General features: G+C 62.5%; 55 protein-coding genes (2 of these 55 only partly in view). 24 read left to right on the top strand and 31 right to left on the bottom strand.

The window, feature by feature from the left end; all coding sequences use genetic code 11:
• Together H5P29_RS29975 and H5P29_RS29970 are read left to right on the top strand one after the other, a co-directional pair.
• Window positions 1–749, top strand: partial view of an ABC transporter ATP-binding protein gene (locus H5P29_RS29975; RefSeq protein WP_154384369.1) — the 3' portion only. Its footprint begins 277 nt before the window's first position; 749 of the gene's 1,026 nt are visible here — the last part of the coding sequence; its start codon lies beyond the left edge, outside the window; it ends in the stop codon at window positions 747–749.
• Window positions 746–1,771 carry an ABC transporter ATP-binding protein gene (locus H5P29_RS29970; RefSeq protein WP_154384370.1) on the top strand — a complete coding sequence of 342 codons (1,026 nt, stop codon included), beginning with the start codon at window positions 746–748 and terminating at the stop codon, window positions 1,769–1,771. The genes H5P29_RS29975 and H5P29_RS29970 overlap by 4 nt, the downstream gene beginning before the upstream one ends.
• 71 nt (window positions 1,772–1,842) lie before the next feature.
• On the opposite strand, the gene H5P29_RS29965 is transcribed toward H5P29_RS29970, so the two are convergent.
• A complete protein-coding gene (locus H5P29_RS29965) occupies window positions 1,843–2,355 on the bottom strand; it encodes a flavin reductase (RefSeq protein WP_067968116.1) in 513 nt (170 codons plus the stop codon).
• A 22-nt stretch (window positions 2,356–2,377) separates the two neighbouring features.
• Complete coding sequence (locus H5P29_RS29960; RefSeq protein WP_185910431.1) at window positions 2,378–3,913, bottom strand: 4-hydroxyphenylacetate 3-hydroxylase family protein; 1,536 nt, start codon at window positions 3,911–3,913, stop codon at window positions 2,378–2,380.
• Window positions 3,914–4,003: 90 nt separating this feature from the next.
• Between H5P29_RS29960 and H5P29_RS29955 the strand changes: the two genes are divergently transcribed.
• A complete protein-coding gene (locus H5P29_RS29955) occupies window positions 4,004–4,876 on the top strand; it encodes a helix-turn-helix domain-containing protein (protein WP_067968122.1) in 873 nt (290 codons plus the stop codon).
• A gap of 153 nt (window positions 4,877–5,029) precedes the next feature.
• Here H5P29_RS29955 and H5P29_RS29950 read toward each other — a convergent pair whose 3' ends face one another.
• The 11 genes from H5P29_RS29950 to H5P29_RS29900 all read right to left on the bottom strand — a co-directional run bounded on the left by H5P29_RS29950 (window position 5,030) and on the right by H5P29_RS29900 (window position 14,708).
• Window positions 5,030–5,806 (bottom strand): ferredoxin--NADP reductase, encoded by a 777-nt coding sequence (locus H5P29_RS29950; RefSeq protein WP_154384371.1) that lies wholly within the window; start codon window positions 5,804–5,806, stop codon window positions 5,030–5,032.
• A 64-nt stretch (window positions 5,807–5,870) separates the two neighbouring features.
• Window positions 5,871–6,575, bottom strand: a complete 705-nt coding sequence (locus H5P29_RS29945; RefSeq protein WP_154384372.1) for an ABC transporter ATP-binding protein — start codon at window positions 6,573–6,575, stop codon at window positions 5,871–5,873.
• A complete protein-coding gene (locus H5P29_RS29940; protein WP_067968134.1) occupies window positions 6,568–7,332 on the bottom strand; it encodes an ABC transporter ATP-binding protein in 765 nt (254 codons plus the stop codon). Before H5P29_RS29940 ends, H5P29_RS29945 begins: the two co-directional genes overlap by 8 nt.
• Before the next feature lie 5 nt (window positions 7,333–7,337).
• Window positions 7,338–8,345: a branched-chain amino acid ABC transporter permease gene (locus H5P29_RS29935; RefSeq protein ID WP_067968137.1), complete on the bottom strand. Its 1,008-nt coding sequence runs from the start codon at window positions 8,343–8,345 to the stop codon at window positions 7,338–7,340.
• Window positions 8,342–9,205, bottom strand: a complete 864-nt coding sequence (locus H5P29_RS29930; RefSeq protein WP_067968139.1) for a branched-chain amino acid ABC transporter permease — start codon at window positions 9,203–9,205, stop codon at window positions 8,342–8,344. The genes H5P29_RS29935 and H5P29_RS29930 overlap by 4 nt, the downstream gene beginning before the upstream one ends.
• Before the next feature lie 14 nt (window positions 9,206–9,219).
• On the bottom strand, window positions 9,220–10,464 hold the full coding sequence (locus H5P29_RS29925; RefSeq protein ID WP_154384373.1) for an ABC transporter substrate-binding protein: 1,245 nt from the start codon (window positions 10,462–10,464) through the stop codon (window positions 9,220–9,222).
• 48 nt (window positions 10,465–10,512) lie between these two features.
• Window positions 10,513–12,009, bottom strand: coding sequence for a class I adenylate-forming enzyme family protein (locus H5P29_RS29920; RefSeq protein ID WP_067968146.1), 1,497 nt, complete (start codon window positions 12,007–12,009; stop codon window positions 10,513–10,515).
• Window positions 12,006–12,800: a thiamine pyrophosphate-dependent enzyme gene (locus H5P29_RS29915; RefSeq protein ID WP_067968149.1), complete on the bottom strand. Its 795-nt coding sequence runs from the start codon at window positions 12,798–12,800 to the stop codon at window positions 12,006–12,008. Before H5P29_RS29915 ends, H5P29_RS29920 begins: the two co-directional genes overlap by 4 nt.
• Window positions 12,797–13,873, bottom strand: a complete 1,077-nt coding sequence (locus H5P29_RS29910) for a hypothetical protein (RefSeq protein WP_154384374.1) — start codon at window positions 13,871–13,873, stop codon at window positions 12,797–12,799. Before H5P29_RS29910 ends, H5P29_RS29915 begins: the two co-directional genes overlap by 4 nt.
• Window positions 13,873–14,130 carry a 4Fe-4S dicluster domain-containing protein gene (locus tag H5P29_RS29905; RefSeq protein WP_067968154.1) on the bottom strand — a complete coding sequence of 86 codons (258 nt, stop codon included), beginning with the start codon at window positions 14,128–14,130 and terminating at the stop codon, window positions 13,873–13,875. The genes H5P29_RS29910 and H5P29_RS29905 overlap by 1 nt, the downstream gene beginning before the upstream one ends.
• Window positions 14,127–14,708 carry a 2-oxoacid:acceptor oxidoreductase family protein gene (locus tag H5P29_RS29900; RefSeq protein ID WP_154384375.1) on the bottom strand — a complete coding sequence of 194 codons (582 nt, stop codon included), beginning with the start codon at window positions 14,706–14,708 and terminating at the stop codon, window positions 14,127–14,129. Before H5P29_RS29900 ends, H5P29_RS29905 begins: the two co-directional genes overlap by 4 nt.
• A 144-nt stretch (window positions 14,709–14,852) precedes the next feature.
• On the opposite strand from H5P29_RS29900, the gene fdxA reads away from it, so the two are divergent.
• Window positions 14,853–15,188, top strand: coding sequence for a ferredoxin FdxA (gene fdxA, locus H5P29_RS29895; protein WP_154384376.1), 336 nt, complete (start codon window positions 14,853–14,855; stop codon window positions 15,186–15,188).
• Window positions 15,189–15,197: 9 nt separating this feature from the next.
• Here fdxA and H5P29_RS29890 read toward each other — a convergent pair whose 3' ends face one another.
• Window positions 15,198–15,884 carry a TetR/AcrR family transcriptional regulator gene (locus H5P29_RS29890; protein WP_185910430.1) on the bottom strand — a complete coding sequence of 229 codons (687 nt, stop codon included), beginning with the start codon at window positions 15,882–15,884 and terminating at the stop codon, window positions 15,198–15,200.
• 279 nt (window positions 15,885–16,163) lie between these two features.
• Between H5P29_RS29890 and H5P29_RS29885 the strand changes: the two genes are divergently transcribed.
• Window positions 16,164–16,919, top strand: coding sequence for an SDR family NAD(P)-dependent oxidoreductase (locus H5P29_RS29885; RefSeq protein ID WP_154384495.1), 756 nt, complete (start codon window positions 16,164–16,166; stop codon window positions 16,917–16,919).
• A gap of 27 nt (window positions 16,920–16,946) precedes the next feature.
• Here H5P29_RS29885 and H5P29_RS29880 read toward each other — a convergent pair whose 3' ends face one another.
• The 10 genes from H5P29_RS29880 to H5P29_RS29835 form a co-directional block, all read right to left on the bottom strand.
• Window positions 16,947–18,158, bottom strand: a complete 1,212-nt coding sequence (locus H5P29_RS29880; RefSeq protein WP_348640612.1) for an ABC transporter substrate-binding protein — start codon at window positions 18,156–18,158, stop codon at window positions 16,947–16,949.
• A 223-nt stretch (window positions 18,159–18,381) separates the two neighbouring features.
• The gene (locus H5P29_RS29875; RefSeq protein WP_154384378.1) at window positions 18,382–19,119 is read right to left on the bottom strand and encodes a lytic transglycosylase domain-containing protein; all 738 of its coding nucleotides are present in this window, start codon (window positions 19,117–19,119) and stop codon (window positions 18,382–18,384) included.
• 57 nt (window positions 19,120–19,176) lie between these two features.
• The gene (locus tag H5P29_RS29870) at window positions 19,177–19,548 is read right to left on the bottom strand and encodes a hypothetical protein (protein WP_067968175.1); all 372 of its coding nucleotides are present in this window, start codon (window positions 19,546–19,548) and stop codon (window positions 19,177–19,179) included.
• Between the two features lie 78 nt (window positions 19,549–19,626).
• The gene (locus tag H5P29_RS29865) at window positions 19,627–20,013 is read right to left on the bottom strand and encodes a hypothetical protein (RefSeq protein WP_154384379.1); all 387 of its coding nucleotides are present in this window, start codon (window positions 20,011–20,013) and stop codon (window positions 19,627–19,629) included.
• A 36-nt stretch (window positions 20,014–20,049) separates the two neighbouring features.
• A complete protein-coding gene (locus tag H5P29_RS29860; RefSeq protein WP_185910448.1) occupies window positions 20,050–23,268 on the bottom strand; it encodes a type I secretion C-terminal target domain-containing protein in 3,219 nt (1,072 codons plus the stop codon).
• Between the two features lie 231 nt (window positions 23,269–23,499).
• Entirely contained in the window at window positions 23,500–24,135 is a 636-nt protein-coding gene (locus H5P29_RS29855; RefSeq protein ID WP_067968184.1) for a ribbon-helix-helix domain-containing protein, read from the bottom strand.
• Window positions 24,125–25,414, bottom strand: a complete 1,290-nt coding sequence (locus H5P29_RS29850) for an HlyD family type I secretion periplasmic adaptor subunit (protein ID WP_154384381.1) — start codon at window positions 25,412–25,414, stop codon at window positions 24,125–24,127. Before H5P29_RS29850 ends, H5P29_RS29855 begins: the two co-directional genes overlap by 11 nt.
• 57 nt (window positions 25,415–25,471) lie before the next feature.
• Entirely contained in the window at window positions 25,472–27,607 is a 2,136-nt protein-coding gene (locus tag H5P29_RS29845; RefSeq protein ID WP_154384382.1) for a type I secretion system permease/ATPase, read from the bottom strand.
• A gap of 27 nt (window positions 27,608–27,634) precedes the next feature.
• Window positions 27,635–29,080: a TolC family outer membrane protein gene (locus H5P29_RS29840; RefSeq protein ID WP_154384383.1), complete on the bottom strand. Its 1,446-nt coding sequence runs from the start codon at window positions 29,078–29,080 to the stop codon at window positions 27,635–27,637.
• A 334-nt stretch (window positions 29,081–29,414) separates the two neighbouring features.
• The gene (locus H5P29_RS29835) at window positions 29,415–30,266 is read right to left on the bottom strand and encodes a transglutaminase-like cysteine peptidase (RefSeq protein ID WP_246787057.1); all 852 of its coding nucleotides are present in this window, start codon (window positions 30,264–30,266) and stop codon (window positions 29,415–29,417) included.
• Window positions 30,267–30,714: 448 nt separating this feature from the next.
• Here H5P29_RS29835 and H5P29_RS29830 point away from each other — a divergent pair, with 448 nt between their 5' ends.
• The 4 genes from H5P29_RS29830 to H5P29_RS29815 all read left to right on the top strand — a co-directional run bounded on the left by H5P29_RS29830 (window position 30,715) and on the right by H5P29_RS29815 (window position 34,817).
• The gene (locus H5P29_RS29830; RefSeq protein ID WP_185910447.1) at window positions 30,715–31,281 is read left to right on the top strand and encodes a thermonuclease family protein; all 567 of its coding nucleotides are present in this window, start codon (window positions 30,715–30,717) and stop codon (window positions 31,279–31,281) included.
• Window positions 31,282–31,459: 178 nt separating this feature from the next.
• Window positions 31,460–32,215, top strand: a complete 756-nt coding sequence (locus H5P29_RS29825) for a GGDEF domain-containing protein (RefSeq protein ID WP_067968194.1) — start codon at window positions 31,460–31,462, stop codon at window positions 32,213–32,215.
• Window positions 32,216–32,335: 120 nt separating this feature from the next.
• On the top strand, window positions 32,336–33,559 hold the full coding sequence (locus H5P29_RS29820) for a TadE/TadG family type IV pilus assembly protein (protein ID WP_154384385.1): 1,224 nt from the start codon (window positions 32,336–32,338) through the stop codon (window positions 33,557–33,559).
• Between the two features lie 118 nt (window positions 33,560–33,677).
• Window positions 33,678–34,817, top strand: coding sequence for a hypothetical protein (locus H5P29_RS29815; RefSeq protein WP_154384386.1), 1,140 nt, complete (start codon window positions 33,678–33,680; stop codon window positions 34,815–34,817).
• Between the two features lie 117 nt (window positions 34,818–34,934).
• Here H5P29_RS29815 and greA read toward each other — a convergent pair whose 3' ends face one another.
• Window positions 34,935–35,417, bottom strand: coding sequence for a transcription elongation factor GreA (gene greA, locus H5P29_RS29810; protein ID WP_067968203.1), 483 nt, complete (start codon window positions 35,415–35,417; stop codon window positions 34,935–34,937).
• Between the two features lie 247 nt (window positions 35,418–35,664).
• Here greA and H5P29_RS29805 point away from each other — a divergent pair, with 247 nt between their 5' ends.
• The 4 genes from H5P29_RS29805 to H5P29_RS29790 are packed head-to-tail and all read left to right on the top strand — an operon-like array spanning window position 35,665 to window position 40,396.
• On the top strand, window positions 35,665–36,990 hold the full coding sequence (locus tag H5P29_RS29805) for an NAD(P)H-dependent oxidoreductase (RefSeq protein ID WP_154384388.1): 1,326 nt from the start codon (window positions 35,665–35,667) through the stop codon (window positions 36,988–36,990).
• On the top strand, window positions 36,987–38,021 hold the full coding sequence (locus H5P29_RS29800) for a thiamine pyrophosphate-dependent dehydrogenase E1 component subunit alpha (RefSeq protein WP_154384389.1): 1,035 nt from the start codon (window positions 36,987–36,989) through the stop codon (window positions 38,019–38,021). The genes H5P29_RS29805 and H5P29_RS29800 overlap by 4 nt, the downstream gene beginning before the upstream one ends.
• Window positions 38,021–39,019, top strand: coding sequence for an alpha-ketoacid dehydrogenase subunit beta (locus H5P29_RS29795; RefSeq protein ID WP_154384390.1), 999 nt, complete (start codon window positions 38,021–38,023; stop codon window positions 39,017–39,019). Before H5P29_RS29800 ends, H5P29_RS29795 begins: the two co-directional genes overlap by 1 nt.
• 3 nt (window positions 39,020–39,022) lie before the next feature.
• A complete protein-coding gene (locus H5P29_RS29790) occupies window positions 39,023–40,396 on the top strand; it encodes an acetoin dehydrogenase dihydrolipoyllysine-residue acetyltransferase subunit (protein ID WP_154384391.1) in 1,374 nt (457 codons plus the stop codon).
• A 54-nt stretch (window positions 40,397–40,450) separates the two neighbouring features.
• On the opposite strand, the gene H5P29_RS29785 is transcribed toward H5P29_RS29790, so the two are convergent.
• Both H5P29_RS29785 and H5P29_RS29780 read right to left on the bottom strand, forming a co-directional pair.
• The gene (locus tag H5P29_RS29785; RefSeq protein ID WP_154384392.1) at window positions 40,451–41,305 is read right to left on the bottom strand and encodes a MurR/RpiR family transcriptional regulator; all 855 of its coding nucleotides are present in this window, start codon (window positions 41,303–41,305) and stop codon (window positions 40,451–40,453) included.
• 34 nt (window positions 41,306–41,339) lie between these two features.
• Window positions 41,340–42,332, bottom strand: coding sequence for a spermidine/putrescine ABC transporter substrate-binding protein (locus H5P29_RS29780; protein WP_182575095.1), 993 nt, complete (start codon window positions 42,330–42,332; stop codon window positions 41,340–41,342).
• Window positions 42,333–42,574: 242 nt separating this feature from the next.
• On the opposite strand from H5P29_RS29780, the gene H5P29_RS29775 reads away from it, so the two are divergent.
• Genes H5P29_RS29775 through H5P29_RS29760 form a run of 4 tightly spaced genes read left to right on the top strand, consistent with a single transcriptional unit; the run spans window position 42,575 to window position 46,541 of the window.
• Window positions 42,575–43,669: an ABC transporter ATP-binding protein gene (locus tag H5P29_RS29775; protein WP_154384393.1), complete on the top strand. Its 1,095-nt coding sequence runs from the start codon at window positions 42,575–42,577 to the stop codon at window positions 43,667–43,669.
• Window position 43,670: 1 nt separating this feature from the next.
• A complete protein-coding gene (locus H5P29_RS29770) occupies window positions 43,671–44,564 on the top strand; it encodes an ABC transporter permease (RefSeq protein ID WP_067968224.1) in 894 nt (297 codons plus the stop codon).
• Window positions 44,565–44,574: 10 nt separating this feature from the next.
• Complete coding sequence (locus tag H5P29_RS29765; RefSeq protein ID WP_154384394.1) at window positions 44,575–45,405, top strand: ABC transporter permease; 831 nt, start codon at window positions 44,575–44,577, stop codon at window positions 45,403–45,405.
• Window positions 45,406–45,410: 5 nt separating this feature from the next.
• Window positions 45,411–46,541 carry a P1 family peptidase gene (locus tag H5P29_RS29760; protein ID WP_067968533.1) on the top strand — a complete coding sequence of 377 codons (1,131 nt, stop codon included), beginning with the start codon at window positions 45,411–45,413 and terminating at the stop codon, window positions 46,539–46,541.
• Window positions 46,542–46,569: 28 nt separating this feature from the next.
• On the opposite strand, the gene H5P29_RS29755 is transcribed toward H5P29_RS29760, so the two are convergent.
• Window positions 46,570–47,238 carry an HAD family phosphatase gene (locus H5P29_RS29755; RefSeq protein ID WP_154384395.1) on the bottom strand — a complete coding sequence of 223 codons (669 nt, stop codon included), beginning with the start codon at window positions 47,236–47,238 and terminating at the stop codon, window positions 46,570–46,572.
• Between the two features lie 95 nt (window positions 47,239–47,333).
• Window positions 47,334–47,972, bottom strand: a complete 639-nt coding sequence (locus H5P29_RS29750) for a hypothetical protein (protein ID WP_154384396.1) — start codon at window positions 47,970–47,972, stop codon at window positions 47,334–47,336.
• A 192-nt stretch (window positions 47,973–48,164) separates the two neighbouring features.
• On the opposite strand from H5P29_RS29750, the gene H5P29_RS29745 reads away from it, so the two are divergent.
• The 5 genes from H5P29_RS29745 (at window position 48,165) to ptsP (ending at window position 52,962) form a co-directional block, all read left to right on the top strand.
• Window positions 48,165–48,599 carry a transcriptional regulator GutM gene (locus tag H5P29_RS29745; RefSeq protein ID WP_067968240.1) on the top strand — a complete coding sequence of 145 codons (435 nt, stop codon included), beginning with the start codon at window positions 48,165–48,167 and terminating at the stop codon, window positions 48,597–48,599.
• A gap of 52 nt (window positions 48,600–48,651) precedes the next feature.
• Window positions 48,652–49,410: a PTS glucitol/sorbitol transporter subunit IIC gene (locus tag H5P29_RS29740; protein ID WP_154384397.1), complete on the top strand. Its 759-nt coding sequence runs from the start codon at window positions 48,652–48,654 to the stop codon at window positions 49,408–49,410.
• Between the two features lie 16 nt (window positions 49,411–49,426).
• Window positions 49,427–50,437: a PTS glucitol/sorbitol transporter subunit IIB gene (locus H5P29_RS29735; protein ID WP_154384398.1), complete on the top strand. Its 1,011-nt coding sequence runs from the start codon at window positions 49,427–49,429 to the stop codon at window positions 50,435–50,437.
• Window positions 50,438–50,550: 113 nt separating this feature from the next.
• Window positions 50,551–50,931 carry a PTS glucitol/sorbitol transporter subunit IIA gene (locus H5P29_RS29730; RefSeq protein ID WP_067968250.1) on the top strand — a complete coding sequence of 127 codons (381 nt, stop codon included), beginning with the start codon at window positions 50,551–50,553 and terminating at the stop codon, window positions 50,929–50,931.
• A 48-nt stretch (window positions 50,932–50,979) separates the two neighbouring features.
• Window positions 50,980–52,962: a phosphoenolpyruvate--protein phosphotransferase gene (gene ptsP, locus H5P29_RS29725; protein WP_154384399.1), complete on the top strand. Its 1,983-nt coding sequence runs from the start codon at window positions 50,980–50,982 to the stop codon at window positions 52,960–52,962.
• Between the two features lie 5 nt (window positions 52,963–52,967).
• On the opposite strand, the gene H5P29_RS29720 is transcribed toward ptsP, so the two are convergent.
• Window positions 52,968–53,741: a hypothetical protein gene (locus tag H5P29_RS29720; protein ID WP_154384400.1), complete on the bottom strand. Its 774-nt coding sequence runs from the start codon at window positions 53,739–53,741 to the stop codon at window positions 52,968–52,970.
• A gap of 161 nt (window positions 53,742–53,902) precedes the next feature.
• Here H5P29_RS29720 and H5P29_RS29715 point away from each other — a divergent pair, with 161 nt between their 5' ends.
• Both H5P29_RS29715 and H5P29_RS29710 read left to right on the top strand, forming a co-directional pair.
• Complete coding sequence (locus H5P29_RS29715) at window positions 53,903–54,916, top strand: sugar-binding transcriptional regulator (RefSeq protein WP_067968259.1); 1,014 nt, start codon at window positions 53,903–53,905, stop codon at window positions 54,914–54,916.
• Between the two features lie 117 nt (window positions 54,917–55,033).
• Window positions 55,034–55,402 carry a hypothetical protein gene (locus tag H5P29_RS29710; RefSeq protein WP_154384401.1) on the top strand — a complete coding sequence of 123 codons (369 nt, stop codon included), beginning with the start codon at window positions 55,034–55,036 and terminating at the stop codon, window positions 55,400–55,402.
• A 26-nt stretch (window positions 55,403–55,428) separates the two neighbouring features.
• Here H5P29_RS29710 and H5P29_RS29705 read toward each other — a convergent pair whose 3' ends face one another.
• A protein-coding gene (locus H5P29_RS29705; protein WP_067968263.1) for a sugar-binding transcriptional regulator crosses the window boundary here: on the bottom strand, window positions 55,429–55,642 show its end. It continues 752 nt past the right edge of the window; the window shows 214 of its 966 coding nt (coding positions 753–966); its start codon lies off the right edge, out of view; the stop codon is at window positions 55,429–55,431.

The raw sequence follows: 55,642 nt of genomic DNA, 5'->3' as shown, positions 1-55,642 counted from the left end.
TCCAGGATCCGCTGACCGCTATGCACCCCTATCACAAGGTCGGCGAACAGATAGTCGAGGCCTATCGCACGCATCGCAGTGTGACGCGCAAAGCAGCCCGGCAGCGCACACTCGACATGCTGGCGCGTGTCGGCATGGCCGATACCCAACGCGCCTTCGACAGCTATCCGCACCAGCTTTCCGGCGGCCAGCGCCAGCGCGTTATGATTGCCATGGCCTTGTGCTGTGACCCCGAATTGCTGATCGCCGACGAGCCGACGACGGCACTCGACGTCACCGTTCAGGCCCAGATCCTCGATCTGCTCAAGGATCTCCAGCGCGAGTTCGGGTCGGCGATCATCATGATCACCCACGATCTGGGTGTTGTCGCGGAAGTCGCCGACGAGGTGGTGGTGATGTATGCCGGACGCGCCGTCGAAACCGGCACAGTGCGCGACGTCTTCTATCGGCCTTCGCACCCCTACACCTGGGGTCTGCTCGAATCCATTCCACGGCTGGACCACCAGCGCGACCGGCTGACGGCGATCCCGGGGTCGCCGCCCTCGCTTGCCGGCCTTGCCGAAGGCTGTGCTTTCCGGAAGCGATGTGGCCATGCAGCCTCTGTGCCTGACGGGCTGTGCGCCAGCCAGGCGCCATTGCCGACCGACATCGCTGCCGGCCATTCCATCCGCTGCCATCTTACGGATACCGGCCGGGCCGCCGCCCGTTCCAATCCACGCCAGCCCTCAGCATCCGAGGTCCAGCCATGAACGCGCCATCGTCAGCGTCGCAACACGCTGCCCCTTTGCTCAAGGTCGAAAAGCTGAGCAAGCACTTTCCGCTGTCCACCGGTCTGTTCGGCGGGCAGGCGCGATCGGTCCGCGCTGTCGACGGCGTGTCCTTCGATGTCGCGCCGGGCGAAACGCTTAGCCTCGTCGGCGAATCCGGCTGCGGCAAGTCGACGACGGGACGCCTGATCGCCCGGCTGCTCGATGTCTCCAGCGGCCGGGTCAGCTTTCAGGGCCGCGACATGTCGCACATCCAGGGGGCCGATCTGCGCGCGCTGCGGCGCGACATCCAGATGGTGTTCCAGGATCCGTATTCGTCGCTCAATCCACGGCAGACGGTCGGCGATATAATCGGCGCGCCGTTCCTGATCCAGGGCATGACACCGGCCGAAGGCCGTCAAGCCGCGGTTCAGGAGCTGATGCGCCGGGTCGGGCTCAACCCGGAGCACTACTACTGTTACCCCCGCGAGTTTTCCGGTGGGCAGCGCCAACGCATCAGCATCGCGCGGGCGCTCGCATTGCGGCCGAAGCTGATCATCTGCGACGAACCGGTGTCGGCGCTCGACGTTTCGGTGCAGGCCCAGGTCATCAATCTCCTGCAGGACCTGCAGCGCGATCTCGGCCTGTCCTATCTGTTCATCGCCCATGACTTGTCGGTGGTTCGCCATATCTCGCACCGCGTCGCGGTGATGTATCTCGGACGTATCGTCGAGATCGCGGGGGTCGGCCCGCTCTACGAGCGGCCGTTGCATCCCTATACGCTGGCGCTGCTCTCATCTGCGCCCGATCCCGATCCTGACCGCGCGGCGTCCCGCAAGCGTTTCGTGCTCAAAGGCGAGTTGCCCAGTCCGGTCAATCCGCCAGACGGTTGCCTTTTCCACACGCGCTGCCCGATGGCGCAGGACAAGTGCCGCAGTGAAGTGCCCGCACTCCGGCAGGTAGCGGCTGGCCGCCAGTCGGCTTGTCACTACGCCGATCAGGTTCCGGCGATCGCTGCCGGATAGTCTGGCGACCGAAAGCCGGCAGCAGAAAGGGCGGCCTTGAGCCGCCCTTTCTTCATTTCCATACGATCGGCTCAGCCGCCGAAACTGCCGAGAGGCGCCGATGGGTGGGCATAGTTGCGATCGACATAGAGCAGCGCGTTGCCGTCGTTGCGCTGCCGAACCTCGGTCACGCGCCCGATCATCACGTTGTGGGTGCCGACGCGGTGCACAGTCTCCAGTTCACAGTCGAGATTGACGATGGCGTCGGTCAGCGCCGGCGAACCGGAGCCCATGACGAGCCAGTCGGCGGCGGCGTAACGTTCATCCATGTCCTGTGTCGTGCCCGCGAATTTGCCGGCCAGGTGTGCATGTTCCTGCGTAAGCACATTGATGCAGAAGCGCCGGTTGGTGAGGAACATGTCGCACTGTGCCGAACGCCCGTTCATGCAGACCAGAATGGTCGGCGGCTCGTCAGAAACGCTGCACATGGCAGTTGCGGTGAAGCCACCGCGACCGGCTTCACCGTCGGTGGAGACGATGTTGACCGGGGCGCAGACCCTGGCCATGGCGTTGCGGAACTCGACCTTCGTGAGAACGTCCGGCATGGCTTTTCTCCTCCCTTGGCCGTCAGCCGCGAAGCGGCGGCAGCCAGGTATCACCGGTCCAGCCGTTCTGGTCGTAGTCGGCCATGCAGGTGTCGACGAGTTCTTCCATCGCCTTCAGGCGACCGCCGCGCTCGGCACCCTTCAGCACCTGCAGACGGACCTCTTCGGGCGCGCCGGCGTAGTTCAGCTCGTAGAGCGCGTGACGGCCGCCGAACTCGGTACCGGTCGCATCCCACAGAAGCTTCATGATCTTGATCCGCTCGACATGGCCCATGTCGTTGGAGCCGCGAACATACTTGGCGAGGTAGGGATTGATGTCGGGATTGTCGAAATCGGCGGCGGAGGAGGGGAGGTAAATCAGGCCCGAGGCGATGACCTTGCGGACCGTCTCGATCACGCGTGGATAGGCCTCCGACATGAAGGTCCGGTAGGATAGCGCGGCCTCGAGATTGGGAAGCACGGCACCATTCGCCCATGGGATCGGGTTGTAGGCCATGGCATTTGAGAAGCTCCAGAACATGTGCCTGAGCGCGATGACCTCGCCCAGCGCTGCCTGGTTGCCGCGGAAGGCATCGCCGCCGGTGGCGCGCAGCGCCTTGGCCAGCAGGCCGGCGAGGAAATCGAGCTTGACGGCAAAGCGCGTGCAACCCTGGAAGCAGTAGCCATGCATGAAGCCGGAAGCGGGATGGAACGACAGAATCTTCGGTGCGTCGCGCAGCACCAGCACGTCCTCCCAGGGGATGAAGACATTGTCCAGCACCAGGATCGCGTCGTTCTCGTCGAAGCGCGACGACAGCGGATAGTCGAAGGGTGTACCGACTGTGTTGGCCGTCTGCTCGTAGGAGACACGGCAGAACATCTTGATGCCGGGCGCGTTCATCGGAACGATGAACATCACCGACAGCGAAGGATCCTCGGTGACCGTGGCCGAACTCTGGGCCAGGAAATTGTAATGCGTCAGTGCCGACGATGTCGCCACCACCTTGGCGCCCGAGACATAGATGCCGGCGTCGGTTTCCCTGGTGATGTGCACGAACACATCCTTGACCGCGTCGGCCGGTTTGTGGCGGTCGATCGGCGGGTTGACGATGGCGTGGTTCATGAACAGGACGGATTCCTGCGCTCGCTTATGCCACGACAGTGCGTTGTCCTTGAACGGGCCGTACCAGTCGGCATTGGCGCCGAGCGTGTTCATCAACGCCGCCTTGTAGTCGGCAGTCCGCCCCATCCAGCCATAAGACATGCGCGCCCATTCGGCGATCGCGCCCTGCTGGGCGACAAGCTCCTGCGACGAGCGCGCGACGCGGAAGTATTTGTGGGTGAAGCCGCCCGAACCGGTGTCGGTCGGCGACGTCAGGCTGTCCTTGCGCTTGGGGTCGTGCAGCGCATCATAGAGCCGGGCCAGCGAGCGGGCCGAGTTGCGCATCGCCGGATGCGAGGTGACGTCGGCCACGCGTTCGCCATTGATATAGACCTCGCGCCCGTCCTTCAGGCTTTCGAGATATTCAGCGCCTGTGAATGGCCTGGTCTTGTCTTGGCGGAAATCTTCGGAACGCACGCTGTCCTCCCCTGATGATGCCCGAACCTAGCGCGAAAGGAGCGGGCAGGGGATGGACAGGTTGCCAAATTCGCTTGTACTTTTTCCGGAATGCAATCCGATCCCAACATTCCGAGCTTTTTCGTCTATGGCGAGCCGAGCCGCCTCCTCGAAGTCGGCTTTCTCCATGTCGAGGCTGTAAGCGACAGAAAAGACATCCATTTCGGCAAGGTTCGAGCGCATCGACACCCGCATATGGGCCAGATCACATTGTGGACCCAGGGTAGTGGCCACTACCGGATCGAAGACACGTCATGGGACTTTTCCGCGCCAGCGGTCAGTTTCGTTCCCAGCAGTATCGTCCATGGTTTCGACGTCGAGCCTGATGCCGACGCGACAGTGGTTTCCATAGCCGACGACATGCTCAAGGATCTGGCACGGCAGCTTCAGCTGTCGCTCGACACGCCGGTTTTCGTCGCCGGCCAGGGCGAAAGCGACAGCTGGCGCCGGCTTGCAACGGTCGTCGAAACATTGGCCTCCGAGTATCGCGACGACGCGCCAATGGCCGGAAAGCTGATGCCTGAACTGGCGGCCTCAGCGCTGTGTTACATCGCGCGGCTCAACCACAGTCAGCCGCAGGCGGTAGGATCACCCGCTGTCGTTCTTGCGACGGCGTTGCGCGGAGCCGTCGAAGCGCATTATCGCGAAGCCTGGCTTGTCGACGACTATGTCGCGGCACTGGCGACGACCCCGCACCTGCTCGACAAGGCCGCGCGCCAGGTGCTGGGCATGTCGGTCAAGGACGTGGTGCTGGAGCGGCGTTTGCTCGAAGCCAAGCGGCTCTTGATGTTCACCATCCGGCCGGTCGAGGACATCGCCTTTGAGACCGGCTTCGGCGACCCGGCTTATTTCTCGCGCTTTTTCCGCCGCCGCTGCGGCGAAGCGCCTTCAACCTGGCGTAGACGCCAGATCGAGGCGCAGTAGAGATGCCGGGGCGGACAACCGGGCGAAATCGACGAGGTACTGTTACACCTGCCCTCATTCCTGCGGGGGCGTGCATCCCTTATGATCGTCGAGAACTCCATTTCTCGACCGTTGAGGCAGCGACTGTCTCGCTGCCGCCGCATCGCAGCCCAACTAAGCTCTCTCTGCAAAAGCCTTCTCGACGACGTAGTCGCCAGGTATCGAGCTGTTGCCCTCACGCATACCGAGCCCTTCGAGGATCTCGCGCATGTCAGCGATGAAAGCAGGGCTGCCGCAAAGCATTGCTCGGTCATTTTCTGCTGAAATCTCCGGCAGGCCGATGTCTGACACAAGTGTGCTCGCGCGGACGAGGTCAGTGATCCGGCCGCGGTTGCGGAAGGGTTCCCGCGTCACGGTGGGGTAGTAGATCAGCTTTTCCGACAGCAATTCGCCGAAATACTCGTTGGCTGGGAATTCCTCGGTGATCTGTTGTTTGTAGGCCAGTTCGTCTGTTTGCCGGCAACCATGCACCAGCACGACATGCTCATAGCGTTCAAAGGTTTCAGGGTCGCGGATGAGGCTCATGAAAGGAGCCAGCCCCGTGCCCGTACCGAACAAGTAGAGATTGCGGCCTGGCGCGAGATTGGCAAGCAGCAGCGTACCTGTCGCCTTGCGGCCGACCACGATGCTGTCGCCAACAGTGAGGTGCTGGAGCCGCGAGGTCAGCGGGCCATTCTGCACCTTGATCGACAGGAACTCGAGCGTCTCGTCATGATTTGGGCTGACCACGCTGTAGGCCCGCAGCAGCGGCTTGCCATCCACCTCCAGCCCGATCATGGCGAACTGGCCATTCTCGAAGCGGAACGCCGGATCGCGTGTCGTGGTGAAGGAGAAAAGTGTGTCGGTCCAGTGATGCACGCTCAACACCTGCTGTTGGGTAAGGTTGCTCATTCCCCGTGCTCCTCGCTAAGGGTTCAGGTCCGTTTGGACGGTGGACGTGTGGGTGGGTACTCGGCTAGACGGCCAGGTGCCGTTGCTTGATGTCAGGGTCGGCGTCAAACTCCTGCCAACTGCCGCGGAAGGCGATGCGGCCGGTGTCCATCACCAGCACCGTGTCGGTTGTCTGCCTGGCAAACCAGATGTTCTGTTCGCACAACAGTAGCGCTGCCTGCTCGGCCTCGCACAGTTCACGCACGCTGATGGCAAGCTGCTCGACGATCGCCGGTGCCAGCCCCTCGGTCGGCTCGTCCAGCAGAAGCAACCGCGGGCGGCAGGCGATTGCCCTGGCAATCGCCACCATCTGCTGCTGGCCGCCGCTGATCTGGCCGCCGCCGCGTTCGCTGATCGGCTGCAGCATCGGGAAGCGGTCGACGATCTCCTGAGCAGGAATGGGCGTACGGCCGGGCGCGGTTGCATAGGCAGCCATCCTGATGTTCTCGCGCACCGTCAGATGCTGGTAGATACGTCGGTCCTCCGGTACCAACTGCAGGCCGAGCCGTGCCCGCTTGAACGCCGGCAGGCCCTTGAGCGACCGGCCCTCCCAGCGGACCTCGCCGTCGACGGTCGGGCCGGCATTCATGATCGACTTCAAGAGCGTCGACTTGCCCGCGCCATTGCGGCCGATCACGGCCACCCGGCCGAGGACGGGAACATCGAGTTCGACGCCGTGCAGGATGTGGCTGCTGCCATAGAAGGCGTTGATACGGTTCGCCTCAAGCATGATGCGCCTCCTTGCCGAGGTAGACGTCGCGCACCACAGGGTCGGCGCGGATATCATCGATGCTGCCTTCCGCGATCTTGCGGCCCTGGTTCATCACCATGATACGGTCGGCCAGCCCGAAGATGACGCCCATGTCGTGCTCGGTCATGATGACGGTCAGGCCGCTGCCCTTGCCACTGATGCTGCGGATCAGCTCGGTCACGCCAACGCGTTCGCTGGGCGACATGCCTGCGGTGGGTTCGTCGAGCATCAGAACCTTGGGCCGCCCGGCGAGCGTGATGCCAAGTTCCAGGCGCTTCTTGTCGCCATGCGACAGTTGGGCGGCGGCAATCCTTGCCTTGCGCTCGAGCGACAGCCTGGCCAGGATTTCACCGGCCTCGTCCACGGTCGCGCGCGACGGTCTGACCTGATACCAGGGGGTGTCCCGCTGTCCCATGTTCTTGGCGCGCGCCTCGATGGCAACGACGATGTTCTCCTCAGCAGTCATTTCCTTGAAGATGCGCGCCATCTGGAAGGTGCGGCCCATGCCCGCGCGTGTGCGGCGGTATGCCGGTTCCTTCGTTACATCCTTGCCGAGGAACTCGACGGTGCCCGCCTCGCAGCCGACTTCGCCAGTCATGACCTTGAACAGTGTCGTCTTGCCGGCGCCATTGGGGCCGATGATGGCGAAGGTCTCACCTTCCAGAATCTCCGCCTCGATGCCGTGCAGTACCTTGAGCGCGCCGTAACTCTTGTCGACGGAATGCAGCCGGATCATAACGCCTACTCCTTCACCGGCCGGAGGGTCGTCGCTGTGGCCTTCGCCTCGGCCCGATATGGATCAGCAAGACGGGCGACCAGCGCGTTCCAGGCACCGGCCACGCCAGTGGGAAACAGCAGTACGACACCAAGCAGGATGCCGCCGGTGATGATCTCCTGGATACCGACCAGGGTGCGCGTCGAGAACTCGATTGCGGAGAACAGGAAGGCACCGATCATCGGCCCCCAGAAGGACGAAGCACCGCCAAGAAGGGTGAACAGTATCGGTTGCGTCGAGCGCATCATGTTGCCGATGTCAGGCGTGACGATCTGGGCCCAGGGCGCGAAGAGCGAGCCCGCACAGGCGGCAATCGCCCCTGAAATGGTGAATGCGACCAGGCGGTAGCGATGAGTATCGACGCCCATGAACGCGGCGCGTTCGGTGTCCAGCCGGATCGTGCGCAACGTGCGACCGAAGCGACCGTGGGCGATCCACCAGCACAGGGCCACCAGAAGAGCGCAGGCGACGCACAGGAACCAGTAATAGTGGTTGCCTTGGGCGAGATCGACAGTAGCAACGCCGATGGAGGCCTTCGGCCGGACAATGCTCGGGATGCCGTCCTCCGCACCCAGCCAATGGATCTTGGCGAGCGTGATGCGCAGCAGCTCGGCCAGCGCCAGCGTCAGGATGGCCAGGAAGATGCCGGTCGACCGCCTGAGCGCCACGACACCGATGGCAAACGCCACCGCTCCGCCAATGGCCGTCGACAGGGCGATCAGCAGCAGGAACTGCCCTTCATACCCGCCGCGCAGTGTCACTGCCATCGTATAGGCGCCGATGGAAAACAGCCCACCGCTGCCGAAGCTGGCCAGGCCGGCATAACCGAACAGCAGGTTCCAGGAGAGTGCGAAGACGGCGACAACCATCGTCGTGCCAGTGAGGAACACAAGCCCGGAATTGGCCCAGAAGGGCAGAAGGACAAGCGCTGCCGCAAGGACAGCGAGCAGAGCGCCCGAAATGGTGCGGTTCATAGCCGGCTCTCCCCGAGTATGCCGTTCGGCCACATCAGCAGGAAGGCGACCATGCCGACATAGACGGCAACGCCCGGATAGGCCGGCAGGAACATTGTGTTGAGGCCGTCGATCAGGCCGAGCAGGATGGCGGCGATAAAGGCGCCGCGGACATTGCCCAGCCCGCCGATGACAACGGTGATGAAGGCGAGCAGCAGGAAGGTGTCACCGAGCGCCGGCGACAGCGTCTGATTGGGCAGCAGCAGTCCGCCGGCAAGCCCGGCAAGGGCAAAGCTGCCGCCAACCGCCGCCATGATGCCCGCCGGAACGTTGATGCCCAGCAATTCGGCCATCCAGCCGTCACGGGCGATCGCGGTGATCATCTTGCCGGCCCAGGCCCGATGAATGACGAAGTCGAGTACCAGGAAAACGACGATGCCGGAGCCGATGATGAACAGCGAAAAGGACGGCACGAACAGACCGAAGATGTCGACACCGGTATCGATGCCGGGCGGCGGATCGACCGACAGGAATTCCAGTCCCCAGACAAGCTTCACGAAGCCCACACAGACAAGCATCACCGCGAAGGTAGCGATCAGCATGTAGTGTTCGTCGACATGCTGAATGCGCCGAAGGACGAAACGCTGGACAACGATCCCGAGGACGCCCACCACCAGCGCCGCAACGACGGCCGCGGCAACCAGCGCCAGGACCGAACGCGGAGCCGAGCCGACGAGCGAGCTCGCGACATAGGCGCCGATCATGAAGAAGGCGCCATGGGCGAAGTTGAGGATGCGCATGATCCCGAAGACGAGGGTCAGACCCGCGGCGACGAGGAACACGGCCATCCCGGTCGTGAGACCGTTGACCAGCGTGAACATCTGATTTTCCGCCTCTAGTTGAGCTTGGAGCCAGGAGTTGCCTTCTCTAGGAACTCCGCGCCCGGAAGCTGCGCCGTCTCGAACACGCTCCAGCCATTGGCATTCTTGTCGTCGCGGCCGAAGCGGATGTAGGTCAGGTCACCGGCAAAGCCGTGGTCTTCCTTGCGGAACTGGATCTTGCCCAGCGCCCCTTGCGGCGTCTCGGTCTCGATGGTCGGGATCAGCTTGGCCGCGTCGAGCGAACCCGCCTTGGCGACGGCATTGGCGATCGTCAGGATGCTGTCGTGCGAAACGCCGATGTACCAGTTCGGATATTCGTCGCCGCGCAGCTTGATGTAGGCCTTGTGGACCTCGCCGCTGACCGGGTTGCCCTTGTTGGCAGCCGGATACCAGCCGGTCCAGCTCCACAGCGATGCAGGCGTGTTGGCGCCCATGGCTTTGGCGATGGCGAACTCGTTGGCACTGTCGCACAGCACCTTGAACTTCTCGTCGAGACCGAAGGTGCGAGCCTGCTTGTAGTAGCTGATGGCGTCGGCGCCCTGCAGGACGTTGAACAGCCCCGGCGCGCCCGACCCGATGATGTTGGAAATCTGGTTGCGGAAGTCGGCCCCGCCATAGGGCACCAGCACCGGGTCGAGCACCTCGACCTTGCGACCGGCTTTTTCGGTTTCCGCCTCCAGCCCCTTGGTGAAGGCGTTGGTGATGTCGGCAAGCGCGGTGACGTCGGAGCGCAGCGTCGCCCACTTCTCGATCTCCGGGTGCTTCTGGGCCATCAGGGTGCCATAGCCGCCGAAGCACATCGGCGACGAAAACCCGAGGCGGAAGGCGCGCGGATTGAAGGCTTCATGGGTCAGTGCGAGCGCCGATGCCCCGACCATCACCATGGTGACGTCAGCTTCCTCGAGCAGCGGCAAGGTGCCGAGCAGGTTGGCGGTGAAGGTGCCCTGGGCGAACAGCTTGATGCCGTTGCCGGTCAGTTCGCGGAAAGCAGTGACGGCACCTTCGGGCGAGTTCTTGTCGTCACGCACCACCAGCTCGATCTTCGCGCCATTGACGCCGCCGGCAGCATTGAGGCGCTCGACCGCAATCTCGCAACCATCCTTGATATAGTTGCCGTAGAGCTGGCCCGGGCCGCTCAACGTGGTGATCAGGCCTATGCGTACAGCTTCTCCCTGCTGCGCGCGCAAGATGCCAGGCATAGCCAGCGCGCCGACGCCCGCTGCCGAGGTCGTCAGAAAATGTCTTCTGTTCAATCGCATGTCTTCCTCCCAAAAGACCGGGGCTTCCTCCTCCCCGGATGAATGCGGTCAGTGGATCTGCAGAACCAACTCCCTCACGCGCGAGCGCATGATCTGTCCGGTGGCCGGCGTCTTTGGCAGTTCGTCGACAGCCACGATGCGGCGCGGATGCTTGAAGGTCGCCAGCGACTGGCCGAGATGGCTGCGCACGGCCTCCAGGCTCGGGCATTCGCCCGGGCGGTCGAGTACGACGGCAGCACAGACCAGTTCGCCCCATACGGGGTCCGGCAAACCAACAACGGCGACCGAACGGATGCCCGGGCAGCCGGCGAGCGCGAGCTCCACCTCGGCAGGTGCAACCGTCTCGCCACCCGAGCGGATGACCTCGCGGCGGCGACCCGTGATGGTCAGGAAGCCTTCGTCATCCGTCTCGGCGACATCGCCGCTGCGATACCAGCCGTCGACGAACACCTCGGCAGTCTGATCGGGCAATTCGAAATAGCCGTCCATCATGCTGAGTGAGCGCAATTGCAACTCGCCATCGACAATGCGCGTCTCGTTGCCAGGCAGGGGCAGGCCTACACTGCCGGGCTTGCGATCGATCTCGGAATCGTTGAGGCCAAGTGCCGCGCCAAACTCGGTGGAGCCGTACATTGCAGCGCGATAGGCGCGCGGAAAGCGGGCACGGATGCGGTCCATCAGCACGGGGTCGAAGCGCGACGTGCCTGACGCCGCCGAGCGCACCACCGTAGCGTCGAAAGCGACGTTGGAGGCGAGCAGCCGCTCCCAGACAGCCGGAATGCAGTAGAGAAAAGCCGGTTTCCAGCGGTCTATGGCGCGGGCAAGCATGTCGCCTTCGGGACGGCTGACGAAGTGCACAGCGCGCCGATGCGCCCAGTTCTCCATCAGGTAGTTCCAGCCGGCCCAATGGAACATCGGGAACGTCATCAGTTCGCCACGGCCACCTGACGTGACGAAACGCGAAGCGCCGAGATAGGAGCGCAGCCAACTTGCCTTATGTGACAGCACCACGCCCTTCGGCCGGCCCGTGCTGCCGCTGGTCAGGAAGATCGCGTGGCTGTCCTCTTCCTCGACGCCAAGGTCGGGAAGTCGGTCGCAACTGGCCCTGCTGGCGAGAGCATCAAGGTTCACGCCCGCAGTTGCCGCGGCGCCAGCGCCGAGGATCGCCACCGGAACATCGGCGCAGGCTGAGGAGAAGCGATGGCCGTGCTGCCGCAACGGATCGAGCACGAGAAGGTCTGGCCGGATGTAGTCGGCAATCGGCAACAGCTCATCTTGCGACAGCGCCGGGTTCAGCGGCACGAAGGCGGCCCCCAGTCGCTGGCTGGCGAAATAAAAAGCCAGATGATCGAGTGTCATTTCGGCCTGAAACAGAATGCGGCTGCCACGCTTGATGCCGAGGGATTGGAGGACCCTTGCCATCGCATTGGCAGCGCCATCGACCTCGGCGAACGTGACAGTGTGTTCATCGAGCGACGCTGCGAGCGCATTCGGCGTCGAGCTGACAGCAAGATCGAGTATGCGATGGACGTGCCGTTGCATCATGCCTGTTCCGTAGCCGCAATGTCCTTGATTTCGCCCAGCGGGTAGGTCTTGCCGAGCGACTCCATCATGTAGTCCGCGCCACCAGATGCCGGCACGAACCAGCCGGTCGGGCACATGGTCAGGATCTCGACGAGGCTGAGCCCCTTCTTTTCCATCTGTCGCTGGAAGCCCTTGCGGATCAGTCGCCGCGTCGCCGCGATCGAGGCGGCGTTGTGCACCGAGCCGCGCGCCACGAAGGCCGATCCCGGCATCGCCGCCACCATATCGCCGATGACGATGGGATAGCCGTGATAGGCGGCATCGCGGCCTTCGAGCGTGTTCTTGGTGCGCTGGCCGATGACGGAGGATGCCGTCATCTGGCCGCCGGTGTCGCCGAACACGCCGTTGTTCAGCAGGATGCAGGTGATGTTTTCACCGCGTGCCGTCGCATGCAGTATTTCGGCGAGACCCTCGCTGGTCATGTCGCCATCGCCTTGCAACGTCCATACGGCGACCTCCGGACGCATGCGCTTGAGGCCGGTCGCAACCGCGGGTGCGCGTCCGTGCAGGCAAAGCGTGGAGTCGACATCCATCGTCATGATGAACGAGCCGTAACAACCATGGCCGATGATCGATACGTTCTTTTGAGCTAGGCCGAGTTCCTCGATGACCTCGAGCACTAGGCGGATGGCCACCGGCTCGCCGCAGCCTGGGCAAAGATGATGTTCCTCGGTCTGCAGCAGCGTCGGCTTGAACGAAGCCACCTTGTTGCTGGGCGCCTCGGGCGGGCGCGTGGTCATGACGATGCTCATTTGCTGGCTCCGTGGATGGCTAGCTCGATGCGCTCGCGGATCACGGTCGCATCCATGAGGGGGCCGAGGTTCAGGCCGGACTCATCGAAGCTGACGCCGCCGATAGCCTTGACCAGCTTGCGGTCGTGCACGTTGAGCCTGACGTCATCGATCATCTGGCCGGCATTGAGCTCGAACACCAGCACGCACTTGCAGCCCTGCGACGCCCGCTCGAGCGCTTCGCCCGGATAAGGCCACAGTGTAACAGGGCGGAAGTAGCCCACCTTGTGGCCGTCGGCGCGCATCTCGCGCACCACATGCTCGACGAACTTGCCGCCAGAGCCGAAGGCGACGACGAGCGTTTCAGCGTCGTCCGTGAAGCCTTCTTCATGGCGCGCCTCGACTTCGGCGATGGCGTCGAACTTGGCGGCGATGCGCTCCCAGTGCTTGCTCGGGCCGGGACCGGGGTCGTTGGTCTTGCCACAACCGAAGGTCCAGATCTGGCGCGACTTGCCGGTGCCACCCGAAGTGCCGTCGAGCTGCCAGTCCTTGGGCGGCAGCGGCTCGAGGTCAAGCTGCGGCAGCGTCGTTCCCATCTGGGTGCGGGCGAGCAGATTGTCGCCCATGAAGATGACAGGCACGCGGTACTTGTCGGCGAGGTGGAAGGCGAGTTGCGCGTGCTCGACCGCCTCATGCAGATCCTTTGGCGCCAGCGTGATGGTGCGGTAGTCACCCCAACCGCCGCCGCGTGTCGCTTGGAAATAATCCTGCTGGTTGCGGGCCATGTTGAAGATGACGATCGGCGTCTCGTTGAGCGCGGCCTCCGCGATCGCCTCCTGCATCAGCGCCAGGCCCTGGCCGCAGGAGCCGCTGGCGGCGCGAAAACCACCGGCTGCAGCACCCAGTGCCATGTTGATGCCTTCTATCTCCGTCGCCGCATTGATGCAGACCCCTTCATGGTGCGGCAGTTTCTCGGCCATGTATTCGAGCAGCTCGGTCGCCGGCGACATCGGATAGCCAGCATAAAAGCGCAGGCCAGCCTGGATCGCCGCCTCGACGATCGCCTCGCTTCCATCCATCAGGCGCATCGTCATCACTGCATCCTTTCGGCGTCGGAGCCCGAAACGATCGGCTCGTGGTACTTGTAGACTTCGAAGACAAAATCGGGGCACACCTGCTGACAGGCGGTGCAGCCGGTGCAGCCGGGAGCAAGTTCGGGATAGAGATAGCCGGTGGCGTTACCTGTCCTGGACATGGTCAGGACCCTCGGCGGACAGGCAACGATACAGAGTTCGCAACCTTTGCAGCGGTCGGCATCGATGACGAGCGTGCCGCGCGTGACCTGTCTCATGCGACCTCCCGTGCGTCGAGGTCGACGGCGAAGGCCATCGGCGTGACTGAGGCTGCACCAGCACGTATCGCCCGCTCGTTGGCTTCGATGTGCTGGCGGCGATAGGATGGGATCTGTTCGGCCATTGCAGCCACAGCGCTGTCGATTTCCACGGCACCGGTGAGCGCCGCGAAGGCGCCGAGCATCACCATGCCAGCGGCCATGCGGCTTCCCAGCTCGGTGGCGATCGCCGTGGCAGGCAGCTTCACAAGCCTGTGCTTTTCCATATCGGGCAGGTCGGCCGCGATGGTCTCTTCGGCCAGCACGAACGAACCCGGCCGCAGACGCGAACCGACACGCTCCCAGAACAGATGCGACATCGCGATGGCTGAGCCGGCATGCGGAAGGATAGGCAGCGCCTTCAAGGGCTTCGCGCCGATGACGACGGTGCCGATCGAGCTGCCGCCGCGCATGTGGCCGCCATACTCGCCGGCGAGCATCACATGCCGGCTATCCTTGATGGCGGCGAGCGCCAGCGACTTGCCGATGAGCTGGATGCCCTGCCCGCCAATGCCGGAAATGAAAAGATCGAGTTCCAAGTAACCCCTCCCGGTTGCTCGTGACCCTAGAGCTACGCACTTCCGGTTCAGGGTGCAAGACTTTTTTCTCCTTGAACATGAAATTTCATGTTGAAGTACAAAAAATGTTCGCTAGCTTCCCGCCACGGCTTTGGAGGGACGAAAATGACTTATGTGGTGACCGACGCCTGCGTACGGTGCAAATTCACCGACTGTGTGGCTGTCTGCCCGGTGGACTGCTTCCACGAAGGCGAGAACATGCTGGTTATCGATCCTGAGGTTTGTATCGACTGCGGCGTATGCGAACCGGAGTGCCCGGCCGATGCGATCCTCGCCGATACCGACCCGCTGGCGGAAAAGTGGCTGGCGCTGAACAGGCAGTATTCAGCGAAATGGCCTGTCATCTCGGCCCAGTTGCCGCCACCTCAGGATGCACAAGACTTCAAGGGGCTCGATGGCAAGTTCGAAACCCATTTCTCGCCAGAGGCCGCTGCACGTTGACAGCAGTGCCTAACGCGGCGCGATCCCATCGAACAGGATATCGAGGATCTGCAGCGCGAGCTCGGTCGGCGTGAGCCCCCCCGGACGGTACCATTCGCGGGTCCAGATCAGTGTTCCCTGCAGCACCTGGTTGGCAAGCGACACATTGATGCCGGGCCGCAATTCGCCTGCCTCGGAAGCGGCTGCCATCAGGTCGCGCCAGATCCTGTTGGTCTCGTTCAAAAGGCCGAAATGCCGCTCGCGCACATCCTCTGGAACCTGATTGATGACATTGCCATGCGCAGCGATGTAGTCGAGCTTCTGCAGCGTCGTGTTGAGATAGGTGATCGCCGCTGCCTCGATGCGCGCGCGATAGCACGTTTCCGGCGGCAGTTGCTGCAGCGTGGCCAGGAGTCTCAAATGCAGCTCCCGGGTCAGGCTGTTGATCATTTCCTCGACCAGCACGTCCTTTGTCGGGAAGTGATAGCGCAGCGCCGTCACATGCAGATCGATCGCGTCGGAAATTTCACTGAGCTTGGTAAGCTGATAGCCCTTCTGGGCAAACACCTTGGCGGCAGCGTCGAGGATCTTTTCCTGCACGCCTTCGGTCTTGCGGCTCGGCTTGCGGCCCGAAGCCCTGCGCGCAGTCCGATTGATTTCGCGAACAGCCCCATCGGCTTCAAGTGTCGCCAGCTCTTCCGGTTCTTTGGTGGTCATTTTCCGCATGTCCGAATTTGCTAGCTCGCCTGTTCCACTGTTTTTGTTTCCACACATTCGCAAGGCGCCTCCGTGCCATCACACCACAGCTTTCCCATCCATGGCTGGCCATCGCGCAACCTCGGCAATTGCCAAAAGCAGGCGATGGAATATGGCTTCGTCGGGCATGCACACCCGCCCCAGCATGGCGATGCCAAGGGATCATGCAAGGAAATTTTCTCCTTGAGCATGAAATTATTGCAGATAAGTTCGCGGGCGAGAACGCGGGGAGGGTATCAGATGTTCGAGCTCGATCTCAGAGGGCGCCATGTCGTCATCGCCGGCGGCAGCAGGGGGCTTGGCCTCCATGTCGCGCTTGCCTTCGCCGAGGCTGGGGCCTCGGTATCCATCTGCGCCCGCGGCAAAAGCGACCTTGAAGCTGCCGGAGAAAGGATCGCAATGCACGGTGTCGTCGCCCACGCGGCCTGTTGTGACCTCGCCGAGCACGCCTCGATCAAGGCGTATGTCGAGGAAGCCGCTGCCAGGCTTGGCGGCATCGACATCCTGGTCAACAACGCCACCGGCAAGGCCAGTTCCGACACCGAACAGGACTGGGCCGCAAGCCTCAGTGTGGACGTACTCGCCACTGTTCGAGCATCATCGGCCGCGCAACGCTACCTGGAGCAGGGAACCAATGCGGCCACCGTCAACATCTCCTCGCGCACTGCTTTCGGCCCCGCCCCGACCACACCGGCCTATGGGGCGGCAAAGGCGGCGATCATGCATTTCACCCGGTCGCAGGCCGCAGCCCTTGCCGGCAAGGGCATTCGCGTCAACTGCGTTGCCCCGGGCTCCCTGGAATTTCCTGGCGGATGGTGGGACAAATGCCGGGTTCAGAACCCGGCGCTCTACGACAGGACGCTGACGAGATTTCCCTTTGGCCGCTTCGGCACGCCCGGGGACATCGCAAACGTAGTCCTGTTCCTCGCCTCGCCATTGAGCGGGTGGATCACCGGCCAGACCCTGCTCGCCGACGGCGGCCAGACACTGCAATAGGAGCTCAAGACTGGATCGAATGAGCTGTCAGAACCCTGACGTCGATTTCTCGATCTGCTTCAGCTTGCCGTTTTCGATGCGAAAGAAGGGCATTGCACGTTCGCCGGCGCCGTCGTCGCGGAAGCGGAAGATGCCGGTCGATCCACGGAAGCCGGTCGGGTTTTCGATCACCTTCTTGGTGAAGCCCTTCGGACCCATGGCGCTGGCAATGCCGGCGGCCAGGGCAACCGTGTCATAGCCATAGGCGACGTTGATGTCAGGTTCGTAATTGTAGGTCTTGCGGAAGCGGTCGGCGATCGGCCCGATCTCGGCCGCGTCGAGGGTGGCGATGTGGGCGCCCTGCAGTGCCGGGTCGCTTATGCCGTGCTCGAGCCAGCGGGTGGAGCCGACCAGCGCAACGTTCTTGCCGAGCACGCCCTTGGCCTTCAGCGCGGAGACAAGAGGCGCCGGATTGGCGCTGCCGCTGGCGATGACGATGGCCTGTGGATCGTCGACAAGTGCCATCATGTCTGCAACTGCCTTGTCCGAACCGCCACCGGCTGGACCGAAAGGCAGCGCTACCGCCAGTGACGCACCATAGATGCTGAGACTGTTTGCGACGCGTTTTTCGATAACCTTGCCGGCATCGCCTTCAGCCATGAACAGCACGAACTTGCGCGCGCCCTTGGCGGCAATGGCCGCTGCACCAGCCGCAGCGCTGTCGGCCTCGTTGAGCCGCACCGAATAGACGCCCGGTGCGCCGGCGTAGTTGTCGGCGAGCGCCAGCACGAGCGGCCTGTTGGCGCCTGATACGGCTGCCAGCTGGCGCACCGCGCCGTGCTCGGAGGGACCGATGACCAGCTTGGCACCCGAAGCAAGCGCCCCCGTCGTCAGGGTCCGAGCACGCGTTTCGTCGCCACCGGTATCCTCGATGTTCAAGGTCAATAGGTCATTGCCGAGGTCGGCCATGGCCAGCGCAGCGGCGTCGCGCATCTTGCGGCCGCGGTCGCCGGCGGTCCCGCCTGCCGACAAGGGCAGCAGCATCGACACCTTGATCGGTCCCTTGCCCAGGCTTTCGCCCGATTTTGCAGGTCCTGATTTTGCAACTGAAGTATTTTGCGGGCCGATCTGGCCGTCCGACGCGGAGCCGAGGACGTCTTCGGTGCTGGTGTCGGATTGGCATGCGCCAAGGCCGAGCGGCAGCGCCAAGGCGAGCGCCAGCAATGCGGCACGCCCCAGCCGTTTAGGTTCCCTCATCATTCCTCCCCAGGAGCGCAAACTCGCACCCCGACCATCAACCTGCTTATCGCGTGGGGGAATGTCCACGTCATTTCGCGAGGGACCGTTGAACAGACCAGCAATTGTTCCGCCACCTGTTGCAAAATTGACCAGTCAGTTGGACGGGTGGACAAGCGTCCGATCACCGTGGCCGTGTTGGGCACAAACTGACGCTCCTGCAGCCTTCCGAGGTGTGCCATCGGTTTTAGCCACCGAACAACTTGGCGCGCAGGCTACGGATATGGCGCGCCTGCGCTGCCGGTCGGTACTCGACGCAGCGCATGTAGCGCGGGCCAGGCACGAAGGACCTTCTGACGCAGACGCCTTTGGGCGCAGCCGAACCCTTGGCGTTGACCTCGCCCAGGCCGGCCACGGCGGCAAAGCCGAACGTCGCCTCCGGCACCGTGCCGGTGACCTTGAAGCCGTCCCGTTCGAGAATCGCCCGGGCGCGGAGGCAATAGCGCACCGAGAGGGCTGAAAACCGCGTTTCGGCGTGGCCGGCACGGTATTTCATCACTGTCGTGCAGAGATCGCCTTCTGCCAGCCGAAACGCACCGGCGAGATAGCGCACGCCAAGGGCTATGTTGGTCCGGGGATCGGCCAGCTCATCGAGCGTGCCGCGGAACCCCATCAGGCGGGCGGTCGCCGGCATGACCTGCATGAGCCCTACCTCGCCATCGCCGCCGCGCGCCTCGGGATCGTAGAAGCTCTCGATCTCCATCACCGCAAGCGCAAACTCTGCGGGCAGTTCTTTTGCCCTGGCTTCGCAGGTGGCGAGGGCACGGAATGCATCCTTGCCGGCCTCGGTGCCGAGGTCGGTGCACGCCGCGACAGTGATCGGCCTATTAGCATGTGGCCGCATCTGCTCCGGCACCGCAGCGACGGCTGCTGCCGACAGCGCGAGATTTGCCAGGAGTGCCGGGGCGACATGCTTTGTCATCATGCGGAGCCGGGGCTCATCAAGCGACCGCTACGAAGGGCGGGCCCGGTCGCCGCTCAACTAGTTCATGTACTCCACCATGCGGCTGTGGAAACACTCGCATTTGTTGAGGTAATCCTCGTCGCGATAATTGGTCTTGAGGTAACCGTAGGCCTTGCCGCAGGCGACCTTGGCTTCCGACGCCCAGACGAACACCGGGCGCGAGGAATCGAGCCACTGCGAGCTGTTTGCGGCAGCCACAGCCTCGTCCATCATGCGCACCACCTCGGTCTTCACCTCGCCGATGTTTTCGTTCAGCGCTAGGTCCGACGTCGTCGCCAGGCGGCAGTAGCTTGCCGTCGGCACGTCGATGAGGTCCGCCGCCGCCACCTGCCCGGCAAAGGCGAGTACGCACAGGCCGCCAATGGCCGACCGCTTCAGTCCGTCAAGCATCGATAGTCCCTCTCTTTACTGGGAGTAGTTCTCGCCAGCGTCCCACTGTCAAAACGGCAATCCAACCCTAAGCTGCTGTCACGCATCAGTATGCACCTTGGCGCCATCGTCGAACAATGGCACCAAGGCAACTGCCGAAGTAAAAAAGCCGCCCGGAAGGTCGATCAGGTCGCCGACCACGCTGACCGCATCCAGTCGCTGCCCTTCGACAGCGACCATCTCCGGAGCCAGTGTCGTTTCGAATATGCCTGGCAGCATGTCCGAGATGTCGACGACGTCACCAATAACTGCATCGGCCAGTATCTCGCCGAGCGCCACAGGTTCGACCGCAGGCGTGGCCAGCAGCGCAAGCAAGACTCCGGCATCAAGCAGAACTTCTTCCTGCGCAGCCCCCACGTCTTGAAGGGGTGTCGGCAAGATCGCACCTACGCCCTTGTCATTGTTGTCGGCCATCGCCTTTGTCATCGGGACATCGACCAAATCATTCGCACCTGATCACGCTTATACGTTATCCGTGTGCTTGGTGCCCGAATTATCTTCGAACAGTATCTTCACCGTGTCAGTTGTTGCGCTGTTGTAGGTCAAGTTCTGCAGCTCGGCGACGGCCTGATAGGAATTGCCACCACCATCGACGTCGACGCTGACGGTCGAAGTATTGACTCCGGTTTGCTCGATCTTGACATACCCCCCCGCTTCCAGATCGGTGCCGGCGGCAAGCCCTTTCAACAGCTCGCTCAGATCGATTTGATCGCCCTGGGCAATCGTGAAGTCTGAGATGATGTCATTGATCGATCCACCGATCGCATCCGCGCTGACGACAAAGGTGTCGGCCCCTGCTCCGCCGGTCATGGTGTCTTGACCACTGCCGCCGTTCAGAATGTCGTTGCCGTTCTCGCCGAACAGAAAATCATCGCCACCAAGCCCCATCAAGACATTCGACGAACTATTGCCGGCGAGATAGTCACCTGCGGAGCCGCCGGTGAGGTTTTCTATACCGATCAAGTCATCACCGAATGCAGCACCGCCAACTTCACCATTAGCAGGGGTCAAACTGGCGGTATCGGTCGCCGCATTGCCGCTGTCGTCCAGATTAATGCGAACTGGTGTGGCGCTGTCAGAATAGGAGGCGGTATCGCTACCAGTTCCTCCATTCAGAACGTCGTTGCCGGTACCGCCGATCAGCACGTCATTGCCCGCGCCGCCGTTGAGAGTGTCGTTGCCCGCGCCGCCGGAGACCTGATCGTTGGAACTGCCGGTTGTGATATTGTCGTCGCCGCTGGTACCGGCCATGACTGTCACCGTAAACGCATCCGACGCTTTGTCGCCGTCTGCGTCTGTGCCAGTGAGCTGGAAGTTCAGGAGTTGGTCGGCAGGGTTGATGGTCGTGGTGTATGAAAGCGCCACGCCCGTAATTTTCATGTTGCTGTCAACCGGATCGATCGTGACATAGTCGACGGTCTTTGACGCGTTAAAGCCGTCGACAACAAGTTGCATGCTGCCTCCAGGGCCCGCCGTTACCTCTTCGTTGAACGTCTGCGTTGTGCCATCTGTGTATCGTACGGTGATCGAAACGTCGTCGCCAGCCGCTATACCGGCTGACGCGACCGAGAACGTCATGGTGCTCAGCGTACTCGTCTCATAGCCTGCCTGCTGCAGCAGATCGAATTTCAGGACGTCGCCGTTCTTGTGCACGACATTGTCGCCGACGCCAAGGTCGGTTGACGAAATCGTTAGCGTATCCGCGTTGCCGTTATTGGTGCCGGTTATGACAATACTAAAGGCGCCGCCGAACGTGCTGGCCGGAATAGTATAGCTCGGCAGACCGCTGCCTCCCGAAATCCCGCTCAACAGGTTGCCGCTCGGCACGGAGACTGAGGGCGCTGCATCGACCAGATTGAAGTCGTACGTACCATCAGCTTTGATTGTGATTTCAAAGTAGGTTTTCGTGACGCCATCTTCCACGAACTGCGCCTGATAGGTCGCCGTTGTGCCAGGCTTGAGGGCGAATGTGTAGCCATCTGGGACGTTGGTCCACGTCAGCGCCGGCGCGGCGAAGGATTGTGGGAACGGAGCATTGTCAGCGCCGACATCGAAATCGTAATTGCCCGATGTGACGCCGGTCACCCTGTAAACTGCCAGGTCTTGCGCAATTAACTCCGGAATGTCGTTCTCGATGGTCACGCTCGCCCCGGCATTGATGACGATCGCATCGCCATCGCTGTCGGTTGCCGTGAACACATTGGCAAGGCTCAGGCTCGTCGTCTCGGCGTCGCCGCCACCGACATCCAGCGCACCATGGTCGACATTGTCCTTCAGCGTGAAGGTGAAGTCGCTGCCGTTCGGCGCAATGGTGAACACCACGCCGCCGGCATTCGGGCCGTCGGCCACAACGCCGTTGATGACGCCGCTGTTGGCGTCATAGACGAAGTTGATGGCATGGCCATCCTGGGTCAGGCCGCTCGGGCCCGACACCGCAGCGTTCAGCGCGATCGCCACCGGCGCATCGGCGCCTGCCGTCACCAGGGCGGCGATCTGGGCCGCGGTGATCGACGCCGTCACCGTCTGGCCGCCTTCGCTGTTGCCAACGGCACCTGCCGTGTTCAGCGCATCTTCATGCACCGTGCCGAGGTTGACCGTCGCGGCATTGTTGACCGGACTATCATCCTCGATGGTCACCGACATATTGGCCGTTGCCGTGCCACCTTTCCCGTCGCTGACGGTGACAGGGATGACCAGCGTCAGCTCATCCTCGCTGCCGCTTATGGGATGGTTGATCGGTCCGGAGAGGACGACAGAATAGCTATCGCCCGTTGCGGTGATGGTTATGATTGGTAAGCCATTGGCCATACCAACCAACTGACTGGTGCCCTGTCCAATCCATTCGATTTTGTCATTGCCGGAGTACAAGTCTGCCATGCCTGCAGGCAACGAGGGCACGCCAAACGTATATGACAACGGATCGCCATCCGCATCAGTCGCCGAGAACGGGCCAGTCGCAATGGCCTGATCGGTCGTGTCGCTGCTTCCCGAGTCATCCTTGATGCCGTTCTGAAGTCCTTCTTCCGATACCCTTACTGCGAAATCGAGCATTTCCGGCGCACGATTGCGCCGAGCCCCCGGGAAGAGTTCGCGATACTCGTATTGCGGGAACTGCAATGCGGTTGGTGGCAGCAGAGCCGACAGGTCGAAGCCATTGCCGATACCACCAATAGGGGCCTCAAAATTGCCGCCGGAGCTGTTGGCCGAACCAGGTCCAACCGAGATCGATCCGTCAGGACCAAAAGCGACATCGACGCCGCCGGCTTCAAGCGCTGCGATCAGGGCAACTCGTGGAAGCTCGACGTCGCCGAGCATGAAGGTCGGCACGTTCGAGGCAGCGTCCTTGACGACGATTTCGGTGCCGTCGGCCTGCTCGAGGATCAGGTTCTTGCCGTCGACCTTGATGTTGTCGACCGAGATGTTGGCCGGCAGGTGGACAACGTTGGAGGCGTCGGCGGTATATTCGGCTGCTGTGGCCGGCGCGGCTGGGGTGGCATTGGGTTGGGCCGCCTGGATGGGCTGGCCGGAGCCGGCATCGACCGGAACAGGGTCGGCTTTTGCTGCCGGCTCGGTCGCCTGCGCGAGGAGCTGCACCTCCGACAATGGCACTGCCTGGTCGAGCAGCGGGTCGCTGCCGGTTGCAGTTGCCGAAAGATTTCCCTGGTCAACGGAGGTTGCCATAGCCCATCCCCTAATTTCTTGCTGGCCGCAGCAGAGCAACGAGATTTGGGTGATTGCAACGGGGGCGTGCGCAAAGCTGCATATCCCCATATGCAAGCGAGCAGGAAAACTTAATGGGTGGTTAATTTGGAGAGGTGAGATGCACCTGAAGCATCTTGTCGAACAGACTTTAGGGTCGTCGCGCGAGTATCGTGCAAGGTGTCATGTGGGCATAGGAAAAGGTGGCTGCAACTATCCGTTGACCACGAAAGAAAGCAGCAGATCCGGCGACTTGACCGGGGCGCGGACGATATTGAGCTGGCCGCGGTAACGCCGGTCGGCTGTGGCGAGGACGAAGCCGCTGGCGATCGGCACGCCGTAATTGGCGTCGAGCCTGGCGAAGATGTCGGCGACGTTCAGGTCGAGGGACAGCCGGAGGTCGCGGCGCCCTTCTTCTCCGAATCCGACCGGCAGATGGCGTTTGACCAGGTTCTGGAAGGATGGATTGAAGGTCAGGATCTTCTTTGTCGATGATAATGCAAAAGCCGGCGCCGGGCAGGCACCCAGGATAGCGTTGATGGTTCGCAGCGATGCCAGCTTGGCCAAGGCGGTGCTCTGATCGGTCATCCAGCGCAGGCAGGCGACACGGATGGCCGAGGTGAGGTTGCCGGTTTGCGTATTGGAAATTTCGATCTCGTCCACCATTTCGCCGAGCGTCAGGTGCTTGTCTTCAGCTAGCTGTTTCAGCGTTGCCCAAAACACGCGCTCAAGCTTGATGCCGCGTCGCGTGCCTTGGCGCACGACAACGCGAAAATCCGAAGTCAGATCGTCGGCCGAGTAGATGTGGAGTGCGCCTCCACCGGGCAACGCTCCGCTATTATCGTTCATGGAGCGCCTCGTCGCGCGCCTTGTTGATGGGTTTCAGCAGGTAACTCAGGATTGTCTTTCGCCCGGTGATGATCTCGACCGTACTGATCATGCCGGGAATGATGGAATAGGACTTGCCATCCCGCTCCAGCGCCGAGCGATCGGTCGAGACCCGGACTTGATAGTAGGGTTCGCCGGTATTCTGGTCGACGAGGCTGTCGGCGGTGATGTTCTGCACCTTGCCGTCGAGCCCGCCGAAAATCGAGAAATCATAGGCCGAGACCTTGATCAGCGCCTTCTGGTCCGGGCGAATGAAGGCGACGTCGCGCGGCGACACGCGGGCTTCGACGAGCAGGGTCTCGGAGGTCGGCACAATGCCGGCCACCACGGCGCCGGGCTGGACGAAGGCACCCAGCGTGTTGACGTCAAGCGTGTTGACGATGCCATCCACCGGCGAGCGGATGTCGGTGCGGGCGACCCGGTCGCTGGCGCCGCGGATCGTTTCTTCCACGACCGAGAGCTCGGCCAGCGCCTGGGTCAGTTCGTCGAGCGCTTCTTGCTGCAATTGCAGCCCGAACTCGTCGACCTGCAATTTCGCTTCGACGATCGCAGCGCCGGTTCGCTTGATAGTCTCGTCGGCGAGGTTGAGCTGACCGCGTATCTCCGTCTGCTCGCGGTCGACGCGGATCTGCTCGGTCTTGGCCATCAGGTTGCGTTTGACCATGGAGGTAACGAGCTCGGCTTCCCTGTCGCTGACGCCAAGGCTCTCCGTCAGGCGCTGGACATTGACCTTGGCCTCGTTCAGCTCCTTCTCGCGCTGGTCCAGCCGCGACTTCAGCACATTGAGCTTGGTTTCGAAGTTTTGCCGGCGTGCCACCAGCAGCTTCTGCTCGTTCTCGCAAATCTCGGGGGCTGCCTTCACAAGGCTTTCGGGGCAAGCGAGCGGCTCGCCGATCCGGCCTTCCTGCTCCTGCTTGAGACGGGCGATGCGGGCACTGAGCGTGCGCGCCTTGGCTTGCTGCTCGCCGAGGCTCGAGGTGCTGACGGTATTGTCGAGCCGGATGATGAGGTCGTTCTTCTTGACCACCTGGCCAATCTTGACGGCGATCTCCTGGACCACGCCGGCCTCGCTTGCCTGCACGATCTGGGTCTTGGAGGCCGGGATGACCTTGCCTTCGCCGCGTGCGATCTCGTCGATCTCGGCGAATGAAGCCCAGACCACAAACGCTGCAAACAGGGCCGCGATGATCAGCACCACAGCCGATGCAAACAATGGCGGCCTGTCTTCCCTCGATATCATTAGAACTCCATTATATTGAACATGGCCAATATAATAACCCCTCAATCCTGCAAAATCTCAGCCGGCAGGCTTCTGCAGCGCCTGAATGACTTTCTCCTTGGGGCCATCGGCAACGACACGTCCTTGTTCCACCACGATAAGGCGGTCGACGATTTCGAGCATACTGTAGCGGTGAGTGGATATGATCAGCGTGGTCTTGTCGTCGAAGGCGACCTTGAGCTGCTTGATGAGCAGACGCTCGGAGGCCAGGTCCATCGACCCCGACGGCTCATCGAGGAAGACGATCTTCGGCTTGGTCAGCAGCAGCCGTGCGATCGCCACGGCCTGTCGCTGCCCACCGGACAGATTGGTGCCACGTTCGCCGACATTCATGTCGTAGCCGCGCGGATGGCGTGAAACGAACTCGTCGACGCCGGCGGCCTTGGCTGCGAGGATGATCTCCTCGTCTGTGGCCTCCGGGCGCGCCATCAGAAGATTGTCCTTGATGGTGCCGGAGAAGAGGTCGCCGGCCTGGGCGACGATGCCAACGGCAGCGCGAACCTCCGAGGGGTGATACTGGCGTACATCGATGCCGTCGAGCAGCAGCTCGCCGGTGGTTGGCAGGAACAGCCGTCCGACCAGCCGGCCGAAGGTCGTCTTGCCGGAGCCGATGCGGCCGATGATGCCGATCCGCTCGCCTGGATTGATCGACAGGTTGACGCCCGTCAGCACCTCCGCCTCTGTGCCGGGGTAAACGAAGCCGACATTGCGCAAAGTAAGTGCCCCGACCCGGATCGGACGATTGACGAAGCCGACGGTGTCGGGCCGGTCCTCGGGCTGCTGCATGATGGAGTTCAGCACCCGCAGTGACAACATTGCCTGGCGGAAGCGGGAAATCGTCATCGCCAGTTGCCCGAGCGGCGCAACCGCACGACCCGAGAGCATGACCGCGGCGATAATGGCTCCGGTGGAAATCGATCCGTTGTCGAATGCGTAGGCACCAGCCACCACCAGCGCTACAGTCACCAATTGCTGGACGAACTGCGTCATGTTGGCTGCGGCAGCCGAAAGCTGCTTGATCTTTTCGGATGTATTGGCCGCATTCTTGGAATGTTCGCGCCATTTCCGCAGCAGATAGGCCTCGGCACGCAGCGATTTGATCGTCTCGACCGTGGATATCGACTCGACCAGCAACGCCTGACGTTGCGAAGCCTCATTCATGGAAGCGGCAACACGCTTGCCGATGCGCTGCTGGGCAATAAGCCCGATGGCGACCGCGGCTACGAAGGCGACTATCGGAATAATCACCAGCCATCCTGATATGGCGTAGATCACCAACAGGAAGATGAAGACGAAGGCGGTGTCGATGAAGGTGCTGACGGTGTTGGAGGTGAAGAATTCGCGGACGAATTCGTATTGCGTAACGCGGTTGGCATACTCGCCGGTGGATGCCGGGCGAGCACTGAGCGAAGTGTTGAGCACTTTCTCGAATAGCATGTAGGAAATGCGCAGGTCGGCCTTGCGGCCGGCATGGTCGATAAGTGCCGCGCGTGCCGTCTTGAGCAAAAGGTCGAACAGGATTGCGGTCGACACACCGATCGCCAGGACCCAAAGCGATGAGATCGCCTTGTTGGGCAGGATGCGGTCATAGACGTTCATCGTGAAGATGGGCGACGCGATGGCGAGAAGGTTGATGAAGATCGCAGCCAAGGCAACGCGTGAATAGGACCGCCAGAACGTCCCGAGTGTTCCATAGAGCCAATGCGGCCGCTCGATCCTGGCCGCGTTGCCGAGGGTCATGTTCTCGGCGGTGTTGGCATAAGTGATGGAGAAGCCGACACCGCCTAAGATGGGAACGGCCGTCAGCTCAGTCCGCGATATCGATGTGCGGCCGTCTTCCTGCGGACCGGTCAGGAACTCCGCGCCGTCGCTTTGTTCGGCCAGTACCGCGATCGGCAGGCGATTGGGACGAAAGATGATGGCCGGCAGGTCGAATCGGCCGCGCATGAAGTCGCGATGCGCGAACTCGGTCGTTTCAAGGCCGATCCGTTCGGCAAGGTGCTTGATTTCCTGGACCTCGATCCGCTCTTCCGAGATCGGCACGCCGGCGAACAGCACGGTTTCGGCGCTCGGCCGGCCCAGGTACGCGGCCACAGCCGAAAAGCAGGACTTGAATGCTTCGACCGGGGTCTGGATATGCGCCTGCTGATTCATGACGGACGGGGTCTGCCGTCAGACGCCCTACTTCTTTCTGACTGGGGCCAAGAGATCAAAAGGCATGTCGTTTGCCTGCTGCGAAGGTGTCCGCGCATAAGTCTCAGTGTCGGCTGTCGCCGGCACGTTGAACTCTGTTCGGGCATAGGCGTCAGCCTGCTTTGCCGGTTGAAGGTTCATCGTCTGGAGCAACTGGCCGGTTGCTGCCAGTAGGCGATACTCGGCAAAGAGCGACGCAAATGCGGCGGTGTTGGAAAGCGTCGCTGTGTTGAAACGCGTGTTCTGCGCGTCCAGCACGTCGAGCAGCGAGCGCTGGCCGACCTTGAACTGCTCTCGATAGGAGGTGACCAGCCTGTCGTTGGCGATGGACTGCTGGCGCAGCGTCTTGGCTAAGTCAGCCTGACGGAAGCGGCGGTCCCATGAAATCCGCACGGCCTCCTCGATCTCGCGCTGTACCTGGTGCAGGGCGAGCCGCTGTTCGCTGACGCGCCGGATCTGCTCCTGCTCGTTGGCCTTGTCGATGCCGCCGCGATAAAGGTTCCAGCGCAACACTAGCCGGGCCTGCAGATCGTTGGTTTCGTCCTCGGCGCCGTCAATGTCATTGCCGATCCGGGCGCGGCCTTCGGCGACGACCTCGGGGCCGTATTTGGCGCGGGCCGCATCGACGAGCGAGGCGGCAGCGTCGATGTCGCTATTGGCCATGTGGACGCGCGGATTGTTGCGGCGCGCAAGGCCGAGCGCATCATCGAGTGAGCGGGGCAGGGCCCTGGCTACGGAACCAGGCTTGGACGGGTTGGTTAGCGGCTTGCCGACGGTCTTGAAGAACCGGATCTTTGCCGCTTCGAGCTCTTCAGAGGCTTCCTGCACACGGGCCTTGGCGGCGTAGAGGCGCTCCTCGGCCTGCTGGCGGTCGGCGTCGGTGAGTGCGCCGCCTTGGATGCCCTCTCGAATGTCGCCGAGGATTGACTGATGGAAGCCGAGGTTCCGCTTGGCGTCGCCTACGATCTGCGCCTGCAGCAGGTATTCGAGGTAGTCCTGGACGACCGACAGGCCGATGAATTCGGAGCGTTCAAGGACGCGGAAGGATGCGCCGTCGACGCGCGATGCTTGGCGGGTCAGTTCGGCGCGGCGGGCGCCGTTGTCGAACAGCTTCTGGGTGACAACCACGCCGGCTTCCGACGGGTAAAGCTCATCATCTTCGATGCCGCTGAGGCGCCGTGACGGGTTGTCGAGGCGGCGCACACCGGTCGACGCTTCGAGGTCGACGCTTGGGAGATAGAGCCCCTTTGCCTGCCTGAGCTCGAATTCGATTGCTTCGCGGTTCTCGATGGCCTGGCCGATTTCCGGATTGGATTCGACGGCAACCGCCATTGCTTCCTTGAGCGTCAGCGCATTTGCACCCGTGCCCGACAGCATGGTCGCAGCAAGCATGACGGTCAGCCGTGCCGCCAGTTGTCCAAGGCGCTTAGGCATTAAGTATCTCCCCACTCCACCCCGACGCCGAAGCGTTCGGGAACCCGATCGTACCCAACTAGACGTAATTATCCAGCAGTGAACTAAAATCGACAGCGTTTTGATTGCTCTGGCGTAGTTTTCACTGGTTTTGCGCCATTTGACCTGGGCGCTGATGCAAAAATGCTACATCTCGTGGCACTAAAGTGTCGGGGTCGGGTTAAACGCTGAGGTTGCGAAGCTGGACACCACACATGGTCTCCTGACCTTCGTCCCGCTAGAAATTTCTCGGGCGGGAGCCGCTCTGTTGATTCGTGTAGAAATCTTCCGCATCGGGTCGTGGGTCGGCGTCTATCTATTGCGCCAATGGGCCTTCACCAGGTGCAATAGCAGCAAAATTGTTGCCTGCAGACGCGATTTGCTCTGATCCGGCGCGTGCGCCGTGGATCCAGGCTCGATCGGTGCTGAACGAATAAAGCGGGACATAACTCTTCAGCGCCCCATCACGCAGAACCTGGTTGCTCAGATTGTCGAGGATGAAGGTTCCACTTTGGGTGGCAACCGACAGCACGGCGTGGAAGACGCCGCGGCTCGCATCTTGGAGAACCACCAGCGACATGCTTTGTGCCGGAACGCCGGCTTTGATCAGTGCCGACATCTTTAGAATGGCAAAATCTTCACAGTCGCCGGCACCGCGCGACAGTATTTCAGAGGGCTTCGCCCAGTAATCGAGATTGCCATAAACGCCCTGGTCCTTGCGATAGGCGATCATCGTGTTGACGGCACGGTTCACGACGGCGAGCTTGTCGAGAAATTTCCTGTCGCGGCTGTCCTCGGCAAGTCCGAAAAGTGCGGCGCCATTCTTGCCGCATGAAGTTTCGGTGCAGCCACTGATGTCGCGATAGACCTTGGCCCACCGACCTGCCACCGGGAAGTTGCGCATCGGGATTGCGACCGAGCCGAAAACGCCCGGAATGATGGCTGCCGTTTTCATCGGGTCGACGCCGGCGGGCGTTGCCGACGCATCAACTGCGGTGCGCGCCACGAGCCCGTAGCCGTCGAAGTCCGGTCCGAACTGGAAAGGCTGGGCCGTGGCGACAGTCATGGGTTCCGCCATCATCAGGCCGCCAAGAAGCTGAGGCATCGGCATCTCGGACTTCACGGATGCTTCGGCGGTGCGATCCTGACTTGCCGCGGCGCCCTGCACTGCAACGGCGAGGAACACCGCCGCGGCAAAGCTTTTGGTCAGGTATCTTGCAAAAGTGGCTGCTGTTGCTTTCATTTCGCCCACCTATTTTGATGAACGATAGCAACGACATATCAAATTATCGGAAAGGAACTGGGATAATTGTCATATAATCTTGAAGTGATATTTTAGATCAAATTTTATCGAAGTTTTTCACTTGTCCCGTGAGTGACTGGCGCTCTGCGGCGATCCGTGGCCTTCTTGCGACAGGGCAGGCATTTTGGGCGAGTGGCCGCTCATCTGCACAGAGTGTGGTGTGACATGCATGGAACCGGTGCGTTCGGTGCTAATCAAGATCGGAGCTGCGACAGCCATCGGCGCCGTTGCGTTCATGGTCGGGTCGCTGCGAAGCCTGCCACGGCAACCGATTTTCAGTGACGCCGTTCCGGCTCGGGCGGAGCATTCCCCGGTGCAAGCCCATGAAAAAGCGGGTGGCCAGCCGAGAATACATAAAGAGGTCGCCGCCTTGCGCTCGATCGCGCCCGAGATTGTTGCGCCACCTGATGTTGTCGGACTTGGATTGCAGCGCGTCGAGGCACGGCCTCCGCTCAGCGAGCTCGGGCTTGCCGCGCCTCCGAAGCCGGTCACGCCTGATGATTGGGAGGGAACGATACTGTATCGACCGGTCGTCACCTCGTCCGCTTCGTTCGAGGCCATGGGCTTCACAATCCTCGTCGCCGGAACGGAGCCTGTCGGGCTGGACCAGTCCTGTGACTTCCAAGGCGTGGCGTGGCGCTGCGGCGAGCGAGCCAGGCTCGCCTTCAGATACTGGCTGCGCGGTCGCGCACCGCTCTGCCAGGTGTTCCCGCCGGCCGAAAGGCAGCCGGTTGCGGCCGCATGCAGGCTCGGCAAGCAGGATCTCGGCGCCTGGCTGGTGTCAAACGGCTGGGCCTATGCGCGTCCGGGCGGCGGGTATGAGAAGGCCGAGGCCGTGGCGCGCAGGGCAAGAATGGGCGTGTTCGGGCCGCCAGATTGAAGCTGCCATGCCATTCAGACCGGTCGCTGAGGCTGCTATCAAGCCAAAATTGCGCGACTTTCGACCGGTTTCGTCAAACTGTTCGAAATCACACAAGGAATGTTTCATTCTCCACAGGTAGATCGATTCGAGCATTGGAGCGGAGGGATCTGGCGTGGACATTTCTGGTACGGGGAATATGGCTGGCAGTTCTGCGGCGGTGTTGCGCTATGCCGGTCTTGGCACGGCTGCTTGCGCCGTCGTTGCGTCGGGTGCCGCCGCACTCCTGTTTCAGGGCCAGGCTGACAGCATATTCTGGCGCGGCGTGATTGGCGCCGGCGTCGTTGCCGGTCTCGTCGCCGCACCGCTGCTGACGATCATTGCCAATGAGCGGCGCAAGTTTGCCGCTCTGAAATCCGAAGTCAGCCGCCTGTCATCTGTCGATGCGCTGACCTCGTGTCTGAACGGCAGCGTGTTCGCGAGTCTGATCGACGCCTTCCGCAACTCGCCTTCCAGCCGGCAGGGTGCTTTGCTGGTTGTCGATATTGACGACTTCAGGGCAATCAACGCCCGGTTCGGCCATGCCTGGGGCGACGAGGTGCTCAAGATCGTTGCCGGCGCAATCAAGTCGTCCGTCCGTGGCGGAGATCTCGTCGGCCGCATCGGTGGCGAGGAGTTCGGTGTCTTTCTGCCCGGCGCCAGCAAGGAAAATGCCGAGCGTGTTGCCGAGCGTATCCGCGGCTCGATCTCCGAGACGGTGCTAGAGCCGGGTGGCCGCAACTGCCCGCTGACGGTCAGCGTCGGCGCAGTCCTGTTCGACGATCAGTTCGAGTTCGACGAGATGTTCCGCAAGGCCGACGGTCGTCTCACCGAGGCCAAGGCTCGCGGTCGCAACCGCGTCGAATTCACCGACATGTCGGACGACAGCGACGACAGGCCCAGCCTGAACGCCTGACGCAGCCATGGCCTTCCTAGCCGATTGTTCAACATATAGTCGGCATTTTAACGGTTCTGGCAACAAATGCTGAAATGTCAGCATGCCCTAATGTGACCGCAACTTCTGGCGGGGTCGGGCATGCGCAATTTTTTCCGGTCGGAGCACGGCAATATCGCGGTGACTACGACTATCGCTATGGTGCCGATCATGACTGGCGTAGCCGGGCTTGTAGATTTCGTCAGCATTAGCAACAAAGCGGACAGACTTCAGAATTCACTCGATGTTTCTGCGCTTGCGATTGCAACCAAATACTACTCAGGGATGTCTGGCGACGACCTGAAAAGCCTCGGCCGAGACTTCTTCGATTCGAACCTCGCTCGGGTCCGCAATGACGCCAGCGAGCTCGTCTACAATGATCAGGTCACCGATTTCGACGCATCTGCGACAACCTCGGGCGATATCAGCCACATTGAGGTCACCTCGACGATCGAGCAGCCGGGCATGGTCGGGAACATCGAATGGCGAACCGCCAGGCGCGCTGTGGTCGAGGTGGCGCCGGGACAGCCGGCTTGCGTACTAGCACTTGATCCGACCGCATCGGCCTCGGTCAAGCTTCAAGGCTCAACCCATGTGGTGCTTGACGGTTGCGTTATTGCCTCGAACTCCAGCGCCAACGACTCGGTATCGAGAGGCGGATCGGCGCAGGTAGCAGCAGAGTGCGTGACCACTGTCGGCGGCACAAATGGGCTCACCGGCTACAACACCGACCTCGAATGTGGCATTCCGCGCGAGAACCAGTACGCGTCGCTCGACCCGCTCGCGAATGTCGTTCCGCCGTCCTATACGGCCTGCAAGTCAGTGCCTGGCGGCAAAACCAAGACTCTTTCGCCTGGTACATTCTGCGACAAGACAATCTCAGGCGATGTCACACTCGATCCGGGAACCTACATTCTAAGGGGCGGCCAGATAAAGCTCGGCGGCAACGGTTCGCTCACCGGCATTGGCGTGACGATTTTCCTGATGGAAGGCGCGGAATTCAGCTCGAACGCAAACGAGATCATCAATTTGTCGCCGCCATCCGAAGGATCCTACGCAGGCATCACAATCTACCAAGAGCGGACCAACGCCAATGCCGTGGTGATCAATGGTGGATCGGGTTCGAATGTGACCGGGTTCATCTACGCGCCGGGTGCGCATGTCTTTTATGCCGGCAATTCTGAGATGTCGGGTTCAGGTCAATGTATTCGTATTGTCGGCAATACCGTCGAAATGACCGGCAATTCATCGGTCACGTCGAACTGCGAAGCCGAGCTTGGTGGTAAGAAGATGTATGCCGGCCGCATCATCAGGCTGGTGCGTTGATGGCATGCCATCAAGACATTTCAGACTGAAACACGAGTTGGCTGGCACGCATATCGCGGAATCTTAATGTGGCGTCGGGCTTGATTCGAATTCTGGACCGAGAGAGGGAGAAAATCAGGTGACCAATAGCAGGAAGCTTCTTGTCAGCGCGGCATCCGCGCTCGCCATCAGCGCATTGCCGATCAAGCTCGACATCGGATCAAGTGGCGGTTTTGCCCAAACGTCGGCCTTCGCCAAGAGCGAGAATGGCGGCGGCAACGGCGGTGGCGGTAATGGCGGAGGTGGGGATCGGGGTAATGGTGGTGGCAAGAGCAATGGCTCTTCCAACGGCAAGTCTGCATCGGCAGCCGGTAAGACCAAATCAATCGGCGGCGTCCAGACGGCCTCTGCCGGCAACTTGATGAAATCGATCTTCGGTGGCGGACAGACGAAAAAGTCGGCGGCTGCGAACAACAAGCGTACGACGCCGAAAACTGCAAAGACCAAGCAGCATCTCAAGACCCTGCCGGCCAACGTACTGCCGGCCTCCGTGGAGGTGCCAGGGGCAAAGCCTGTCAAGGAAAAGAACCTCAATGCGCGCTTGGCGGCTCTCAACTCGCTTAATCGCAACTACCACGCCTATCTGAATTCCCAGTCTCCGCGCATGGCGCTTGTCAGGGAGTATGTTCTGAATTCGGCCAAGGCTGAGTTGGCGGTTGAAGCGGCTGCGGCGGCAGCCGAAAAGGCAGCCCAACTGCAAGCTGCGTTGGACGCCGCCGCCGCTGCCATCGTGCCTTTTGACGGCAGTGCGCCGATCGTCGACCCGACTGCAGATGCCCTTCAGGCACGCCTCGATGCACTGAATGCCCTGGAGCCACCGGTTGATCCTACAGAACTGGCCGCATTTGAAGCCGAGAAGCAAGCGCTGTCCGACGCACTTGCGGCCGCAGATGATTTGGCCCAGGCGGAACAGGATCTCGCCGACGCCCAGGCGGCAGCCGATGCCGCTGCCGAAGGCACCAGCGAAGACGACCTCAAGGAGGCGTTGCTCGCGGCAGCCAATCCCAACCGCGTCGCCGAATATGGCGACGACTATTTGAATGATGAGGTCATGGATTGGGCCAAGGATGTCCTTGGCGTGGGCGACGCCTACGGCAAGATCGACGAGATCAAGGCGACCTTGCCGACCGAGACCGCGGACGTAACGGCGGTGGTCGATCCAGTGCCTGAGGTTGCGACAGAGCCGGCCGTTACACCGCTCGTTCTGCCGGCCAATTAAAGGCGTTCGGTCGGTCGTTTAGCCAGCCAGGATTCTAACCGCCGCTGGGCATCTGGCGGTGGTCAGGCTAAGGGGCAGTGGTTCGGCGCTGCTGCGGTCGTCGACATCCAGTACCGGTCAGGAAATAGCCAGGATCTCGAGCTCGTGCTGCCCCAACATGACGATGTCGCCTACGGTCTTGCCTATAAGTGCCAGGGCGACCGGCGAACCATGTGAAATGGAGGCTTGAGACGGGTTGGCCTCGTCCTCGCCGACGATTCGGAAGCTCTGGGTGCGGCCATCGTCACGTTCGAAGGTGACGGTGTGACCGAACGCAACCACTTCGTTCGAGGTTGGTGCCGGCATGAGCTGGGCCGTATGCACGCGTTCAGCAAAATAGCGCATGTCCCGAACCGGAACCGCCGACTGCCGTCGCCGCTCATTGACGTCTTCAATCAAATTCGCGGCCTCGAGCGCCTGCTGGGCACGGGCCAACTCGTCCTGCAGTATCTTAAGGCCCGCCGCCGTGACGAGGTTGACCCGCTCGGAGATCGGGCGCGGTGGCAGAACGGTTTCCGATGCCGCCTCGGCACTGTCTTCCTTGGCAAATGCGACGCTCACTTGGCCGGTACTCCGTCGAACTCTGTTCCCAAGTGGTAGCCCACAGCCAACAATAAAGCTGCAACAATCTGCTGGCGCAGCTTGAGCCGGTGCGGCCGGCGGCTGTTGATGGTCCCGGCTACGCCAAAAAAAGCTCGCGAGCGACATCGCATCGGTGCCATGAATTGTGGACATTCGTATTGACACAAATACAGATGTTCATTACCTCTGGGCGCAATTGAAGAGCGTGCCCGGGAGGACCCATCGGATGACCATCAACGTAGCCCCTGTCGGCTTGGCGCGGGATCTTGCCGAGCGAGGCAAGTCGGGCAAGCCGATCCGCATCGGCCTGATCGGCTCGGGCGAGATGGGCACCGACATCGTGGCGCGGGTGGCGCATATGCCCGGCATCGAGGTCGGCGCGATCTCCGAGCTCAACCTGCCCAACGCCCATCGCGCCGTGGATATTGCCTATCAGGAGAAGGGCCATGCCCGCGAAGTGGGCAGCGGCTCGGCAATGAGCGAAGCGATCGAGGCCGGCAAGGTCGCGGTCACCAACGATGCCGAGCTGATCCTCAACAGCGGCCTGATCGACGTCGTCATCGATGCGACGGGCGTGCCCGCCGTCGGCGCCGAGATCGGCCTGCGCGCCATGGAGCATGGCAAGCATCTGGTGATGATGAATGTCGAGGCCGACGTCACCATCGGTGCCTATCTCAAGTCGGAGGCCGACCGGCTCGGCGTCACCTATTCGCTCGGCGCTGGCGACGAGCCGTCGTCCTGCATGGAGCTGATCGAATTCGTTTCGGCGATGGGCCACACCATCGTCGCCGCCGGCAAGGGAAAGAACAACCCGCTCAACATCGATGCGGTGCCGCACGACTATGCCGAGGAAGCAGCCCGCCGCAACATGAACGTGCGCATGCTTGTCGAGTTCGTCGACGGCTCGAAGACGATGGTCGAGATGGCGGCGATCGCCAACGCCACCGGTCTGGTGCCCGACAAGGCCGGCATGCACGGCCCGGCCGCGACCTTGCCCGAGCTCAACAAGGTTCTGGTCCCGGAACAGGACGGCGGTGTTCTCTCCAAGGTCGGCGTCGTCGACTATTCGATCGGCAAGGGGGTTGCCCCCGGCGTCTTCGTCATCGCCGACATGTCGCATCCGCGCATCCGCGAGCGCATGGAAGATCTGAAGATGGGCCATGGCCCGTATTTCACCTTCCATAGGCCCTATCACCTGACCTCGCTCGAGGTGCCGCTGACCTGTGCCCGTGTCGTGCTCTACGGCAAGGCCGACATGGTGCCGCTGGCCAAGCCGGTGGCCGATGTCTGCGCGGTGGCCAAGAAGGACCTTGCACCCGGCGATGCGCTCGATGCCATCGGCGAATACAGCTACCGCGCCTGGATCATGACGGCGGGCGAGGCGCGCGCCGCCAAAGCCATCCCTTGTGGCCTGCTGCAGGGCGGCACCGTCACCGCGCCGATCCGGAAGGGCGAGCTGATCACCACGGCCAATGCATCCGTTGCCCCGAATTCGAAGATCGCCGAGCTGCGTGCGAGGCAGGACAGGCTGGTCTATGGAGCGGAGGCATGACGGTGGCCCAGGCTAAGGCCAAGAACCTGCCGGCGGGTGCGAACCTGCCCTTCATCTACCGCGAATACAGCGCCGAGCGGCTGAAGCTGGCTCTGCACAAGATGTACCTCATCCGCCAGTTCGAAGAGGGCGCGGAAGAGTCCTACATGCGCGGCCTGATCCACGGCACGATGCACCTGTCCATCGGCCAGGAGGCGAGCGCCATGGGCATCTGCATGCCGCTCACCAATGACGACCAGATCACCTCGACCCACCGTGGCCATGGCCATTGCATCGCCAAGGGCGCCGAGGTTTCCAAGATGTTCGCCGAGTTCTTCGGCAAGACCACGGGTTATTGCCGCGGCCGCGGCGGCTCGATGCACATTGCCGACGTGACCACCGGCAATCTCGGCGCCAACGGCATCGTCGGCGGCGGCATTCCGATTGCCGTCGGTGCGGCACTTACTGCCAAGCGTCTGAAATCGGACCGAGTCGTCATCTCCTTCTTCGGTGACGGCGCCAACAATGAGGGTGCTTTCCACGAGGCGCTCAACATGGCTTCGCTGTGGAAGCTGCCGGTCATCTTCGTCTGCGAGAACAACGGTTACGGTATGTCGACCTCGATGGCCCGCTCGACGGCTGTCGCAAATGTCGCCGACCGTGCCGCCGCCTATTCGATGCCGGGCGTGATCGTCGACGGCAACGTGCTGTCCGAGGTCGCTGAAGCCAGCCATGAGGCCGTGCGCCGCGCGCGGCTAGGGGAGGGGCCGACGCTGATCGAGTCCAAGACCTATCGTTATCGCGGTCACTCCAAGAGCGACCGCAATCGCTACCGGACCAAAGAAGAGATCGAGGACTGGATGACCAACCGCGATCCGATCGTCCGCTACGAGAATGAACTGATGGAATTCGGCATCATCGACCAGGCAGGCATCGAGGCGATCCGCGAGGCGGTCGCCAAGGAGATTGCCGACGGCATCGAGTTCGCCAAGGCGAGCCCGTCGCCCGAGATCCGCAATCTCGAACGCTACGTCTACACGGAGACTGTGTAATGGATCAGGCCGTGCGTGAACTGAGCTATGCCCAGGCGATCCAGGAAGCCATGGCGATTGCGCTTGAGAGCGATGAACGCGTCTTTCTGATGGGCGAGGACATCGGCGTCTATGGCGGTGCCTTTCAGGTGACCGGCGACCTGGTCGAGCGTTTCGGCGCCGACCGCGTCATCGACACGCCGATCTCGGAACTCGGCGGTGCTGGTGTTGCCGTCGGTGCTGCGGTGACGGGCCTGCGTCCTATCTTCGAGTTCCAGTTCTCCGATTTCGCCACGCTCGCCATGGAGCAGATTGTCAACCAGGCCGCCAAGATGCGCTACATGCTTGGCGGCGCGGTTTCGGTGCCCGTGGTCATGCGTTTCCCGGCCGGTTCCGGCACGGGTGCTGCCGCCCAGCACAGCCAGAGCCTGGAAGCCTGGCTCGGCCATGTGCCCGGCCTGAAGGTGATCCAGCCGGCGACGCCGTACGACGTCAAGGGCATGCTGCTCGCAGCCGTTGCCGATCCCGACCCGGTGATGATCTTCGAGCACAAGCTGCTCTACAAGACCAAGGGCCCGGTGCCCGAAGGCTACTACACCGTGCCGATCGGCAAGGCCGAAATCCGCCGCGAGGGCCGCGACCTCACCATCGTCGCAACCTCGATCATGGTGCACAAGGCGCTGGAAGCTGCCAAGACGCTCGAGGCCGAAGGCATCGACGTCGAGGTCGTCGACCTGCGCACCATCAGGCCGATGGATAAGGAGACCGTCATCGAGAGCGTCAAGAAGACGTCGCGTCTGCTCTGCGTCTATGAAGGCGTGAAGACGCTCGGCGTCGGTGCCGAAGTCAGCGCCATGATCGCCGAGAGCGAGGCGTTCGACTTCCTCGACGCGCCGATCGTACGTCTCGGCGGCGCCGAGACGCCGATCCCCTACAATCCGGAACTGGAAAAGGCGACCGTGCCGCAGGTGCCCGACATCCTGGCCGCTGTGCGTAGCCTCGCTACGGGGAGCCGCTAGGCCATGCCGGTCGAAGTAATCCTGCCCAAGGTCGACATGGACATGGCGACCGGGCGCATCTCGCGCTGGTATGTCGACGAAGGTGCTGCGGTCAAGAAGGGCGACCTGCTGTTCGAGATCGAGACCGACAAGGCGGCGATGGAAATCGATGCCCCGGCTTCGGGCACCATCCGCGACATCACAGGCAAGGAAGGCATAGACATTGCGGTCGGCGAAGCCGTTGCCTGGATCTATGCCGAGGGGGAAGCCGGCAAGCCGGCCAAGGACGTGGTTGCCGAAGCCAAGCCGGTGCAGAATCTGGCTCCCGCTGCACCGGCTTCGGTCGCAACTGCTTCTGCTTTTTCGCCTGCGCTCGCCCCGGTGAAGGCCGTCGCCCCGTCCATGCCATTGAACGGCACCCGCGCCACGCCGCTCGCGCGCCGTCTCGCGGCGGAAGCCGGGCTCGCACTCGAAACCATCGCAGGATCAGGCCCCAAAGGCCGCGTCATGCGCAAGGACGTGGAAAGCGCCATGACGGCGCCGAAGCGCGAGGTGAAGGCCGCTCTTTGGCCCGATCAGATCATTTCCAGGCCGCCGGCATCCTCCCAGCCGCGGCCGGCGCCACAGCGGTCCGCTGGCGCGGCACCGCTGAACTTTGCCTGGCTGCGACAGGGTGAAGGGCGTCCGATCGTTCTGATCCACGGCTTCGGCGCGGACCTCAACAGCTGGCGGCCGATGCTGGCGGCCGGTCCGGTCGATGCACCGCTGCTGGCGCTCGACCTGCCCGCGCATGGCGGCTCGCCACGCCACACACCTGCCGACCTCGACGCCATCGCTGCGGATGTCGAGGCGACGCTGGCGTCGCTTGACCTTGGCCCGATCCTGCTTGTCGGCCATTCCTTCGGTGGTGCCGTGGCGGCAACCGTCGCCGCGCGCGGCCATGCCGACGTCCGGGCCCTGGCGCTCATCGCCCCCACTGGCCTTGGCCCGGAGATCAACGGCGCCTTCCTGCAGGGTTTCGTTCGGGCAAAGAGCGAGGCGAGCCTGATGCCCTGGCTCCGGCAACTTGTCGCCGCCGAGCAGGTGCTGTCGAAGCCCTTTGTCAACGCGACGCTGGCGCAGGCGGCGGACAGCGAACTGCGGACAGCGCAAGGCGAGATATCGGACCGCTTCTTTGCCGACGGCACACAGACCTTTGACATCAGGGGACTGCTGGCGGCCTTGCGCATCCCGGTGCGTGTCATCGTCGGCGCCAACGACCGGATCATCCCGGCAAGCCAGTCTCAGGGGTTGCCCGGCGAAATTGCGCTGCATGTCTTCCCGGCTACCGGCCATATGCCGCAGGTCGAGCGTCGTGAGCAGGTGCTCAAGATCCTGCTGGAGATGGCGCGCGCCTAGCGCAGTTTCAAAATCCCCGCGCGACATGCGCGGGGATTTTGCATTCCGGCTGGATCAGCTTTCAAAGTCGCCAAACGTATTCTGCAATCGGGTCAGCAGGTCGACACGTTCGCCGACCTCGTCGCCAAGCAGCACGATGATGTTGCTAAGCATCAGGTCCATCACCGCGATGATCGTTGCCGAGCCGTCCCAGAGCGGGCCGTGCGATCCGGGCACGACGAGGCAGATGTCTGAAACCTCCGGCCCCCAGGGGCAGAACTCGTCGGTCAAGAGCACGACCTTGACGCCCATGCGTCGCGCTTCCATGGCGAGCGGACGCGCCTTGGCGGCAAAGCGCCGGACGTCGTGCAGAAACAGCACGCGACCTTCGACCGAACCGTCGAGCAGTTCGGAATAGGTACCGTTGAGCCCGTCGACGAACTGCACCCGCGGCCGCGTGTAGGACAGCTGGCTGGCGAAATATTGGGCGATGCCGCGGACGTTCTGGTAGGCCGCGACATAGACCTCGCTTGCCGAAACCAGCGCGTCGATCGTCTGCTGCCACTCCGGGGCGGCGGTCAGCTCATAGATCCGCCCGAGATTGTCGATCTGCTGCTGGATCAGTCCGGCAAGCAGCTTGCCTTCGCGGATGTCTTCCCGGAAGCGGTCGACCGGCCCCTTCACCTGCCAGGCAGGATTGGAGCTGCCGCGCCGCAGCTCATGCTTCAACTGGTCGAGGCCGTCGAAGCCCATGCGGCGGAGATAACGGCCGACGGTCATCGGCGATAGTTCGAGACGGGTGGCGATGGACCGCGCCGTCTCGAACGGGATTTCCGCCAGGTTGCGCTCGATGTAGTTGGCGATCAGCTTGTCGGATTTCGACCGTCTCAGCTGTACGCTTTGCACGAGCTTCAGGATTCGCTGCGCCATGTCCTCTCCGGCCAGCCGCCGCGGGGCGCGGGAGCTACTGGGCTGTCTTCACTTTGGTCCAGGCCCGGTCAAGCTGGCGCAGGCCAGGTCCCAAATCTTCGAAAATCTGCAGCCGCTGCATCGTTTCGGGCGAAGGATTGATCTCCTTGCTATTCTTGATGTTGTCGGGGGTCAATTGCCGCGCCGGGACGTTCGCGGTGCCGTTTGTCTGTTGCGAAACGTTGAGCGCGGCGACCTCCGGGCGGGTGTAGAACTGCATGAATTTGAGCGCGTTTTCCTTGTTGGGCGCCGACTTCAGGACGCAGATGTCCTCCTGGTACATGGTGGCACCTTCCTCAGGGATGACATAGCCGAGGTCGGCAGTGTTGCCGAACACGTCGACCATGGCGCCGACGAAGAAATGCCCCGCCGCGACGTCACCCGACTGCACCATGGGACGCGTGTCATAGGTGAAGGCGGCGACATCGGGCTTCATCGCGATGATCGTGTCGGCGGCCTGCTGCAGCTCGTTGGGGTCGGTTGAATTGACCTTGTGGCCGTTGAGGATGAGGCCGACGGCAAGCACCTCGCGCATGTCGTCGAGCAGGGTGAATTTGAGGCCCTTGGCCTCGACGGTGGCGATCAGGTCCTTCCAGCCGGTGATGTCCTTGCCGAGAATCTTGCGGTTGTAGAAGATGCCGACCGAGCCGAATGCATAGGGCAGGCAGTACTCGCCCTTTGGGTCGCTCTTGGCGCGCATGAAGGCCGGGTCGATGTTCTTGAAGCCCTCATAGGTGTTGATGTCGGTCTTCTCGAGCAGGTCGAGCTTGGCCATGATGTCTTGCATGTGCACCGAGGGGAAGACGATGTCGTAGCCGGTTGCGCCGCCCTGGATCTTCGCCAGCATCTCCTCATTCGAGGAGTAGGTCGACAGGTTGACCTTGATCTGGGTTTCGTCCTCGAATTTCTTCAGCACCGCCGGATTGATGTATTCGCCCCAGTTGTAGATGTTGAGCTCGGCAGCAGCGGCCGGCGCGACCGTCGTCATGGCGGCCGCAATCGATAGTGCGGCGGCTTGCGCCAGCAGGCTCGGCCTGCTCGGCGGGGCGCCCGCGAGGGCATGGTTCATGATCCTCATCGAATTCTCCTCTGTTGGTTGTCTGCCCATTGCAGGCCGGCATCGCGTGCTCCGGCTACGGCTTCTGGTGGCCGTTGACTTGGATGATCAAATGGTATCCAAATCTCTCAATCGCACAAGTGTTATTTGACTAACAATTCGGGGAACGGCAGATGCGAGATTCCATCGTCCGGCTGGAGGGAGCGGCAAAGACCTTCCCCACGCCGGAAGGCCAAAGCGTGATCGCGCTCGACACAATCGACCTCGATGTCGGCCGCAACGAGTTTTTGACGCTGCTCGGCCCTTCTGGTTGCGGCAAGACGACCTTGCTGCAGGCGATCAGCGGTTTCGTCGAGCTCGATGCCGGCCGCATCCTGATCGACGGTGTCGACATGGCGACACGTCCGCCCTATCGCCGGCCCGTCAACACCGTCTTCCAGAATTATGCTCTGTTTCCGCACATGACCATCGGCGAGAACACCGGCTATGCGCTGGAGGTTGCGGGCGTCGCCAAATCCGACCGGATGAAGCAGGTCGCAGCCGCCCTCGACATGGTCGGCCTCGCCGGTATGGAGGGCCGCCGGCCACGCCAGCTGTCCGGCGGCCAGCAGCAGCGTGTTGCGCTCGCCCGCGCCATCATCGCCCGGCCCAAGCTTCTGCTTCTCGACGAGCCGCTGTCGGCACTGGACAAGAACCTGCGCCAGTCGATGCAGATCGAGCTGAAGACATTGCAGAGCGAACTCGGCATCTCGTTCATCTTCGTCACGCATGACCAGCAGGAAGCGCTGACGATGTCGGACCGCGTCGCCGTTCTGTCAGGCGGACGCATCCAACAGCTCGATACCCCGCGCAGCATTTATGATCGCCCGGCCAACAGTTTCGTCGCCACCTTCGTCGGCGCCAGCAATCTCTTCGAAGGCCAACTGGACAACGGATGGTTGCTGACCGGCGATGGCCTCGCGATCCGCCATCAGCCGTCGCTTGGGAAAGTGTCAGGCAAGGCTAAGGCCTTGATCCGCCCCGAACAGTTCTTCATTACGGGGGAGGGACGGGACTATCCTTTCCTGGACGTCGAGGTCGAGCAGATCGTCTTCGTCGGCTCGTCATTCGAGCTGTTCGGTCATACCGTCGAAGGCCGCAAGGTTGTTGCCGAAATTCCGGCCGGACGGCGCAGCTTCGTCGGCGAGGTCGAACAGGCAAAGAAGGCACGGCTGTCCTACGACCCGTCCGCTGTTCATCTCATCAGGTGCGACGCCGATGGCATCTGAGATGTCTCTCGCTGGTCGCCGCCGCGTTCAGCTGGCGCTGCTGCTCGCCCCGGTGACGCTTTTCCTAGCTGTCTTTTTCCTGGGCCCGCTGGCGATCATGATCGTCACCAGCTTTCTCGCCCCCGGCCTCTATGGGGGCGTGGAGTGGACCTACTATCCGCATAATTATGGCCGCATCCTCGGTTTCGCCGACCCGGCATTCGAGGTCTTCGACCCGGTCTACCTCTCGATCTTCCTGCGCTCGCTCAAGATCGCGGGCTTCACCGTCATCGCCACCATGGTCGTCTGTTATCCCGCAGCCTTCTGCATTGCGCGGCTGTCTGAGCGCTGGAGGAATTTCTGCCTCTTCCTGATCACACTGCCCTTCTTCACCAGCCTGATCGTGCGATTGTTCATCTGGGTGCTCATCCTGCGCCAGACTGGCATCGTCAACGAGGCGTTGCTCGCGACAGGCGTCATCACGCGACCGCTCGAGCTGATCTACACCGATGGCGCCATTGTGCTCGGCATGGTCTACATCTTCATTCCGTTCATGTTCATGCCGATCTATGCCAGCGTCGAAAAGCTCGACTGGACGCTGGTACGCGCGTCGCTCGACCTCGGCGCGGGCCCGGTCCGGACTTTTGTCCGCATCATCCTGCCGCTGACCGCGCCTGGCATTGCCGGTGGTGCCATCATCGTCTTCATCCCGGCGCTTGGGAACTTCGTCGTTCCTGCGGTTCTTGGTGGCGCCAAGGTGATGATGCTGGGAAATCTCATCGAGCAGCAGTTCCTGTCTGCCCGCAACTGGCCCTTCGGGTCGGCCTTGGCGATGATGGTGATGAGCGTGATGCTGGTGCTGCTCTTCATCCATGTCGTCGCGTCCGGTCGCCGCGGCGCTGACGCCACAAATTGAGGGGCTGCAGATGAAGATTACCCGCTTTCTCTTCCGCGGTGGGCTGATTGCCTACACCATGCTGTTCTTCGCCTTCATCTACATCCCCCTGGTGCTGATCGCCGTCTACTCGTTCAACTCCAATCCCATGAACATGATGACGTGGAGCGGCTTCACCACCGAGTGGTACGCTCAGGTCCTCGGCTTCAAGACGACGATCTCGGAGAATGCCCTTTACATCGAATCGACCGACCAACTCGTCCAGGCGGTCTGGAACAGCCTGATCATCGCGACCTCCACCACCATAATCGCGACCGTGTTCGGGACCGCCATCGCCATTGCGCTCTACCGCTTCGCCTTCTTCGGCAAGCGCTTCTATCGCACTGTGATGTTCATGCCGATGCTGATGCCCGACATCGTGCTCGGCATCGCCTTGCTGATCTTCTTCGTCAATTCGGGGATCACGCTCGGCCTGAAAACGATCATCATCGGCCAGTGCACCTTCCTGATCTCCTATGTCTTCATCGTCGTGTCGGCGCGTCTTGCCGGCATGGACCGCACGCTCGAAAACGCCTCCGCCGATCTCGGCGCCAACGAGTGGGTGACATTCCGCAAGGTTGTGTTCCCGCAGTTGCTGCCAGGCATCATCGGCGGCGCGCTGCTTGCCTTCATCATTTCGATGGACGACCTGGTGATCACCTACTTCATCGCCGGCGTCGATGTGACGACGCTGCCGATGTTCATCTTCGCCATGCTTCGCCGCGGCATCAAACCCGAGATCAATGCGATTGCGGTGATGATGCTCACCTTCTCCTTCGTCGTGGCCTCGCTTGGCCTCTACCTGCGCTCCCGGCAGAAATGATCCTGATGACCAAACCGAAATCTCCCGCCACCAAAGCCCGGGCCCGCGACCTCGGCCTGCCGTTTCCGGGCCGGCCCGGCCCGTTTAATGCCATCACTGATGTCGAGGGCATTGGCGTCGGGTTCAGGACAATTTTCGAAGATGTACCGAGGCCCGGCCGCAAGCGCCCGGTGCGCACCGGCGTAACCGCTATCCTGCCGCATGCGGCCTCGCCGACGCCCGTCCCGGTTTATGCAGGTGTGCACCGCTTCAATGGCAACGGGGAGATGACCGGCACGCACTGGATCGAGGATGGCGGCTACTTCCTCGGTCCCGTCGTCATCACCAATACCCATGCCGTCGGCATGGCCCACCACGCGACCGTGAAATGGATGCTGGAGCGCTATGCCTCGACCTATGACACCGACAACTTCCTCTGGATCATGCCTGTCATTGCAGAGACCTATGACGGCGTGCTGAACGACATCAACGGCCTGCCATTGACCGAAGCGGACGTCAGGGCCGCCCTCGACAGCCTGTCATCGGGGCCGGTCCAGGAAGGCAACTGTGGCGGCGGCACCGGTATGGTCACCTACGGCTTCAAGGGTGGGACCGGCACGTCGTCGCGTATCGTCGAATTCGGCGGCCGCGAGCACAGGATCGGCACGCTCGTCCAGGCCAACCATGGCCAGCGTGACTGGCTGACGATCAGGGGCGTGCCCGTCGGCGAGCATATGCGCGACGGCACGCCCCAGAGCCAGCTCGCCGAACGCGGGTCGATCATCGTCGTCGTCGCCACCGACCTGCCGATGGCGCCACATCAGCTGCAGCGGCTGGCGCGCCGCGCCGCCATAGGCATCGGCCGTGGCGGCACACCAGGGGGCAACAATTCAGGCGACATCTTCCTGGCCTTCTCGACCGCCAACCCGCAACCCATGGCCCACCATGCGCCGGCCAGGCTGAACCTCGAAATCGTCAATGACGAGAAGCTGGATCCGGTCTATGCCGCGACCGTCGACAGCGTGGAGGAAGCCGTGGTCAATGCGATGCTGGCGGCCGAGGACGCCGGCGGCACCGCCTTCGATCGTTTCCGCATCCAGGCGATGCCGCATGACCAGCTGGTCGCGGTGATGCGCGACTATGCCCGCATCAAGTAGCGGCAACAACGGGAAAGGTGGTTTGTCGTCAGACGAAGCCGCGCTTGAGCAGCTCGGCCGAGATCTCGTCCCAGCTGGCGCAGACGGCTGATGCGCCCGCCGCCATAAGCTCCGGGCCGTGGCCGTCATGGGTGTGGCCGCCGCCGACGTAGCCGATGGCCGTCATGCCGGCAGCGACAGCGCCCTGCACGCCGTAGCGCGAGTCCTCGATGACCACCGAGCGCTCGGGCGCAAAACCCATCTTCTCGGCGGCAAAGAGGAAGATGTCGGGCGCCGGTTTGCCGTTCTTGACCATCGACGAACTGAAGATCGATGGACCGAAATAATGGGCGAGGCCGGTGACTTCGAGGCTGTGGTTGATGCGCTCGACCGACGAGGACGAGGCGACGCAACGGGCGGTTTTGAGCTTCGACAGGAAGGCGGCGATATCGAGCGTCGAGGCCAGCTGCTCGGTGAACAGCGCCTTGGTCTCGCCCCAGATATCGTCGGTGGCGTCGTCGGGCAGCAAATGGCCGGTGAGCTGGTGGATCTTGGCGATGATGTCGGCCTGCTTCATGCCGACGCAATGCGAGATGACCTCTGCCTCGATCTCGAGGCCGTTTCTGGCATAGGCGCGCACATAGGCAAGGGCGGCCAGCGGTTCGCTGTCGACCAGCACGCCGTCGCAATCGAAAATCACCAGGCTGTCTTTGGGCAAGTCGAACTCCAGGAAGCTTTGCGGCGCACAGGCCGCCGTTTGTCGAAAGCAGGCTGCTGCGGTCGCGCCGCGTTGCAGCCGCGATGGTGGAAGATCTAATCCCGGCCGATCGCCTCGGGTCGTGGCGACGCCTGCAGCGCACGCTGCATGGCGCTGCGCTCTTCCGGCAGGTCGGGCGCGAGCCAGTTGGGCTCGGCGCCGAGGAAGCGGTCGAGATAGGCAACGGCATAGCTCGGCATCTCGGCCGTATTCTCCTTGTAGGACCACCAGGTCCTGAGGTCGTCGGCGCATGCGTCGAGGGCAGGGGCTTCGTCAAACTCCTGCTCGAACAGCACGGCAATCGAGCAGACGCAGAAGTTGGTGTAGACGAAGCCCTCCGGCCAGAACCGCACGATGTCGGGAATGGCCTGCGCCGGTGTCGATGCGTCGGGAGGCCGCACATCGTCGATCCGCACCGGCGCCTGCCTGATCAGCTCCTTGAGGGCGAGGCCGGCGGCGTAGACGATGAAGTCGGCGCGGTCGAGCTGTGCATATGATTTTTGGGCGTTTACGATCTCGACCCAGTCGAGGAAGATGCGCGTCAGTTTCTTCTCGTCGATGTCGAAGCGGATGCCGTAGCGGGCGGTGATGGCACGCGCGCTGTTGCGGAAGGTCGTGCGGAACCAGCGCAATTGCCTGAGCCTGTGACGGAGGTCGGGCACCAGCGCAAGTTCGTTCTTGAAGATCAGGTCCATCGTCGCAGTGCTCCTGCCCTGTCCGAAGATACCATCGGCAGGCAAAATGCCAAATGCCGCTGTGGATCGGAACCATCGTGCGGGGTGTCCAAAGTTATACATATTGACATTCATAAAGACAAATGTTCTTTGATTGATATGTGAGCGGCTCAGCATGTCGCCGCTCCGGAGGACTTCGGGAGGAAGAGCCTTATGGCAATCTGGCAGTGGGGACTGCTGCTTCTGGGCGTCGTCTGGGCGCTGCAGTCGCTCGGCGTGTGGATCCAGATGCGGCACTACGCCGATGTCTTCAAGGGCATCACGGCGAAGTACCAGGATGGCTATGTCGGCGCCGGCAATTGCCGCGGCCGCCTGGGCAAGGGAACGATCGCGCTGATCGTGGTCACGCCGGACCTCAAGGTCCAGCGGCTGCTGACCATGACCGGGCGCTCCGTCTTCGCCAAATTCAAGCGTCATGAAAATCTGGAGGGAATTTCCCTCGATCAACTCCGGTCCAATCCCGCTGTACTGGGAGAGGGGGAAGCCGGTGTGGCGGAAGCCGTGAAGAAGGCTGTCGAACAAGTCGACCGCGCACGGCTCGAGCCAAAGGGGCCCGGCCTCGCCGGCCTCAAGCCAGTGGGTATGTAGGGGCGGCACCTTTCGGGCGCGGTCCCTAGGGTGAGGATATCAAGGAGGAGAAATGTCAGTCCTATCTATGTTGGCGCAGCACGCCGACATGGCCGTCCAGAACCTGCATGTCGCGGGTTCAATGGCCACGGATGCTGCAATTCACGGCAAGCTCGCCGTCAAGGGAGCGACGAACGATCTCGTCGTGCTCGCCCAGGCGAGCGGCGACCTGACCGTCGAGCAGTTCAAGGAAAAGCTCAACACCGTTGCTCAGGAGGAACAGCTCGGCTGGCTCACCAGCATCGGCAAATACTTTATCGGCATCTTCCAGAAGGGCGGTGAGGTCTTCGCCGGTTTCGTCACCGGCATCATCCCGACGCTCGTCGTGCTGATGACTGCCTTCTACGCGCTGACCGAGCTCGTCGGCGAGGAGAGGGTTCACGGCATCGCCCGTGGCGCCGGGCGCATCGCGTTGACCCGCTACACCGTTTTGCCGCTGATCTCGGTGTTCTTCCTGACCAACCCGATGGCCTACACCTTCGGCTCTTTCCTGGAAGAAAAGCACAAGCCCGCCTTCTATGACGCGGCCGTGTCCTACGTGCATCCGCCCCTCGGCCTGTTCCCGCACATCAATCCGGGCGAATACTTCGTCTGGGGCGGCATCCTCGTGGCTCTGCTCGAGCTTGAGAAGAAGGGCGTTGTTCCCGGCGGCTATCACATCCAGGTGGCCATCTGGTACGCCATCGTCGGCCTCGTCGTCATCCTGCTCAAGGGCATGCTGACCGAGCGCATCACCGCCATCATGGCACGCCGCCAGGGCGTCGAGCTGTAAGGGCGGGGAGGGGCACATGGCCAAGTCTTACAAGGCAGTCAAGATTTCCCGCGGCAAGAGCGGCTGGGGCGGTCCCCTGGTCGTCCAGCCGACGGACCAGCGCAACAAGGTCGTCTCCGTCACCGGCGGCGGCATCCACCCTGTCGCTGCCCGCATCGCCGAGATGACCGGTGCTGAAGCCGTGGATGGCTTCAAGTCGCCGCCGGTCGAAGGCGAGATGGCGGTGGTGGTCGTCGATTGTGGCGGCACCGCGCGTTGCGGGGTGTATCCGCGCAAACGCATCCCCACCGTCAACCTCACCCCGGTGGGACAGGCGGGCCCGCTCGCCCAGTTCATCACCGAAGACATCTACGTGTCGGGCGTCAAGGAAAGCGACATCACCATGGCCGACGGTTCGGAAGCCGTGACATCGGCAGGCTCTGCCTCCAACGCGAACAACGCCTCGTTCGCGACGGCGACAAACACCACCGCCCCCGCAGCGTCCAACGACGGCGGGTTCATCAACCTCGTCGCCAGCATCGGCCGCGTCATGGGGCGTGTCGTCGGTATCTTCTTCAATGCCGGCCGCCGCACCATCGACCAGGTCGTCCGCAACGTGCTGCCGTTCATGGCGTTCGTGACGATGCTGATCGGCCTGATCCTCTATACCGGCATTGGCGACGTGCTCGCCCAGCCGATGGGACCGCTGGCCAACAACATCGTTGGCCTGCTGGTCATCTCGGCCATCTGCGGCCTGCCGTTCCTGTCGCCCATCCTCGGGCCAGGCGCGGTCATCGCCCAGGTCATCGGCGTGGCGATCATCGGCCCGCAGATCGCCAACGGCACGATCTCGCCGGCAATGGCGCTTCCGGCGCTGTTTGCCTACAACACCCAGGTCGGTTGCGACTTCGTGCCGGTCGGCCTGGCGCTCGGCGAGGCCAAGCCCAAGACCATCGAGATCGGCGTTCCCGCCGTTCTGATCAGCCGCCAGATCATGGGCCCGGTCTCGGTGCTCATCGCCTGGGCGGTCAGCCTGATCGTATTCTAAGATCCTTGCCCGGCGGCGCTTGTCGTCGCCGGGCATTTCATCGGCCGGCCAAGCCGGCAAAACAGGTACGCCCGGACAGCATTCCAGCCCGGGCCCAGAAAAAGGCTTCGATCATGTCGGTTCATCTCAAGACGCTCATAACGGCAATCGGACCGGAAGTGGCAGAGCTGGCCGAAGGCGGCGTGCTGATCCTGTTCGCCGACGGTGCTCCGCCTGAGCTGGCCGAGGTGTCGGTGCTGCACAAGGCTGAAGTCGGGCCGAGCGACGCGGCCCCCGTCGTCGGCGCCGCCATTGCCATCGGCGAACTCGAGGGCACCATCACCGCCATGGGCGACAGTGCCTGGAACAAGGTGCGCGAGATCGGCCACGTGGTCATCAATTTCAACGGCGCCGATGCCGCCGAGCGGCCGGGCGAAATCTGCGCCTCGGTGGTCGAGGGCGAAGTGCTCGTCGGAGCTCTCAAGGCCGGCGCAGCCATTACCATCGGCCGCTGATTGCCGCGCGTTACGCCGCTATACTGACCTGGAACAAGAGACCTGCCTATGGAACGCTCGACGATCGTCAGAGTGCATGAAGGGTTGCATGCCCGGCCCGCCACCCGTTTCGTCAAGCTCGCCAAGAGCTTCGAAAGCGAGGTCGAGATCATCAAGGACGGCAAGTCGGCCAGCGCCAAGAGCGCGGTCAAGCTGATGCTGCTCGCCGTCAAGGAAAACGACGAAGTCACGATCCGCACCAAAGGTGCTGACGAGATCGAGGCAGTGGAAGCGCTGGTCGGCTATCTCGAGAACCCGCTCGCCGGTCTGGCCGAGGAACAGGCGCCGGGCGAGCCTGATGCCGCCGCCGCCGCGGGCGTGACGCTCAAGATCGAACCGACCAAGCCCGCGGCATTCGAGGAAGAGATATCAGGCGCCCTGAAGGGCGTGGCTGCCAGCGAGGGCTATGCCGTCGGCACCGCCTTCGCCCACTTCCCGCCCGAGATCAAGCCGGAGCGCCGCACGCTTTCGGTTGGCGACATCAACGCCGAACTCGTTCGCTTCGCCGAGGCTGTCGAGGCCGTGCAGGCGCGCATGAACGCCTCGCTGGCATCGGACACGCTGTCGGCAAATGATCGTGGCATCATCGCCGCGCTGCGCGACATAGCCGCTGACGACGAGCTGCGCGACGAAGTGGTCGCCACCATCAACACCGGCAGCGACGCGGTCACCTCGGTCATCGGCGCCGCCGCCAAGATTGCGGCCCAGTTCGGCCAGGTCGACGATCCTTACCTCAACGCCCGCGCCGATGACGTTCAGGCGGTCGGTCGCCAGATCTGCCTGGCGCTGCTCGGCCAGGCCGACATCAGCCTCGACGAAATTCCCGAGAGGGCGATCCTGATCGCCGAGGACATCGGCGCCTGGGACCTGGCACGCGCACCGCTGAAGCGCATCGGCGGCATCGTCTGCGGCCATGGCGGAGCTACATCCCACATCGCCATCATCGCCCGCGCCCATGGCATTCCGGCTGTTCTCGGCATGGGGGCTCAGGTGCATGACCTCGCCAAGGCACGCGAAATCGCGCTCGATGGCCATCGCGGTCATGTCGTGGCCGATCCCGAGGGCCCGGTGCTCGACCGCTTCCGCACCCGCATCGACGAGGCCGCACGCGAGCGTGAAGCGCTGAAGGCATTCCGCGATACCACCCCGCGCCGTGCCGACGGCACGATCATCGAAGTGGCCGCCAATATCGGCTCACTCGAAGAGATCGACGCCGCCCGCGAAGCGGGTGCGATGGGCGTCGGTCTGTTCCGTACCGAACTGCTGTTCATGCGTCACATGCACCTGCCTTCGGAAGACATGCAGGCCGAGACCTATGCGGCTCTTGCCAAGGCCTTCGCGCCTTATCCCGTTATCGTGCGCACGCTCGACATCGGCGGCGACAAACCGATTTCGGGTATCGAGTTCCCTCAGGAGGAGAACCCGTTCCTCGGCTGGCGCGGCATTCGCATGTGCCTCGACCGGCCCGACATCTTCAAGCCGCAGCTGCGAGCGCTGTTGCGCGCAGCCGTCCATGGCAACGTCAAGGTGATGCTGCCGATGGTCGCCGACGTGTCGGAAGTGCGCGCGACGCGTGCGCTGATCGAAACCTGCAAGGCCGAACTTGCGGCGGAGAAGGTAACCTTCGGCGAATTTCAGCTTGGCGTCATGATCGAGACGCCGGCTGCGGTTCTGATTGCGCCGGCGCTGGCGAAAGAAGTCGCCTTCTTCTCTATCGGCACCAACGACCTGACCCAATACATCATGGCCGCCGATCGACTGAACCCGACGGTCGCCAAGCTCAACGACGTGACCAATGTCGCTGTCATGTCGGCGATCGAGATGACGGCAAGGGCAGGGGTAGCGGCGGGCATCATGGTCGGCATGTGCGGCGAGGCCGCCGGGCGGCCGGACCTGATCCCAGAGTTCCTGCGCATGGGCTTGACCGAGCTCTCGATGAGCCCGGCCTCGATCCAGCGTGCCAAGAAACGGATAGCCGAGCTCGGCGCCTAGCCGGCTCAGGGCAGATGCGCGAGCAGCACCCGGAAGATGGCGCCAAGCTCGTTGGCCGGGTTGGCACCGTCGAGTGCGCGCAAGATGCGCTCGCGGCGCGCGTCGACCGCCATGCCGGTGGCTTCCAGCAGGTCGGCGTCGCTCATACCCGATGGCGACAACGTCAAGATGGCCGCGGCAAGCACCATGGGCGCAAGCGGCACGAGAGCAGGGACCATAGCCTCGTCGCCAGACCGGGGCTGGCAGGCAAGCAGTTCGACAAACGTTGCGGCGGCAACGGCAGCGACAGCTTCAAGCCGGCTCTCCGGGCTCGCGATGTGCATGGCGGTGAGCAAACCGCCATGCTTCTTGCGGACGGCCAGATGCGCCTGACTGAAACCTGCTTCGTGAAGCGGCAATCGATCGCCGACTGCCTTTCGCGGCATGGCCTTGAAAGCTGCATAAAGGTCGCGGCGGAACAAGCGCTCGCCCTCGACCGTGGCCGAGCGCCCGGTGGCGAAATAGGTGTCGAAGCCATGCAGCCGGGCGCTGTCACCGGTGCGCACCATCGGCAGCAGCGTGCGCGACACCGTCTCGGCGACGGTCAGCGTGTCATCGACAACGCTTGCAGCGCGACCCAGCAGGCGCTCGATTTCAGGTGGCGGGGCAAACGGCTCGGCCATTTGTGGCCGGCGCGGTCCGCCGGGATTGTCGTGGCGGCTGGAGCGGACGAGATGGCGCATGTCGCGGAGGCGATCCTTGATGTTGACGACAACATCTTCCGAAAGACTCCTCAGCATCTTGCGCATTCCCTGCTGCCGTAGCGGCTCCGTAACGAAGCCGCAGCCTCGGGGCATTGCAGCACTGTTTTGCGCGGGGTGCAAATCAATCGCGACACCTCGCCGCTTGACCTTGCCGCGGTTCCTTGAAAAGTGATGTGAACTGAAACGGGGGGAGCGGCGTGAGCAAAGGTGTCAAAGGGTCGGGTGGAAGATCGCGTACCGCCGAGACACCTCAGGATGTCGAGGGTTCCCCCACCGACAGCCGGGCTGACCGGCTGCGGGTTCGCGCGGCCTGGATGTACTTCATCGAACAGATGACCCAGAACGACATCGCCGAGGTTCTCGGCGTCGGCCGCGTCACCGTGGTGCGCATGCTGGCCGAGGCGCGCCTGCGCAACGAGATCAAGATCGCCATCGAAGGTGACCTGTCCGATATCGTCCGCCAGGAGCGGGCGCTGGAGCAGAAGTTCGGCGTCCAGCGGGCGATCGTCGCACCGCTCTCCGGGGAGGGCGCTGATCCGATCCCGACGATTGGAGCGGCAACCGGCGCTTATCTATCCGAAGCGATGAAGTCGGGCATGTCCGTCGGCGTCGGCTGGGGCCGCACGCTGACCGGCACCTTGCCCTACATCAGCGGCAAGCCACTCAATGATTTCCGCGTCATCTCGCTGCTCGGCGGCGTCGGCGTCGCACGCCGTACCAACCCGGCCGAATTCGCCTGGCGCTTCGCCCAGGCCTTCCAGGGCGACGGTTATCTCATTCCGGCGCCTGCCGTCGTCGACAGCATCGAGACCAAGCGTGCGCTGATCGAGCGCTGCGGCCTGTCCGAGGTCTTTGCGCTGGCCGATTCGCTTGATGCGGTGCTGGTCAGCGTCGGCGACATCGCTTCGGCCTCGACCTTTTATCGCGGCGGCTTCCTGACCGAGGCCGAGCGCGAAAAGCTGGCTGCCAAGGGCGCGGTCGGCGATCTTCTGTTCCATTTCTTCGACCGCGCCGGCAAGCTTGTCGACCATCCCATCAACCAGCTCGGCATGTCGGTCGATGTCGACCGCATACTGCGTGCGCCGCTGCGCATCCTGACTTCGGGTGGCTCAGACAAGATCGACGCGCTGCTCGGCGCCATGAAGCTGGTCAAGCCGACGGTGCTGATCACCGATGAACACAGCGCAAGACGGATGATCGAAGCGCCCTGAGCTACAAATGCCCTGCCGTGCTTGTCATCCCTTGGTGTGGCCTGCATGATCGCGAATGGCGGCTTGCTCGACGAGCCGCCGGACGAACCGGATAGCTTTGCCACAATTGGAGGTCCCATGCCTGATTTCAACCCGGAGAATGTCCGCTCCCTGGTCAGCAAGGTCATGAGGGCGTCGCCTTCCGACGTCAGGCTTATCGCACAGCGGCTGCATGACTACGCTGTCGAAGAGCGTATGTCGCCCGAGGCGGCGAGGGCTTTTGTCACGGAACTCGGCTATGGCAGCCTGGAAGCCTTCTGTGCAGACATCGGCCTTCCCGGCCACATTGCCGAGCGCTGGGGCCGGTTCGGCGTCTCCGGTGAAATGCGCCAGGTCTTCACCTTGCTTGCCGCGCAGCGCCGGAAGATGGCCGAGGCCATCGCCGAATTCGAGGCCATGACCCATGTCGGCATCGAGGATTTTCTGCGCGAAAGAGGGCTGCTCTAAACCGCTGCCCGGAGGTCTCAGGACAGCTAGGTCAGTGCTGCGGCGCTGTCGCTGTCGGTAATCAACACATTGGCGTTGACGGCTCCAAGGGCGGCGCGAATGGCCGGGATCTTGCGCTTGCCGCCGGCGGCAAGGACCAGGTTCGGCACGGCGCTGACGGCCTCGAGATCGATCGCCATGACCCTGTCATTGACCTCGTGGTCGACCATCTTGCCTTCGGCATCGATGAAGTAGCATAAC

The sequence above is a fragment of the Aminobacter sp. MDW-2 genome, from assembly GCF_014250155.1.
GTDB lineage: Bacteria > Pseudomonadota > Alphaproteobacteria > Rhizobiales > Rhizobiaceae > Aminobacter > Aminobacter ciceronei.
Note: the sequence above shows the minus strand (reverse complement) of the source record. Positions and strands in the feature narration are given on the sequence as shown.

Coding starts and splice junctions, on each gene's coding strand:
- H5P29_RS29970 (WP_154384370.1), top strand. CDS start 746: ATGAACGCGCCATCGTCAGCGTCGCAACACGCTGCCCCTTTGCTCAAG.
- H5P29_RS29965 (WP_067968116.1), bottom strand. CDS start 2,355: ATGCCGGACGTTCTCACGAAGGTCGAGTTCCGCAACGCCATGGCCAGG.
- H5P29_RS29955 (WP_067968122.1), top strand. CDS start 4,004: ATGCAATCCGATCCCAACATTCCGAGCTTTTTCGTCTATGGCGAGCCG.
- H5P29_RS29950 (WP_154384371.1), bottom strand. CDS start 5,806: ATGAGCAACCTTACCCAACAGCAGGTGTTGAGCGTGCATCACTGGACC.
- H5P29_RS29945 (WP_154384372.1), bottom strand. CDS start 6,575: ATGCTTGAGGCGAACCGTATCAACGCCTTCTATGGCAGCAGCCACATC.
- H5P29_RS29940 (WP_067968134.1), bottom strand. CDS start 7,332: ATGATCCGGCTGCATTCCGTCGACAAGAGTTACGGCGCGCTCAAGGTA.
- H5P29_RS29935 (WP_067968137.1), bottom strand. CDS start 8,345: ATGAACCGCACCATTTCGGGCGCTCTGCTCGCTGTCCTTGCGGCAGCG.
- H5P29_RS29930 (WP_067968139.1), bottom strand. CDS start 9,205: ATGTTCACGCTGGTCAACGGTCTCACGACCGGGATGGCCGTGTTCCTC.
- H5P29_RS29925 (WP_154384373.1), bottom strand. CDS start 10,464: ATGCGATTGAACAGAAGACATTTTCTGACGACCTCGGCAGCGGGCGTC.
- H5P29_RS29920 (WP_067968146.1), bottom strand. CDS start 12,009: ATGATGCAACGGCACGTCCATCGCATACTCGATCTTGCTGTCAGCTCG.
- H5P29_RS29915 (WP_067968149.1), bottom strand. CDS start 12,800: ATGAGCATCGTCATGACCACGCGCCCGCCCGAGGCGCCCAGCAACAAG.
- H5P29_RS29910 (WP_154384374.1), bottom strand. CDS start 13,873: ATGACGATGCGCCTGATGGATGGAAGCGAGGCGATCGTCGAGGCGGCG.
- H5P29_RS29905 (WP_067968154.1), bottom strand. CDS start 14,130: ATGAGACAGGTCACGCGCGGCACGCTCGTCATCGATGCCGACCGCTGC.
- fdxA (WP_154384376.1), top strand. CDS start 14,853: ATGACTTATGTGGTGACCGACGCCTGCGTACGGTGCAAATTCACCGAC.
- H5P29_RS29890 (WP_185910430.1), bottom strand. CDS start 15,884: ATGACCACCAAAGAACCGGAAGAGCTGGCGACACTTGAAGCCGATGGG.
- H5P29_RS29885 (WP_154384495.1), top strand. CDS start 16,164: ATGTTCGAGCTCGATCTCAGAGGGCGCCATGTCGTCATCGCCGGCGGC.
- H5P29_RS29880 (WP_348640612.1), bottom strand. CDS start 18,158: ATGATGAGGGAACCTAAACGGCTGGGGCGTGCCGCATTGCTGGCGCTC.
- H5P29_RS29875 (WP_154384378.1), bottom strand. CDS start 19,119: ATGATGACAAAGCATGTCGCCCCGGCACTCCTGGCAAATCTCGCGCTG.
- H5P29_RS29870 (WP_067968175.1), bottom strand. CDS start 19,548: ATGCTTGACGGACTGAAGCGGTCGGCCATTGGCGGCCTGTGCGTACTC.
- H5P29_RS29865 (WP_154384379.1), bottom strand. CDS start 20,013: ATGACAAAGGCGATGGCCGACAACAATGACAAGGGCGTAGGTGCGATC.
- H5P29_RS29860 (WP_185910448.1), bottom strand. CDS start 23,268: ATGGCAACCTCCGTTGACCAGGGAAATCTTTCGGCAACTGCAACCGGC.
- H5P29_RS29855 (WP_067968184.1), bottom strand. CDS start 24,135: ATGAACGATAATAGCGGAGCGTTGCCCGGTGGAGGCGCACTCCACATC.
- H5P29_RS29850 (WP_154384381.1), bottom strand. CDS start 25,414: ATGATATCGAGGGAAGACAGGCCGCCATTGTTTGCATCGGCTGTGGTG.
- H5P29_RS29845 (WP_154384382.1), bottom strand. CDS start 27,607: ATGAATCAGCAGGCGCATATCCAGACCCCGGTCGAAGCATTCAAGTCC.
- H5P29_RS29840 (WP_154384383.1), bottom strand. CDS start 29,080: ATGCCTAAGCGCCTTGGACAACTGGCGGCACGGCTGACCGTCATGCTT.
- H5P29_RS29825 (WP_067968194.1), top strand. CDS start 31,460: ATGGCTGGCAGTTCTGCGGCGGTGTTGCGCTATGCCGGTCTTGGCACG.
- H5P29_RS29820 (WP_154384385.1), top strand. CDS start 32,336: ATGCGCAATTTTTTCCGGTCGGAGCACGGCAATATCGCGGTGACTACG.
- H5P29_RS29805 (WP_154384388.1), top strand. CDS start 35,665: ATGACCATCAACGTAGCCCCTGTCGGCTTGGCGCGGGATCTTGCCGAG.
- H5P29_RS29800 (WP_154384389.1), top strand. CDS start 36,987: ATGACGGTGGCCCAGGCTAAGGCCAAGAACCTGCCGGCGGGTGCGAAC.
- H5P29_RS29795 (WP_154384390.1), top strand. CDS start 38,021: ATGGATCAGGCCGTGCGTGAACTGAGCTATGCCCAGGCGATCCAGGAA.
- H5P29_RS29790 (WP_154384391.1), top strand. CDS start 39,023: ATGCCGGTCGAAGTAATCCTGCCCAAGGTCGACATGGACATGGCGACC.
- H5P29_RS29785 (WP_154384392.1), bottom strand. CDS start 41,305: ATGGCGCAGCGAATCCTGAAGCTCGTGCAAAGCGTACAGCTGAGACGG.
- H5P29_RS29780 (WP_182575095.1), bottom strand. CDS start 42,332: ATGACGACGGTCGCGCCGGCCGCTGCTGCCGAGCTCAACATCTACAAC.
- H5P29_RS29775 (WP_154384393.1), top strand. CDS start 42,575: ATGCGAGATTCCATCGTCCGGCTGGAGGGAGCGGCAAAGACCTTCCCC.
- H5P29_RS29770 (WP_067968224.1), top strand. CDS start 43,671: ATGTCTCTCGCTGGTCGCCGCCGCGTTCAGCTGGCGCTGCTGCTCGCC.
- H5P29_RS29765 (WP_154384394.1), top strand. CDS start 44,575: ATGAAGATTACCCGCTTTCTCTTCCGCGGTGGGCTGATTGCCTACACC.
- H5P29_RS29760 (WP_067968533.1), top strand. CDS start 45,411: ATGACCAAACCGAAATCTCCCGCCACCAAAGCCCGGGCCCGCGACCTC.
- H5P29_RS29750 (WP_154384396.1), bottom strand. CDS start 47,972: ATGGACCTGATCTTCAAGAACGAACTTGCGCTGGTGCCCGACCTCCGT.
- H5P29_RS29745 (WP_067968240.1), top strand. CDS start 48,165: ATGGCAATCTGGCAGTGGGGACTGCTGCTTCTGGGCGTCGTCTGGGCG.
- H5P29_RS29740 (WP_154384397.1), top strand. CDS start 48,652: ATGTCAGTCCTATCTATGTTGGCGCAGCACGCCGACATGGCCGTCCAG.
- H5P29_RS29735 (WP_154384398.1), top strand. CDS start 49,427: ATGGCCAAGTCTTACAAGGCAGTCAAGATTTCCCGCGGCAAGAGCGGC.
- H5P29_RS29730 (WP_067968250.1), top strand. CDS start 50,551: ATGTCGGTTCATCTCAAGACGCTCATAACGGCAATCGGACCGGAAGTG.
- ptsP (WP_154384399.1), top strand. CDS start 50,980: ATGGAACGCTCGACGATCGTCAGAGTGCATGAAGGGTTGCATGCCCGG.
- H5P29_RS29720 (WP_154384400.1), bottom strand. CDS start 53,741: ATGCTGAGGAGTCTTTCGGAAGATGTTGTCGTCAACATCAAGGATCGC.
- H5P29_RS29710 (WP_154384401.1), top strand. CDS start 55,034: ATGCCTGATTTCAACCCGGAGAATGTCCGCTCCCTGGTCAGCAAGGTC.